Here is a 57248-nt window from a genome sequence, read left to right as displayed (position 1 = left end):
CCCGCCGGTGCCGCTGCCGCCATTTATTCGGCACGCAAGGGCATCAACACCGGTATCGCCGCGGAGCGCTTTGGCGGCCAGGTTTCCGACACCATGGGTATCGAAAACTTCATTTCGGTAACCCACACCGAAGGTCCGAAGCTCGTCAGTGCCCTTGAAGAACACGTCAAGGATTACGATGTCGACGTGATGAACCTGCAAATGGCCACCTCGTTCAAGGCCGCGGAAAACGAAGGCGGCCTGCACGAAATCACCTTCGAATCCGGCGCCAAGCTCAAGAGCAAGACGCTGGTGCTGGCAACCGGTGCCCGCTGGCGCGAGATGAACGTGCCCGGCGAACAGGAGTACCGCAACAAGGGGGTTGCCTACTGCCCGCACTGCGATGGCCCGCTGTTCAAGGGCAAGCGCGTGGCGGTCATCGGCGGCGGCAACTCGGGCGTCGAAGCGGCGATCGACCTGGCCGGTATCGTCGGTCACGTCACGCTGGTCGAGTTCATGGGCGAAATGCGCGCCGATGCGGTGCTGCAGAAGAAGCTCAAGAGCCTGCCGAATGTCGATATCATTCTCAATGCGCAGACCACCGAAGTCACCGGAGACGGCAGTCGCGTCAACGGCTTGAACTACAAGGACCGCAATACCGATGAGCTCAAGAGTGTTGCGCTGGAAGGTATCTTCGTCCAGATCGGCCTGGTGCCCAATACCGAGTGGCTGAAAGGCTCACCGATCGAGATGTCACCCCGCGGCGAGATCATCGTCGATGCTCATGGCATGACCTCGGTGCCCGGTGTGTTCGCGGCAGGCGACGTGACCACGGTGCCCTACAAGCAGATCATCATCGCCATGGGCGAAGGTGCCAAGGCATCGCTGGGCGCTTTCGATTACCTGATTCGCAACTAGAAAAACTAACGCCGTATAATAAAGACCGTGACCCACGCCCGCTTCCAGCGGGCGTTCTTGTTGCGGGTTAGTCGCCACGTTTCCAATAATTCATGGTGGTAGGGCGCTTCAGCGCGCGAGATTTTATTGGCGTTTATGGCTGGGCGCATACCGGGCAAGCGGGATCGCGCGGGACCTGGAAATGCCGCCACTGGCCGCGCAAGCCGTCAAAAGTGGAAAGCCCTTGATGGACCTGTCCCGCTCCGCTGAGCAACTTGAGCGCCTCAAGCGCCTGGAAGCAGCCGATCACCCCGACCAGCGGCGCGATGACGCCACTTTCCGCGCAGCTCAAGGCTTCGTCACCGACATCATCCGGTGGATACAGGCAAGCATAGCAAGGGGCCTGGGGCTGGCGGGGATCGAATACAGCCAATTGCCCGGAAAAACGAATCGCCGCTCCCGACACCAGCGGCTTGCCCGCTTCGCGACAGGCGGCGTTGATGGCGTAACGGCTGGAAAACCGGTCGGTGCAATCCAGCACCACATCGGCCGCGCTCACGGCATGTCTCAGGCTTTCCCCTTCAAGGCGCTCAGCCACGGCAGTGACATGGCAATCGGGATTCAACTCGCTTGCCGCCATGACAGCGGAATCGGCCTTGTTGGCGCCCAGATCCAACTGGCGGTGGGCGATCTGGCGTTGCAGATTGGATATCTCGACGCTGTCCGCGTCGGCAATGGTCAACCGCCCCACACCCGCCGCCGCCAGGTAGAGCGCCACCGGCGACCCCAGCCCACCGGCTCCGATGACCAGTGCATGGGCGGCCAGCAAGCGCTCCTGGCCCTCGATATCAACTTCGGGCAACACGATCTGGCGGCTATACCGCAACAGCGCTTGATCATCCATGGGCAACCTCACTTGTCGTCGAAATCCTCGAACTCCGGCACGTGCAAGGCAAAGCTCTCCTTGACCTCTTCCATGACCACGTAACTCTTGGATTCCTTGACGCCGGGAAGGGTCAGCACCACATCGCCGAGCAGCTGCCGGTACGCGGACATCTCGGGGATGCGACACTTGAGAATGTAGTCGAACTGGCCGGATACCAGATGACATTCCAGAATCTGCGGCAAGCTCTCCACCGCCCGGCGGAACTCGTCGAACACCGCGGGAGACTGCGTCTCCAGGCTGATTTCCACGAATACCAGCAGGTTGGCCTTCAGTGCCCGCGGGTCGAGCAGAGCCTGGTAGCCGCGGATGATACCGGCACGCTCGAGTCGCTTGACTCGCTCCAGACAGGGCGTGGTGGAGAGCCCGACTTCGGCGGCCAGGTCCACGTAGGAAATTCGCGCATTCTCCTGGAGGCAGCGCAGGATACTCAGATCAATACGGTCCAGCGTTCTATTTTTGGATTTCATGGCGGGATCCATCGGATAAGTCATCAGGTAGGGGTTGGACACCAATGCCCCATGGTTACACGGGCGTGGCCCCCCAGGTCATGACGGCTACTGATGTGACGATACCCCGCTTCTTCCAGCGCTTTTTGCACCAGCGCTGCCTGAGTATGGCCGTGCTCCAGCAATAACCAACCGCCAGGCACGAGGAAACGGGGCGTCGCCTCGATCAGATAGTACAGGTCGGCAAGGCCCGCCTCGGCAGCCACCAGGGCGGACGCCGGCTCGAAACGCACATCGCCTTGCTTCAGGTGCGGATCATCCGCGGCAATATAAGGCGGATTGCTGACCACAAGGTCGAATTCTTCGGCGGCGAGCGAGGAGAACCAGTCGCTGCACTGGAACGTGGCATTGCTCAACCCCAGACGCTGGGCATTGCGCTGAGCCAGGGCCGCCGCCGTCTGGCGGACATCCACCCCCAGCACTTGCCACGCCGGGCGCTCGCTGGCAAACGCCAGCGCGATCGCTCCGGTGCCGGTTCCCAGGTCCAGTAGCCGCCCCTGGTCGGTGGCGGCATGGGCCAGGGCCGCTTCCACCAAGGTTTCGGTATCGGGACGCGGGATCAGGGTGTCGGGGCTGGTTTCCAGGCGCAGGCCCCAGAACTCACGCTCACCGACCAGATAGGCAACCGGCATGCCTTGGGCGCGGGCGGCGACAAGCGCCTCGAAACGCGCCCATCGCCAGCGCTCGCACTCCCTGTCGCCCCAGGTATAGAGCCAGGTTCGCGAGCAACCGAGCACATGACACAACAGCACTTCCGCATCCAGCCTGGGGCTGGCGGAACCCGCCTGCGTCAAGCGGCTACCGGCCTGTAGCAGCAGATCGTCCAGGGTCATCCGGCATCCTGCAGGGCGGCCAGCTGTTCGGCCTGGTACTCGTGGATCAACGGGTCGATCACGTCGTCCAGCTGCTCCCCGCTTACCACCTCGGCAAGCTTGTAGAGCGTCAGGTTGATGCGATGGTCGGTGATGCGCCCCTGGGGAAAATTATAGGTACGGATGCGTTCGCTGCGATCCCCCGAACCCACCAGGGAGCGACGGGTATCGGCCTGAGCTTGCTGCTGGGAGGCCTGGGCCGACTGCTTGAGCTTGGCTGCCAGCAGCGACATCGCCTTGGCGCGGTTCTTGTGCTGGCTGCGCTCTTCCTGACACTCCACTACCACGCCGGTGGGAAGGTGGGTGATGCGAATGGCGGAATCGGTGGTATTGACGTGCTGACCGCCCGCGCCGCTGGAACGATAGGTGTCGACCCTCAGGTCGGAAGGGTTGATATCGATATCGCCTACATCGTCCACTTCGGGCATTACCGCCACGGTACACGCCGAGGTATGGATGCGCCCCTGGGACTCGGTAGCGGGGACACGCTGGACACGATGCGCGCCGGACTCGAACTTCAGGTGCGCATAGACGTTGTCGCCCTTGACCCGGGAGATGATCTCTTTATAACCGCCCTGCTCACCGTGGCTGGCACTGATGACCTCGACCTTCCAGCCCCGCTTTTCGGCGTAGCGGGAGTACATGCGGAACAGGTCGCCAGCGAACAGCGCCGCCTCGTCGCCTCCGGTACCCGCTCGAACCTCGAGGAACACGCCACGGCCGTCGTCAGGGTCCTTGGGAACCAGCAGGCGCTTGAGTTCGGTTTCCAACTGCTCGAGCCTTTCGCGGCCTTCGACGAGCTCCATTTCGGCCAGCTCGCGCATGTCGGCGTCGCTGTCGTGGCTCAGCTGCTCGGCAGCCTGCATGTCCGCTTCGGTGTCACGAAACTGCACCCAGGCATTGACCAGGTCCTCGAGTTCGGCGTACTCCCGAGAATAATCGCGAAAACGGCGCTGGTCGTTGATCACTTCGGGCTCGGACAGCAACAAGGCAAGTTCTTCGAAGCGTTCACTAAAGGTATCAAGACGCTGACGCAACGTGGCTTTCATGCAGACGTATTATCCTTGTGACGGGAGGCGATGGCGGGAGCCTCGGTGGAAAGCAATAGCCGGGAGGCGGCATCCAGCAGCTCATGCTGCTCGCGGGAGGCGGCATCGCGTATGGCCTGTGTCGGCTGATGCAGTAGACGATTGGTCAACTGGTGCGCCAACAGAGCGATGACCTCCTGGGGGTCGTCACCGCGTGCCAAGCGCTCCAAGGCCTGCTGCCGCGACAGGTCGCGCAGCGCTTCGCCATGGCGGCGGTAATCGCGGATCAGCTCGCCGCCATTACGAATGCGGCGTTCGTGCTGCCAGCTACCGACTCCGTGTTCGATCAGGGTTTCCGCCTGGTCGGCGGCGACCTGGCGGTGCCGACGGTTCTCCTGGATCACCTCTTCCAGGTCGTCCACCGTATACAGGAAGACGTCGGCAAGCTCCCCGACTTCCGGTTCGATATCCCGGGGCACGGCGATATCCACCATGAATACCGGACGGTGCCGGCGTTTCTTCAGGGCGCGCTCCACCATGCCCTTGCCCAGAATCGGCAAGGGGGCGGCGGTGGAGGAAATGATGATGTCCGCCCGCTCCAGCGCCTCGGGGATCTCCTCCAGGGTGATGGCTTCACCACCCAGCTCGGCGGAGATGCGCTCGGCCCGTTCACGGGTGCGGTTGGCGACGGTCAACTGTCGAACCCCCGCCTGGTGCAGGTGACGCGCCACCAGCTCGATCGTCTCACCCGCCCCGATCAGCAAGGCCCGGGAGCGCGAGAAGTCATCGAAGATACGGCTGGCCAGGCTGACCGCGGCATAGGCGACCGAGACAGGGTTCTTGCCGATTCCGGTCTCGGTGCGCACCTGTTTGGCGACGGCGAAAGTATGCTGGAAAAGGCGTTCCAGCTCGCCCCCCAGGCCCTGGGCCTTGCGCGCCTGCTGATACGCGTCCTTCAACTGGCCGAGAATCTGGGGTTCGCCCAGCACCATGGAATCCAGACCCACCGCAACCCGCATCAGGTGACGCGCGGCATCGTTGTCCAGATAATGGTAGGCACAGCGAGCCAGGTCCTCGACACGCAGGTTGTGAAAATTTCCCAACCAATCGAGCACGGTCTGTTCGCCGGCGGCATCGGTCACGCAATAAAGCTCGGTACGGTTGCAGGTGGATAGCACCGCCGCCTCGCTGATTTGCGGCAGGCCACGCAGCTCGGTCAGCGCACTCTCCAATTGGGTTGGAGAAAATGCGACCTTTTCGCGTACCGCGACGGTCGCGGTACGATGATTGATTCCCAAGGCAAGAAGCGTCATGCGGTATGCGTCTTCGCTAGTGTTCGGGGCTTTGCGTGCTTACAAGATGCTTGCTGACAGGCAAGCGTGTTATGGCATGCCGCCTTTGGCAACAAATTCAGCAGTTCACGGCCTTCTTCAAGGTGACGTATTCTATCACAGCCAACCCGCGACAGGCGCACACGACTTTGCCCCGAGCAGGCAAGCCGCTATGCTGAGCATTCGGCAACCCGAGAGAGACGCATGCCATCACGTTTGAAAGTGCTGCACCGTATTTTTCCTCTGTCCGCCGCGACACTGTTGATCGCCGGCTGCCAGAGCCTGGTGCCTGACCCGCGGGTTTTTTCCCCAGACGACGACCCCCTGCGCTCGGCTCCTCCCATCACTCGGGGGTTGGATGCTGAAGGGCTAAGCACCCTGTTGGGCGCGGAACTGGCCGGCCAGCGCGGCGATTATGACCATGCCTCACGCGGCTACCTGAAAGCCTCACAGCGCTACGCCGACGTAGGGCTAGCCGAGCGCGCCACCTTGGCGGCACGTTTTGGCAACAACCCGCGCCTGCTGGAGGAAGCGATCTTGCGCTGGCGGGAAATGGCGCCTCATGACGAAACTCCGCTGCGCTTGCTGGCGGCTTTATCGCTTCAGCGTGGCGATTGGCGGGAGAGCCTGCAACAGCGCCTGGCAATCGCCGAACGCGGCGGTAACGGCGATGTCACCAGCCTCGCCGAAATGGCGCTGGCCCAGGAGGTCGATCCCAGACCCTTGCTGGAGATGCTGCAAGAGTACCTGGCGCAACCGGACGTTTCTTCTTCGACTCATCATAGCGACGTACTTCTGGCGACCGCACTACTGGAAGCCGCCATCGGCGAAACCGCTTCTGCCGTCCGTCGTCTCGACCAGGTCGCGGCACAGGCCCCGGATCAGCCCGCCTTGTGGCTGACCCGAGCACGCCTGGCGCTGGAAATGCAGGATGCCAATACCGCCAGGCAGGCGGCACAACGGGGGCTGGCACTCGCCCCGGAAGATATCCGCTTCATGCTGCTGCTGGCCCAGGCGGAAATACGCCTGGGCAACCTGAAGGCCGCCGAGGCCCAGACCGATACCATGCTCGCCAGTCATATCGGCGGTCACGACCTGCGCCTGGCGCTGGCCCAACTGTATCTCGAGGAAGGCCATACCGCCCCGGCGCAACGCTTGTTGCAACCGCTACTGGAAGAGGAAAGCACTCCCCCGCTGGGCTTCTATCTGCTAGGTGTCATCGCCCAGGCCGAGGGCGATATCGACGATGCCCTGCTCTTCTATCGCCAGGTGGGAAGCGGTAATGAATTCCTGCCGGCACGCGCCACGGCAGCACGCATGCTGATAGAAAACGATCGCCTGCTCGATGCCCGCGCCTTTTTGCGTATCGAGCGCATGCGTTTTGACGAGCATTTCAGCGACCTGGTCATGCTGGAAGTGCGTCTGCTCGACGAGCTGGACATGCAAGAAACCGCCGATTCTCTCCTCGACCGGGAGCTGGGTCGTACGCCGGACGATGTCGCCCTGCTGTACATGCGCGCCATGCGCAGATGGGAGGCGGGAAATCTCGAGGGCATGGAGCAGGATCTGCGCCGCATCATCGCCAACGATCCCGATAATGCCATGGCTCTCAATGCCCTCGGCTATACACTGATTGACCATCAGGTGCCGGGCCGCCAGGATGAAGCCCTGGAAATGCTCGAGCGCGCCTACGAACTGGAGCCGGAAAACCCGGCGGTGCTGGATAGCCTGGGCTGGGCACACTATCGCCGGGGGGACCCGGAGCAGGCCTTGCCGTGGCTCGAGCGCGCGTATGCCAGGATGCCCGATCAGGAAATCGCCGGCCATCTTGCCGAAGTACTCCATGCCCTGGGCCGTACCGAGCAAGCCCGCGGAATCATTCGCCAGGCGCTCGAGCGGTTCGAGCAGCACCCGGTGATCGATAGGCTGCTCGAGCGCTATCCGCAGTTGGCCCCGGTGGACGACTGACAGCCAGGCCCATGCCAATCCCTGATCCAAACGCGACTTCTCGTTAGCACGACCCGATAGAAAGGAAGGAAGGATCCATGCGCTATTCACGTTTTTCCCGTTTCCTGCTCACCGGCGCCTTGCTTGTCTTGGTTGCCGGTTGCGCCACCCAGGAGCCTGCCGCCGAGGGCGAACGCCAACGCGGCCAGTGGGAAGCGCAGCAGGACGAACTCGCCCAGCTCGATAGCTGGCGACTGGCAGGCAAGGCCGGATTGCGCACCCCCGAGGACTCCACCAGCGCCAATCTCGACTGGAACCAGTATCCCCACTATTTCCGCATGTTGATCAGCGGTCCCTTCGGCGGTGGACGCAGCGTGCTCGAGGGCCGCGAAGGACGCTATTCGCTCACCACCGGTGAGGGGCGTTTCGAAGCCGATACACCCGAGGCTCTCATGGAGGAGCAACTCGGCTGGTCGCTGCCGGTGGAAGCCATGCCCGCCTGGGTGCGCGGCCTGCCTGGCGAGCATGCCACCTATCGACTGGAGAACGACGAACTCGGCTTCCCCAACCACCTGCAACAGGATGGATGGGAAATCGACTACCGTGACTGGGAGCGCGTCCGGGAGCTGTGGCTGCCCCGGCGGATGATCCTCAACTACGGCGACCTACGGGTGACGTTGGTCGTCAACGAATGGCACCTGGAAGCTCAGGCGCGATGAGCCAGCCGCTGGTACTGCCGGCACCGGCCAAGCTGAACCGCATGCTGCACATCACCGGGCGGCGAGCGGACGGGTATCACGAGTTGCAGACGCTGTTTCAGTTTCTCGACCATGGCGACACCTTGACGTTCGAGAGCCGCGATGACAGCGAGCTACGCCTGTCCCCCGCCTTCGCCGACGTGGCCGAACAGGACAACTTGATCATGCGGGCTGCCCGCCTGCTGCAGCAGGCCACGGGAACACGCCTGGGTGCCGACATCCAGATCGAGAAACGCTTGCCCATGGGTGGCGGGCTCGGCGGCGGCAGCTCCAATGCCGCCACCGCCCTGCTCGGCCTGAATCGTCTCTGGGCACTGGGGCTGAGCCTGAAACAACTGGCGGAACTGGGTTTGACCCTGGGCGCCGATGTGCCGGTGTTCGTTCATGGCCACGCTGCCTGGGCCGAAGGGGTCGGCGAGCGGCTGACGCCGGTCACCCTCGATACCCCCTGGTTCGTGGTCATTCACCCCGGTGTAAATGTCGCCACTGGCGCTGTGTTCACGGACCAGCAATTGACACGCGACAGCCGCCCAATTACCATGGCGCGCGCACTGCAGGGGGGAGCGTCCGAGTGGCGCAACGACTGTGAAACCGTGGTCAGGGCTCGCTACCCGCAGGTAGCCGAGGCACTTGACTGGCTGTCCCGCCATGCCGCCAGCATGCTGACCGGCACCGGTGCCTGCGTCTATGCGGCCTTCGATTCCGCGGAATCGGCCGACAGGGTAAGCCGGGCAGCCGAGCAATACTGGCAGGCATTTACGGCACGCGGACTCAACACCTCTCCTCTACATGATGCTTTGGGTGACTGAACGCCCCGGGCTGTCGTTTAAAGTGTATTGCTGGGGTATCGCCAAGTGGTAAGGCAGCGGTTTTTGGTATCGCCATGCGGAGGTTCGAATCCTCCTACCCCAGCCAGCTTGAACAGCAACGGCTTCATGGCCTGTTCCCCCCACGATCCCCAACACTGCTAAGGTGGCTGCGCGTGTCAAAATTGATGGTTTTCGCCGGGAATGCCAACCCCGAACTCGCTCACAAGATTGCCGAGAGCCTGGATAGCCGCATGGGTAATGCCACGGTTGGCCAATTCAGCGACGGCGAGATCGCGGTCGAGATCAACGAGAACGTGCGCGGCAAGGATGTCTTCATCCTGCAGTCCACCTGTGCACCGACCAACGACAACCTGATGGAATTGATCCTCATGGTTGACGCCTTGCGCCGCGCTTCGGCGACGCGAATCACCGCCGTAGTCCCCTACTTCGGTTATGCCCGGCAGGATCGCCGTGTGCGTTCGGCACGGGTACCGATTTCCGCCAAGGTCGTGGCCGACATGATGGTCAAGGCCGGCGTGGACCGGGTCATGACCATGGACCTGCACGCCGACCAGATTCAGGGCTTCTTCGACGTGCCGGTCGATAACGTCTACGGCTCGCCCATCCTGCTGGACGATATCGAGCGGCAGAACTACGACGACCTGGTCGTCGTATCGCCGGATGTGGGTGGCGTGGTTCGCGCCCGCGCCATCGCCAAGCAGCTCAACGCCGATCTGGCGATCATCGACAAGCGTCGCCCGCAGGCCAACCAGGCCCAGGTGATGCACATCATCGGTGAGATCGAAGGGCGTACCTGCGTGGTAGTCGACGACATGATCGATACCGCCGGCACCCTGTGCAAGGCCGGTGAAGCGCTCAAGGACCACGGGGCACATCGCGTCGTGGCCTATGCCACACACCCGATTCTGTCCGGACCGGCGGTGGACAACATCACCAATTCAGTGCTTGACGAAGTGGTGGTGGCCGATACCATACCGCTGTCCGATATCGCTCGGCGCAGCGGCAAGATCCGCCAGCTCAGCGTCGCCGGCCTGATTGCCGAGGCAATTCGCCGGGTCAGCAATGAAGAATCCGTCAGCGCGATGTTCCACTAGTCGCGCCGACACACTCGGCTTCCTGCCAGGAAGCCCCTGAAGGTGTCATCGTCTGGTCGCGGACGATGGCATCTTCTTACTTAAACCAAGAGGCACACTACATGTCTGATTTTACTCTTAACGCCAGCGTTCGTAACGACCTGGGGAAAGGTGCGAGCCGCCGCCTGCGTCGTGCGAACCAACAAGTTCCCGCCGTAATCTACGGTGGAGAAAAGGACGCACAGCCGATTTCCGTCGAAAAGACCGCTTTCTACAAGGCGATCGAAGACGAGTCGTTCTTCTCCTCGGTTATCAAGCTGGTAGTCGACGGCAAGGAAGAGCAGGTCGTGGTGCGTGACCTTCAGCGCCACCCCTACAAGCCGCTGCTGACTCACGCCGACTTCCTGCGTGTCGATGCCACTCACGAGATCAACATCAGCGTACCGCTGCACGTGGTCAATGAAGAGAAGTGCGTGGGCATCAAGGACCAGGGCGGCGAACTGCATGTTCTGGCCAACGAAGTCGCGATCAGCTGTCTGCCGAAGGACCTGCCCGACTACCTGGAAGTCGACATTGCCGCGGTCGAGCTCGGCACCACTCTGCACCTGTCCGACCTGAACTTGCCGGCTGGTGTCACCTCTGTCGACCTGGCTCATGGCGAAGACCACGACAATGCTATCCTCAGCATTACCAAGGTCAAGGTCCGTGCCAGTGACGAGAGCGATACCGAAAGCGGTGAAGGCGAAGAAGGTGCCAGCGCCGAGTAAGTGCTTACCAGGGCCATGCCTGGCATGGCCCTCGTGAACTTCCATCAAGCGCTTCGGCGCTTGTTTTTTTTGCGGGCCTGCCATCGGTGGCAGCCGCCCTTCGGGCCGCCGCTGACGCGACGTCGAAAATTTCTCCTGGAAATTTTTTGGAGGTGAGATCATGAGCCAGGTATCTGCCATTATCGGGCTCGGCAATCCCGGCGCAGAGTATGCCGCCACCCGCCACAATGCCGGCGCCTGGCTGGTCGAAGCCATTGCCCGCAGCGCCCACACCGAGTTACGCCCGGAAAAGAAGTTTCTGGGCCTCTATACCAAGGTCAGTATCGACGGCCACGACGTCCATCTACTCAATCCCACCACGTTCATGAATCGCAGCGGCGCCTCGGTAGCTGCCCTGTGTCAGTTCTTCAAACTGGCGCCGGAACAGATCATGGTGGCCCACGACGAACTCGACCTACCTCCCGGCCAGGCTCGCTACAAGACCGGCGGCGGCCATGGCGGACACAATGGCTTGCGCGACATCATCAGTGCATTGGCCAACCAGAAGCAGTTTCATCGTCTGCGCATCGGCATCGGTCACCCCGGCGACGCCCGCCAGGTCACCAACTACGTGCTCGGCCGGCCCGGCAAGGCAGAACTGAGCGCGATAGAAGACGTGCTTATCGAATGCCTGGCCACCCTGCCCTTAACGCTGAAGGGGGAATGGGCCCAAGCCATGAACCGGCTGCACAGCGTCAAGCCTTGAACTAGAATGGCGCGCACCGCCTTTCATGACGCTTTACTTTCACGCACAGCATTCAGGAACACACCATGGGCTTCAATTGCGGTATCGTCGGCTTGCCTAATGTCGGCAAATCCACCCTTTTCAATGCGCTGACCAAGTCCGGCATCGATGCGGAAAACTTCCCCTTCTGCACCATCGAGCCAAACGTCGGCATCGTACCGATGCCGGACCCGCGCCTGGATGCCCTTGCAGCCATCGTCAAGCCCGAAAAAGTATTGCCCACGACCATGGAGTTCGTCGATATCGCGGGCCTCGTGGCGGGCGCGTCCAAGGGGGAGGGGCTCGGCAACAAGTTTCTCGCCAATATTCGCGAGACCCAGGCGATCGCCCATGTGGTGCGCTGCTTCGATAACGACAACGTGATCCATGTCGCCAACCAGGTCGACCCGCGAGCCGATATCGAGATCATCAACATGGAGCTTGCCCTGGCCGACCTGGACACCGTCGAGCGCGCCATCCAGCGGCTGGTCCGGGTCGCCAAGGGCGGCGACAAGGACGCCATCGCCACCAAGGCGATACTCGAACGAATCCAGCCGCATCTCGCCGAAGGCCTGCCCTTGAGAAGTTTCGGTCTCGACGACGACGAGCAGCGCCATGTCAAGAGCTTCGGTTTTCTCACCCTAAAGCCGACCATGTATATCGCCAACGTCAATGAAGACGGGTTCGATGACAACCCCTACCTCGACGTGGTCAAGGAGATCGCCCAGGCCGAAGACGCCCTGGTAGTGCCGGTATGCAACCAGCTCGAAGCCGAAATCGCCGAACTCGAGGACGAAGAGCGCGCCATGTTCCTGGAGGAGATGGGCATGGACGAGCCAGGACTCGACCGGGTGATCCGTGCAGGCTATTCGCTGCTCGGCCTGCAAACCTATTTCACCGCCGGGGTGAAGGAGGTTCGTGCCTGGACGGTCAAGCAAGGAGCGACGGCCCCGGAAGCCGCAGGCGTCATCCATACCGACTTTCAGAAAGGTTTCATTCGCGCCGAAGTGGTGGCGTACGACGACTTTGTCTCACTCGGTGGTGAACAAGCCGCCAAGGACGCCGGCAAGTGGCGCCTGGAGGGCAAGGATTACATCGTCAAGGATGGCGACGTGGTTCACTTCCGCTTCAACGTGTGACGCTTTGGGTCATGAACGTTGAAAGCCCTTGACGAGACGCGACGTCCTGAGTAATATTCGCCCCCGTTGAATGGCTACGTAGCTCAGCTGGTTAGAGCACATCACTCATAATGATGGGGTCCCCTGTTCAAATCAGGGCGTAGCCACCAGAACACGAAACCCCGCTGATCCGTCAGCGGGGTTTTTGTTTGGCCGCCTGGCGGCCGAGGCAGGTTCAGCAGAGATGGACGCGATTCAGAAAAGCGGTCAGCGCCCGGGTCATGTGGGCTACATCCCGGCTTCCGGCGGTTTCGCGGATGGAGTGCATGGCCCACTGGGCAACGCCCACATCCACCGTCGGCACGCCCACTTCCGAGGCGGTAATCGGGCCGATGGTGCTGCCGCACCCCATGTCCGCCCGGGTCACGAAGGTTTGTACCGGCACTCCCGCGCTACGACATACATCCTTGAACAAGGCCGAAGTCGTGCTGTTGGTGGCATAGCGCTGGTTGGCGTTGATCTTGATCACCGGCCCGCCATTGATCGCTGGCCCATGCTCGGCATCGTATTTGTCGGTGAAATTGGGGTGCAGGGCATGGGCGTTGTCGCATGAGATCATGCATGACGACTGGATAAGGCGAACTAACGTCTCTTCTGTACCGTCGCTCAACTGAGCGCTCACCCGCTTCAATACGTCCATCAGGAAGGGCCCCTGAGCGCCGCAGGCACTCGCACTACCCACTTCCTCATGGTCGTTGGCTACCAGCAGGGCTCCCTGGGTGCCGTCGCTGTCAAGCAGGGCTTCCAGGCCGATGAAGCACGACAGCAGGTTATCCAGGCGCGCGCTGGCCACCAGCTCGCGTTCGAGGCCGACCAGGGCGGGCGGCTGAAGATCGTAGAAGCCCAGCTCGAAGTCCATCACCTCGATATCGGACAAACCATGCTGCTCGTTCAGCCATGTCTGCAACAGGGGCTCGAGCTCGGCCTGGCGGGACTGCATGATTACCGGCGCCATCTGGGTCTGGGGATTGATCGCCCGACCGGCATTCACCTCGCGGTCCAGATGAATGGCCAGGCTGGGCACCATGGCGATCGGCTCGGCCACGTTGAGCAGAATGCCTTCGAGACGCCCGTCGGCATGACGCACATGGACACGCCCAGCCAGACCCAGGTCACGGTCGAACCAGGGGCCGAGCAAGGCTCCCCCGTAGACTTCGATGCCCAGTTGCAGCCAGCCTGCCGAGTGCTTGGCGGCGTTGGGCTTGAGGCGTAAACCCGGGCTATCGGTATGCGCTCCCAGCATGCGCAGCGATTTCAGCTCGTCTTGAGGCAGTTGCAAGGCGATGATCGAGGAGTCATTGCGGGTAACGTAAACACGATCCCCCGGCGATAGCTGCCATGCGGCGGTTTCCTCCAAGCGACGAAAGCCCGCACTCTCCAATCGTCCGGCCATATTGGCCGTGGCGTGCCAGGGCGTTGGTGAATCCCGCAGGAAATCACACAAGCGGGCGAGCAAGGCGGTATCTACATCCGCGGACATGGGAATCCTCTTTATGGCAGTGAATGAGTTATGGCAATGATTGAGTCTCGGCCGTGCAGACGACCTGCTACAATGGCCGTCGGTCCACGCAACTCTTGGGCCGGATGCGGGTCTAGGAACGCATGAGTGTACACAAATCCGGAGAGCTTGACTGATGAGCCTGTTTGCAACGCTTTCGCGCTCGGTTGCGTTTACCTTGGCGCTGACGATCGCCAGCCCGCTGGCATTCGCCCAGCTGGAGCCGACCGACGCCCAACGCCAGGTGACCACCGAAATAGCCGATTCATTGCGCTATGGCCACTATGCGGATGTCGAGTTCGACGAGCAATGGTCGCGAGAGGCCTTCGCTCGTTATCTGGATATCCTGGACGGCCAGCGCGCTTATTTTCTGCGGCGTGATATCGAGGAATTCCAGGACATGGAAACTCAACTCGAGCACGTCATTTTCGAAGGCAACCTCGACCGGGTCTTCGCCCTCTACCAACGCCTGAACGACCGAACGGAAGCCCGCCTCGAGTGGTTGCTGGCCAAGCTGGACGAAGGGCTGGACTTCGAGTACGACAGCAACATGCGCCTGGAGCTCGATCGAGAGGAGTTCCCCTGGGCTACGCGGGAAAGCGAGCTGGACGAGTTATGGTTCAAGCGGCTGAAGAATGCCGCCCTGACCCTGTCACTTTCCGGTCAGGACGAAGAGGAAATCGAGAAAAACCTGCGTCAGCGCTATGAGGGCCAGCTATCTCAGGTTCGTCAGACCGAAGCCGAGGATGTGTTCGGGCTGTTCATGGCGGCCGTTTCCGGCACTATCGACCCTCATACCGGCTACCTCTCCCCTCGCCAGGGGGAGTCCTTCGATATCCAGATGAGTCTTTCGCTGGAAGGCATCGGTGCCCTGCTTCAGGGAGACGGTGAATACGTCAAGGTATCGAGCCTGGTGCCCGGCGGCCCTGCAGAACGCGCCGGCGTGCTGGAGCCCGCCGATCGAATCGTGGCAGTGGGGCAGGAAGACGGCGAAATGGTCAATGTCGTGGGCATGCGCCTGGACAACGTGGTGGATCTGATTCGTGGCCCCAAAGGCTCGGTGGTTCGACTCGATGTGGTCCCTGCGCAAGCCATGGACATGACCCGCTCGCAAACCGTCGAAATCACCCGTGATACCGTCGATCTGGAAGACCAGGCGGCACAGGGCGAAGTCGTGGAAATCGAACGCGATGGCAAAACACACCGCCTCGGCGTGGTCACCATTCCTACTTTCTATGTGGATTTCGATGCCTGGCAAGCCGGCGAAGACGACTACCGCAGTACCACTCGCGATGTGGCGCGTGAAGTCGAGCGGCTCAAGGAAGAAGGCGTGGAAGGCATCGTGCTGGACCTGCGCAATAACGGTGGCGGTGCCCTGCAGGAAGCAAATTCTCTGATCGGCTTGTTCATCGACCGGGGGCCGACGGTACAGGTCCGCGACGCCCAGGGCCGGATCAACCTCTATGGCGATAGCGAAAGCGGCACCCTGTACGACGGTCCGCTGGGCGTGCTGGTCAACCGACTTTCCGCTTCCGCCTCGGAGATCTTCGCCGGAGCGATTCAGGACTACGGTCGTGGCCTGGTACTGGGGACCCCCACCTTCGGCAAGGGGACCGTACAGACACTCAACGAACTGAGTCATGGCCAGATCAAACTGACCCGTGCCAAGTTCTACCGTATTTCCGGCGAGAGCACTCAGCATCGGGGCGTGGAGCCGGATATCACCTATCCCAGCCTCGTCGACCCCGAGCGCATCGGCGAAAGCAGCCTGGATAACGCCCTCATCTGGGACACCGTGCAGAACGTTCAGTATCGCCGTTACGACGAACCGGAAGCCGTGCTACCGTCCTTGATCCGTCGCCATGAAGAGCGCATAAAGCAAGAACCCAACTTCCTCTATCTGGAACGCCAATCCGAACTTGCTCGCCAGTTGCGTGAACAACATACCAGCGTCAGCCTCAATCGAGACCTGCGTCAGCGTGAGATGGAAGCTCAGGAGGCCGAGCAGCTCTCGCTGGAGAACCAACGCCGCCGGGCGCTTGGCCTGGAGCTTCTCGAAGATTGGAGCGATGCCCGGGCAAACAATACGGGAGAGGACAATGGTGAATCTCAACCCGAGGATGAACCCGTGGAACGCGCCCAGGTGATCGAGTCGGCGGAAATCCTGCTCGATTACACCCAGCTGCTCCAGGCACAACAGATGGCCGGACGCCAGTAATTCACCACCCTTGCAGGACCCGTGGCGCTGCCACGGGTCCTGTTTCTTCAACGATGATTTACCCACACAGTGCCTACGGCAGACACGACAAGAGACAGGCATCTGCCTGTTTAGACGGGATAAGACCAGGATGTTCAAAAGCTATAAGTCAAAAGCTATAGATAACTTGATATGAGGTAACGACGAGAGGATCAGAAGGAATAACGCTAAAGCGTTAAATGCAGCTGGCTCCCCGAGCAGGACTCGAACCTGCGACCCAATGATTAACAGTCATTTGCTCTACCAACTGAGCTATCGGGGAACATGAAAGCTTACAGGATGAAGCCAATCCATTACCCGATGCACACTTGCCTGACTCGGCGCGGAAACGGGAAACGCTATTGGCGATGATTGGCTCCTCGAGCAGGACTCGAACCTGCGACCCAATGATTAACAGTCATTTGCTCTACCAACTGAGCTATCGAGGAACTACATCATACGATTTCTGCTGCGGTACTTGACGGCGTTTGCTTGGCTCCCCGAGCAGGACTCGAACCTGCGACCCAATGATTAACAGTCATTTGCTCTACCAACTGAGCTATCGGGGAACTGCCGTAAGCACGGTGCGTAGTATACGCATTGTTTCATTTAGGTCAAGCCCGCCCCGCTACCATACTGGCCCCGCCTCGCCCCTGTCCGTATAATGCTCGCATTCCATCAGCGGCAGACGCATGTCGCATCATGTTATTCACCCCCGAGGTGGAAAATTCACTTTTCTCGTCCCCCGACGATCCACAGACGACAGGTACCGATGGCGAAGAAGCTTTTCATCAAGACGCACGGCTGCCAGATGAACGAGTACGACTCCTCCCGTATGGCGGATCTGCTCGGCGAGTCTCATCAGCTTGAGCTGACCGATAACGAGAAGGAAGCCGATGTCATTCTGCTCAACACGTGCTCGATTCGCGAAAAGGCCCAGGAAAAGGTATTTCACCAACTAGGGCGCTGGAAGAAGCTCAAGGAAGCCAATCCCGATCTGGTGATCGGTGTAGGCGGCTGCGTGGCCAGTCAGGAAGGCGAAGTCATCCGCAAGCGCGCCCCTCATGTGGACATGGTATTCGGGCCGCAGACCCTTCACCGAGTTCCCTCGATGCTGGACTCGCGCGCCGCCAACCAGATTGCCACGGTTGATGTCACCTTCCCGGAAATCGAGAAGTTCGATCACCTGCCCCAGCCCTCCTCGGATGGTGCCTCGGCGTTCGTCTCGATCATGGAAGGCTGCTCGAAGTACTGCACCTTCTGCGTGGTCCCCTACACTCGGGGCGAAGAGGTCTCGCGCCCATTCGAGGCGGTAATGGATGAAGTGATCCACCTGTCCGACCAGGGGGTCCGTGAAATCAATCTGCTGGGCCAGAACGTCAATGCCTACCGTGGCGAGAACCAGTTGGGTGATGAAATCGACCTGGCCGAGCTGATCGCCTGTGTGGCGGCGGTGGAGGGTATCGATCGAGTACGCTTCACCACCTCGCACCCGGTCGAATTCACCGACAGCCTGGTCGAAGCATTCGGCGAGATTCCCGAGCTGGTGAGCCACCTGCACCTGCCCGTGCAGTCCGGTTCGGACCGTATACTCAGCGCCATGAAGCGCGGCCACACAGCGCAGGAATATATCGACAAGATGGAGCGCATCCGTGAGCAGCGCCCCGATATCAGCTTCTCGTCGGATTTCATCATCGGCTTCCCCGGCGAAACCGAAGAGGATTTCGAGGCCACCATGGATCTCATCCATCGCATCGGCTTCGATCACTCGTTCAGCTTCGTCTATTCGGCTCGCCCCGGCACCCCTGCGGCCGCGCTGCCCGACGAAACCCCCGAAGCCCTCAAGAAGCAGCGCCTGGCCATCCTGCAGGAGCGTATCATCCAGCAGACCATGCAGATCAGCCGGCGCATGGTCGGTACGACACAGCGCGTACTGGTCAACGGCTTTTCACCCAAGGATCCTGGGCAACTCTCGGGGCGCACGGAAAACAACCGCGTGGTCAACTTCCGCGCCGCCAACCCCACGGAGTTGATTGGCTATTTCGTCGATGTGGACATCACCGAAGCCCTGCCCAACTCCTTGCGCGGCGAACTTGCCTCGCCCCAGCGTTATTGATCCATACCGATCCTGCAGTTCCTGTCCAGCGTTACCACCACAAGTCTCGTCGATAAGCGTCAGAGTTAAGTACCAACGACAGGCTGAGTGATTGCCCCGACACCCGTCGGGGCAGTAAGCTGAGAACCACATCCACTACTCTATGGGTTTTTCCGTCTTGAACCAGCCATCTTCCCAGGCTAATCGCATCATCACCCTCAGCCTTGAACCCAATGACCCACAGCGACTCGCCAACCTGTGCGGTCAGCAAGATGAGCATTTGAAACTGGTGGAAAGCCGGCTAGACGTCACCCTGCGTAACCGCGGCAATGTTTTCCAGCTGGCAGGGCCCGCCAACCGCATCAAGGCCGCCGCCAATGTGCTGGAACACCTCTATCGCGAAACCGAGGCCAGCCCCCTGGAACCGGATACCGTGCATCTGTTTCTGCAGGAATCCGGCCTGGAAGCTCTCGATGAAGAAGATCCCGGCGAGGCAAGTGACGAAGTCGTGTTGCGCACCCCACGCACCATGATCAAGCCCCGCGGGCTCAATCAGCAGCGTTACGTGCAGAGCATTCGTGCCCACGACATCAATTTCGGCATCGGCCCCGCAGGTACCGGCAAGACCTACCTGGCAGTGGCTGCCGCCGTCGAGGCCCTGAATCAGCAGGAAGTCAGGCGAATCCTTCTGGTGCGCCCAGCGGTCGAGGCCGGCGAGAAACTGGGCTTCCTGCCGGGCGATCTGGCCCAGAAGATCGATCCTTACCTGCGCCCGCTCTACGACGCGCTGTACGAGATGATCGGCTTCGAGCAGGTGGCCAAGTTGATCGAGCGGCAAGTAATCGAGATCGCACCTCTGGCCTACATGCGCGGTCGCACGCTCAACAACTCCTATATCATCCTGGACGAAAGCCAGAACACCACGCCCGAACAGATGAAAATGTTCCTGACTCGGATCGGCTTCGGCTCCACTGCGGTCATTACCGGCGACGTCACCCAGGTCGACTTGCCCAAGGGGCAACGTTCGGGCTTGATCCAGGTGTTGGAAGTGCTGCGGGAAACACCGGGTATCGGTGTCACCCATTTCGCCGCCAAGGATGTGGTTCGCCACCCGCTGGTTCAGCGCATCATCGAAGCCTACGACTCTTTCGAGTCACAGCAGGAAGTCGCCGAACGTGCCGAGCAGGAAGCTCGTCGCCAGGCCCGCGAAGCTCGCCTGCTAGCGCGCGATGAACACGACAGGAATTCTTTCTCATGAACGACGTGGAGGTGGACCGGCAAGTTGCCACGCAAGCCGAGCCGCTACCCTCGCTGGCCCAGCTCACCCGCTGGGTCGGCGCGGTTCTGGCCCGCCATCCTGACACCAGCGCCCGAGAATTGACCATACGCCTGGTCGACGAGGACGAGGGACGTCAACTGAACCACACCTATCGCGGCAAGGATAAACCCACCAATGTGCTCTCGTTTCCCTTCGAGGCACCTCCTGGCATCGCCTTGCCATTGTTGGGGGATCTGGTTATCTGTCATGCGGTGGTCGTCGACGAGGCCGAGCAACAGCACAAGGCGGTGCTCGATCATTATGCGCATTTGGTGATCCATGGCACCCTGCATTTGATGGGCTACGATCATATCGAGGATGATGATGCCGAGGTAATGGAGCAGTTGGAACGTGAAATTCTTGCGACACTGGGTATTGCCGACCCTTACGCTTGCCCCAGTGATATACGTCAAGAACCATGACGCGAGCCAAGGATAGGGTTCACTGATCGTGTGAATCAGGCGAGAATGCGATTCACGCTGATAAAGCGGCCCACCGGCTCGCAAGCCCTGGTGCCAGAAAAATCTGCACGTCCGTATACAAGAGAATTGACGCATGAGCGAAGACCGATCGAGCAACTCAACGCAAAAATCCTGGCTCGAGAAATTCTTTGGCGCCCTTTCCGGAGATAGTGAAGAACCCAGCTCGCGCGATGAGCTGATGGCCTTTCTACGCCACACTGCCGGTCGGCTGAAACTGGACCAGGACGCCATGACGATCATCGAGGGCGCCCTGCAGATCAGCGACCAACAAGTACGGGAAGTTCTCATTCCCCGGTCCCAGGTCACCGCCATCACGCTTGATCAAACCGCTGACGGCTACCTGCCACTCATTCATGAGACCGGCCACTCCCGCTACCCGGTCATCGGCGAGAATCTCGACGACGTGAAGGGCATTTTGCTGGTCAAGGATCTTCTACCCCTGCTTTCGCAGACCCAGCATCAACGCGACACCTTCCAGTTGGCGGATGTCCTTCGACCCGCCATGTTCATCCCCGAATCCAAGCGGCTCAACAGCCTGCTCAAGGAGTTCCGCGATACCCACAACCATATGGCCATCGTGGTGGATGAGTATGGGGGAACCGCCGGGATCATCACCATCGAAGACATTCTCGAGCAGATCGTCGGCGATATCGAAGACGAGCACGATATCGACGAGGAAGAAGATATCCGCGAGCTCGAAACCGGACATTTCGCCATTCGCGCCTTGACCCCGATCGAGGATTTCAACGAAAGGTTCGGTACACGTTTTTCGGACGACGAATTCGATACCCTCGGGGGGCTAGTCATGCAGCAGTTCGGTCACCTGCCCCGCCGTGGAGAACAAACCACCTTCGGCGGCTGGCGCTTCACTGTGCTCAATGCGGATAACCGCCGCATCCGCCTACTTGAAGCCGAGCGTGAGCTCAGCCCTCAGGAAAGCGAGCAATAATACTTGCGTCAACAGTCAGTGCATCATCCATAACGCCCCATCGCCAGTCCCCGTCCTGCCTGGAATTGCCATGCGCCGCCCGTTTTCCCTGTTCAAAATTCCTTATTTCAATTATCTCGCCGCCCTGGTGGCCGGCGGGCTAACCACCCTGACCGCCTCGCCTTTCGAGCTATGGTGGCTCGGCCCGGTTGCCGCAGGGCTGATGTATCTTGGCCTGCATCGCCTAAGCCCCGCTCAGGCAGCGCTGAAGGGATGGTGCTATGGTCTGGGCTTGTTCGCGACAGGCGCCTCCTGGGTCTATGTCTCCATTCATGATTACGGATACACGGGCGTACCGCTGGCGCTGTTTCTCACCGCGCTGTTCGTCAGTGTCCTGTCGCTATTCTTCGCCGCCACTTTATGGGGGTATCGCAAGGTCGCCGGCCCTCGCCTGGCGGTAGTCTCGTTTGCCGGCGCCTGGGTACTCGGAGAAGTATTGCGCACCTATTTGTTCACCGGTTTCCCCTGGCTACTGCTGGGCACGGGCCAGGTGGATTCCCCACTGGCGGCCTGGGCGCCCATTGGTGGGGTCTATCTACTGTCCTTACTGGTAGCGCTCAGCGGTGCCCTGGGGGTTGCCTTTCTATCCCGTCGCTGGCTCGCTCTGGTGCCTCTGGCGTTGATATGGTTAGTTCCCCTCGCCCTTCCCCAGCATTGGACGAGCCCGACCGGGGAACCCGTCCGGGTGGCCTTGTTGCAGGGCAACCTGCCACAGCTGATCAAGTGGACGCCTGAAGGGCAGCGTATTGCCGCGAATACCTATAGTGAACTTACCCGCGAGGTTGGCGACGACATCGACCTTATCGTATGGCCCGAAACCGCCCTGCCCATGATGGAGACACAGGCACGTCCCGTGCTTGAGCGCGTACAAGCCGACCTGGCGCCCGACACCGCCCTGGTGACCGGGATAGTGCAACGCGACGATCAAGGGCGTTATTACAATGGCGTTGTGGGAGTGGGCAATACGCAAGGTAGTTACCAGAAGGAGCATCTGGTGCCGTTCGGTGAATACCTGCCCTTGGAAAGCATATTGCGAGGGGCCATCGACTTCTTTGACCTGCCCATGTCCACCTTTACCCGAGGGGCGGCGGACCAATCCCCGATGGAAGCGGCTGGACTGCGCCTGGGTAACGCGATCTGTTACGAAATCATCTATCCGCAGCTGGTAGCCAGCCGAGCGCGGGAAAGCGATATTCTGGTGACGGTTTCCAACGACACCTGGTTTGGTAGTTCCATCGGCCCGCTACAGCACCTGCAAATGGCTCGGCTGCGAGCGCTGGAAAACGGCCGCTATGTGGTACGCGCCACCAGCAATGGGGTGACGGTAATCGTCGATCCACAGGGAAAGGTCACGCAACGGGCTCCACAGTTCGAAACCACTACCCTGACCGGCGAGGTTCAAGCAATGCAAGGACTCACGCCGTTTACCCGCTGGGGAAGCTGGCCTACTTGGGTGGTCGCGATCCTGATGTTGCTGTCGGGCATCATCTCCCATCGCCAGCGCCCATCTAAGCCAGCGTAGAAAAGAGTCGACTCGCACAAGAAACTATAACTTGCGGAGAATGAATTGACGCCTAACCCATTGCGACTTAACCAACTTGCAATAGATTAGGCGCGTTCTAGGTAACCGATTTCAAGTGCTTTTGATGAGTACTATTAATAAGTACTATTGATAAGTACTATTCGCTGGAAACACCGGCTATCACTTCGGGTATGGTCTGACGTACGTAGCGACCCGGTGCCGGTTCGATAATCGTCAGCTCACCTTCACCAGGCTGACGCACCGGCACCATTTTCTCGCTATCGGCGAAGCCGTTCTGGGTCATCCAGGCTTGCCAGTGCGGCCACCAGGAACCTTCGTTAAAACTGGCTTGTTCCAACCATGCGTCGGAGGTATCGGGCAACGTATCGTTTGTCCAGTAACCATATTTATTCTTGTGGGGCGGATTGACGATACCGGCAATATGTCCCGAACCGCCCAGCACGAAGGTTACCGGACCTTTCGGCAACAAGGCGCCGTAGTACGTGCTGTTCCACTTAGCGATATGATCTTCCTTGGTGGAAATGAAGTAACTGGGTGTCGAGACCTTGCGTAGGTCGATTTTCACCCCGTCGAGTTCGATCCCACCAGGCTGGACCAGGCGGTTCTCCAGATACATGTTGCGCAGATACCAGGCATGGGTGCCCGCTGCCAGGTTGGTACCATCGGTATTCCAGTACAGCAGGTCGAAAGCTGCCGGCGCTTCCCCTTTCAGGTAATTGTTGACGTAGAACGACCAGAACAGGTCATTTTCACGCAGCAGGTTGAACGTGTACGCCATGGAGCGCCCATCCAGGTAGCCCTTGGCATCCAGCGTCTTTTCGATCCCCTGGACGACCCGCTCATTGAGGAACACACCGATATCGCCTGGATCGCGGAAGTCCTGCAGCGTGGCCATGTAAGTCACCGACTTGACCTTGCGCGCTCGGCGGGTACTGGTCAGGTAAGCCATGGTGGAAGCCGCCAGGGTACCGCCGATACAGTAGCTGACCATATTCACCGACTTCTCGCCGCAGGCCTTCTCGATTGCCTCGATGGCTTCGATAGGGCCCATCTGCATATAGTCGGCCCAGGTCAGATCTCGCTGCTCGGGGCCGGGATTGCGCCAGGATATCAGAAATACCGTATGGCCTTGATCCACCAGCCATTTGACGAAGGAGTTATCCTCGCGCAAATCCAGAATATAGTACTTGTTGATCCAGGGGGGAACGATCAACAAGGGCGTCTTGAAAGACTTCTCCGTAGTAGGGGTATACTGGAGTAGCTGGATCAGCTCATTTTCATATACCACCGCCCCCGGAGTGACGGCGATATTGCCCCCGATCTTGAACGCCTGGCGATCGGTCATGCGCACATTGATGCCTTCGGCGGAATTCTTCAGATCTTCGCGCAAGTGCTCCAGGCCTTCCACCAGATTTTCGCCGCGTGTCTCCAGGGTGCGTCGCATCACCTCAGGATTGGTGGTGACGAAATTGGTCGGTGCCATGGCGTTGATCAATTGGCGCGCATAAAAGGCCAGGTTCCGCTTCTGGGTTTCGTCGAGTCCTTCCAGGTTCTCGATCATCTCCTCCACGGCCTGGGAAAACAGCAGATATTGCTGCATGATCGACTGGTAATAAGGTTCCTGCTGCCATGCCTCATCCTTGAAGCGGCGATCGTTTTTCGCCGGCGTGACCAGGGGTTCGACCTGCTCGCCAGCCATACTCCGCAGCCCCTGCTGCCAAAGTAGCCATTGATCCTGGGCAAGACGGGCCTGGGTTTGCCATAACAATTGCGGGCTCTTCATCAGCGATTGTGCGCCGGCTTCAAAGCACTCCCGCATGTCGGTGTAGACGGTATCGGCCGCTTCGCTGGGCTCAATGCGTTTCAGCATGTCTTCCAGCAGGCCCTTATACTGCTCACCGACCTCCTTGAGTTGTGTATTCCAGGTTTCCATATCTACCTGGGATGGTGTTTCCCATCCTGGTTGCATACCCATTCTCCCGTCGCATGGCGTAGCGATGCCATGCAACACAGCTATTTGGAACAAGCGACTGGCAAACGAAGCGACGCTGGTAAGCGCCGCGTACTGTCGTTATGAATTCTTGCGCGATGCCTGACTGTTCGCCTTGGCGGGCTGGTCATTCTTGCCGCCTCCGTCGCTACTAGCACCAGCACTGTCGACATTTCCGGCATTTCCGGCTTGCTCGGCCATTCGGCTACCCGCTTCCTTGAACAGCGTTTCCATCTCCGACTTGAACTGCAGGCTCATTTCGCTCATGGCTCGTGCATCCTCCAGCATCTGCTGGGAAAGCTCGTTCATCATTTCCGCCTGACGTGTGCCGAAGTCGCGCAGGCTTTCCGCGTCTTCGATCTCCGTGGCACTACGGATACGCTCGGTACCCATCTGGCTATAGCGTTTCATCGACTCCAGTTGGTACTGGGTCATCTTTTCCATGTTGTTGAGCATCAGCGAATTGATCTTGCGCATCGGCTCGAACATCTGGCGTGTCTGGGCGTTGAGGTTGTCCATCATCTTGTCTTGCATGGTGCTTGCTCCTTTCCATAACTATATGGATATCTTGATCAAGGGCGTACCGGTTAGCCCCAAAGCGGCATGCTGCACTGCAAAAAGATTAATCCTACTCCACAGGCTTTGCAATAGACCAAAAGTGGCTATCGCAGCGTATTTTTCGCCTTATGCTTCGTGCCTAGTTGCTCCTGCTTCTCTAGCATTTATGTCTTTGACGGCGACGTTTAATTTCTTCTATGTCGATTTTTAACAACTATGTCGATTTTTAACAACGACTCGTCTTATCAACAGTTTTATCAACTCTCGCTGCGTTTGCGACGAGAGCGAGAAGTCGCGGCGGGCTTGCGCTTGTCTGCATCGCCCTCTCCTCGACTTGCGCTGCTATCGCCTCTTGCCACGCCAGATTCGTCACCTCCGGAGGAAGCGGTATTCCCTTGCTTGGCCGACGCTCCGGCCTGGCGCAACATATCCAGCATCATCTGCTGGTAAGTCCCGAAATTGGCCAGTCCCTGAGACAGGCCTTGCTGCATCATCGGCTGTTGCAGGAAAGGCCGCATCAAGCTCATCGGATCGTAGCCTTCCACACCGGATTCCATCTGGTTCTGTATGTGCCCAAGCAGGCTTTGCTGGAACGCCTCGACATCCGGCAGTCCCAGGGATTGGCGAAATTCATCGGGAGTAAGGTCAAACTCGACGTTGATTTTCATGGGCAACTCCTTGGCTTCTTGTTTGAGTGTAGCAGTGCCGGCTCACAGCGAAAGGCGCAGCCTTTAACGCAGCTATGGGGTTCTAACGCAACCGGGGGGTATCGACACGCACGTCTGCATTCTGCGCCCGGTGGCGCAACCAGTGGTCCATCAGCGTCAGTGCCATCATGGCTTCGGCGATGGGGGTGGCGCGAATACCCACGCATGGGTCATGGCGCCCTTTCGTCACCACTTCCACCGGCTGGCCGTGTATGTCGATGGACCGTCCCGGCGTCGTGATACTGGATGTGGGCTTCAGCGCCAGGCGAGCGACAACCGGCTGCCCACTGGAAATACCGCCCAATACGCCACCCGCATGGTTGGAGAGGAAACCATCCGGTGTCATTTCATCGCGATGCTCCGTGCCCCGCTGGCTGACGCTGGCGAAACCGGCACCGATCTCCACCCCTTTTACCGCGTTGATACTCATCAAGCCATGCGCCAGATCAGCATCCAGGCGGTCGAAGACCGGCTCGCCCAGGCCGACCGGAACGCCTTCTGCAATCACGGTGATCTCGGCTCCCACCGAATCCTGATCACGTCGCAACTGGTCCATGTAGGCCTCGAGTTCGGGCACCCGGTCGGGGTCGGGGCAGAAGAACGCATTCTCCTCCACGCTTTGCCACTGCTTGAACTCGATGGCCAAGGGACCCAGTTGGCTCATGTAACCGCGTATCTGAACACCCAGGGCGGCGAGGTACTTCTTGGCAATGGCGCCGGCAGCCACGCGCATCGCGGTCTCCCGAGCGCTGGAACGTCCACCACCGCGATAGTCACGCAAGCCGTATTTGTGGTGATAGGTGTAGTCGGCGTGAGCGGGACGGAACTGGTCCTTGATCTTGGAATAATCCTTCGAGCGCTGGTCGGTATTCTCGATCAACAAGCCGATGGTGGCACCGGTAGTCCTGCCCTCGAAGACGCCCGAGAGAATGCGTACCTGATCCGGCTCCTGGCGCTGAGTGGTATGGCGGGAACTGCCGGGACGGCGACGGTCCAGGTCTTGTTGAAGATCGGCCTCGCTCAGTTCGAGCCCCGGCGGGCAGCCATCCACAATCGCGCCCAGTGCCGGGCCATGGCTCTCGCCGAAAGTCGTGACGGTAAACAGTTTGCCGAAAGTATTGCCAGACATGAGCGTTAGTTCCTCACGCAAAAGACGCCGCATGGGCGTCGAGTTCAGCGGCGCTCAAGGCGAATACACCCTGTCCGCCACGCTCGAATTCAAGCCACATGAAGGGCACCTCCGGGAAGGCGGCCTCCAGATGACGGTCGGAATTGCCCACTTCGACGATCAACACGCCGTTGTCGGTGAGATGGTCGCGAGCTTCTCGCAACTGGCGCCGGGCGATATCCAGGCCATCGTCCCCTGCTCCCAGGGCGAGTGACGGCTCATGGCGAAACTCCGCCGGCATGGTGTGTAGATCATGGGCATCCACATAAGGCGGATTGGACACGATAAGATCGTAGCGCTGCCCTTCCAGGCCATCGAACACGTCCGACTGCACGGCTCTGACCCGCTGGCCCACGTCATGCCGGGTGATATTCTGGCGCGCCAAATTCAGCGCCTCCTGACTGATATCAGCCAAGTCGACCGTGCAGGTGGGAAGATGCAGGGCGGTAGCGATACCGATGCATCCCGAACCGGCGCATAGGTCCAGTACCCGGGCCGGCGGCTCGTCGGGGAACCAGGCGCCGAAGCCATCCTCTACCAGTTCCGCAATCGGCGAACGCGGAATCAGCACCCGCTCGTCCACGTCGAACGGAAAACCGGCGAAGAAGGCTTCACCCAGCAGGTAAGGAAGCGGGCGGCGCGTGGTGATGCGCTCGCGTACCAGTGCCACGACACGCAGGCGCTCCGGCGCCAGCAATCGGGCATCCAGTACCGCCGGATCGACATTCCATGGCAGGTGCAGGGCACCCAGGGTCAGCGCCACCGCTTCGTCCCAGGCCGAGGTGGTGCCATGGCCGTAATGGAGTCCGGCAAGATGAAACTCGCTGGCCGCCCAGCGCAGGTAGTCGCGCAGGGTGAGCAAGCCATCGCTGAGCTCGGCATCATCGAGACGGAGTGTGGAACGGGAAGTCACGGAGGGAGAAGGTTCAGCCACGGCATATCCTGCTTGCAGTCAGTAAGGTTCACACATTTGTCATGCACAAGGTAAGAGCGGATTGTACCTTTCGCGCCAGCCGGTTCACAGCAACGCTCAGCCCGCTATACTGTCGTCTTTACCATCACCCGCTTCCACCATTGCCACTTCCACCATCAGAGCCCTCCATGACCCGACGCCGCCACTTGCCCGATGACGACGACATCAATGCCTTTCGTCAGGCGCTGCAGGCCGCCGGAGTGCGTCGTATCGAGACCAATCGAGCCGACCCGGGTAAACCGCGCAAGGCGGACATTGCCCAGGCCGTGCGTCGCCAGGCGGCGACGGAAACAAACACGCTGAACGCCACCGGGCGCACCTCGGACGGCCGCGTGGAAGCCGTGCGGCCCTCGGAGTATCTGGAATTCAGCCTTCCCGATCTGCCCTGGCGCGTTTTCAGCCAGCTCAAGCGTGGCCAGACCGCCTGGCAAGCCGGCCTGGACCTGCACGGCTATACCCTGGAAGAAGCCCGCGCCGAACTGGAAAGCTTTCTGCGCGATGCCGGCGCCGAAGGGCTGCGCTGCGTGCTGGTGGTCCACGGTAAGGCTTGGGGGACGACCGCGGACTTCCCTGTGCTGAAAAGCCACGTCAACGCCTGGCTGCGTGAATGGCCCGGCGTGCTGGCGTTCTGTTCCGCCGTCGAGCTCGATGGCGGTACCGGCGCGCTCTATGTGCTGCTGCGCAAGCGGGGAGCCTGAGCGTTCGGGCTCTTATTCGGTGGCATCCGACGCCACCCCGGGCATGCGACGTTCCAGTGCCTGGTCCGCCAGGTGCCTGCCCAGGCGGATCAGGTCGACGGCGCGATGAAACTCGTAGGCGCCGCAAACCGTCTTGGGAACTTCGATCAGTACGTCCGGGGGATAGCCGGCTACCTTGTATTTCGCCAGAGCCGCCTGGGTGATATCGAATGACTCCATGATCATGTTCAACTTGCTCCACTCGCGCTTACCGCGAATCTCGTCACTTTCCGACTCGAGCCCCGTTTCGTTACTGGCGCCACCCATTCCCTCCCACATCCGCCGGGTCGCCTCGCGCACCTCATCCAGCCAACCGCTGTTGTCTCGCGCTTGCTGTTGCTGCACCTGTGTCGCGGCTAGTCCGTTGGCAGGCAACAGCTCTTCCAGCGTGACCGGCTGCGGACTATGGGCCGTCACATTCACCGCCACCACCAGATCCGCCTGATGCGCCGCTACCACCGGCATGATGGGCAGTGGATTGAGCAGACCGCCGTCCACCAGCACTTGATCACCCAGGTGTAACGGGGTAATCACGCCCGGTACGGCAATCGAGGCGCGAATGGCACGCAACAGGGAGCCTTCCTGGAACCAGACTTCACGCTGGCGAACCAGGTCCGTCGCCACGGCGGTCAGCGGAATCGGCAGGTCCTCGATCAACACGTCGCCGACCAGGCTTTCCAGCTTGCTCATCACCTTGCTTGCGCGCATGGCGCCCATGGGACTCCAGGTGACATCCACCAGCTTGAGCACATCCAGGTAGTCCAGCTCGCAGACCCAGTCGCGATAGGCCGACAGCATGCCGGTGGCGTAAACCCCCGCCACCAGCGCTCCCATGGAACATCCCGCGATGGAAATGATTTCGTAACCGCGTGCCTCGAGGGCTTCTATCACCCCGATATGGGCATAGCCACGCGCCCCGCCGCTCCCCAGCACCAAGGCCACTTTATTGCCACCCCTTGGACGAGTCAGCGCTTTCATGTCGTTTCCCCTTTCCTTTTTCAACTACACATTCTCAACTGCACATTCTCAACTACACGTTACGCTCGGCAACGATGACCGCTGCCACCTTGTCGACCGAGCCGGGTTCCAGATGCAGGTGATGACCGCCGCCAAGGACATAACGCGTCAGCTGCGGGACCGCTTGGCGGGCCTGTTGTGCCCACGGCCTTTCGCCCAGAATGCCCTCCTCTCCCTCTACCAGCAGTACAGGGCATTCGATGCTCGCCAATATGCCCAGGACCTGCTCGGGCGAGAAACGCACCAACGAGGGCTTGAGCAGGCGGCCGTCGGTGCGCAGGCGCACGCCGCCGTCACCACATGGCTCGAGGTTACGCTCCACCAAAGGAGCCGCCGTGGCCTGGCCGATCGGTGTGACGCCCCCCGCCACGCGTGCGGCAACCGCCGTAGCGCTATCGGGATAACGAGGGGAGCGGGACAGCGGGCGGCGATGGGCCTGAAGCCCCTTGCGCAGTTGTTGGGGCGTTTCGCAGGCTGGGGTATTCAAGGCGCCTAGGCCGTCGATCAAGATCAGCCTTTCGACTCGCTCCGGCATCGCCGACGCCGTCAGACAGGCCACCGCCGCTCCCATCGAGTGCGCCAGCAGGCACGCGCGTTCCAGTTCGAGCTCATCCAAGGCATCCAGCAGGTCGTGGCAATAGTCCCACAAGGCGTAGTCACTACCGCCTGGCGCCGGCTGCGACAACCCATGGCCGCGCAGGTCGAGAGCGATAATGCGGATTCCCAACTGACTGGCCAGTCGTGGCGCCAGGCGCGAGAAACTGGCGGCGTTATCCAGCCAGCCGTGCAGGGCTAGCCAGACGGGGGCATCGATCTTTCCCCAGCTCAGGGCGGCCAGACGACCGTGGGCCAAGGTCAACGGGGAAGGGTCGGGAAAAGCGGAAAGCATGAGCGATGTCCAGGCGAAAAGCCCCAGTATACGAGCTTGGGATGACGAAAGTAGCCCGAAAAGCTACCATCCGCCCCGGATTTTCTCTTTCCGCCCGGCTAACCTGGTGACTCATGAAACATAAACGCGATACCCGTGCCCGCAACCTCGTCTTTCTTGTCGTCACGATCAGCGCCATCGTCGTCGGCATGTGGCTGGCTCGCTAAGCGAGCCACCATCAACGTACTCGAGCCAGCAGCCCTGCCAATCTCATCGCACTCTCACTCTTTCTCGACTGCTCTCTTAACGCTCTCTTGTTGCTCTCTTGCTGGCCTGCTTCCTGTCCTGACTCGCCTTGGCGCTTGCATTTTATTCTCTTCCATAAAATACTGTATATAAATACACCAACCATTACTTTCGAGTGCCGCCATGGACTTGACTACCCCTGCCATCCCCGCGACTGCCTGTTCGCTTCCCTACCCGATAGCGCTGGGGCGTACCGGTTTCAGCGGCTTTCCCTCCCCGTCGCAGGATTACGAGATGCGGCGCCTGGATCTCAACCAGCGCCTGGTGAAGCAGCCTGCCGCCACGTTCTACCTCAGCGTTACCGGCGACAGCATGGAAGCGCTGGGTATCCAGGCCAACGACTTGTTGATCGTCGATCGCTCGATCCCACCCCGGCCCGGTCACATCCTGGTGGCCATGGTGGAAGGCGAGATCGTCGTCAAGCGCTATGAAACTCGTCGAGGTCAGCCGTTTCTCTGTTCTTCCAATCCGCGTTACCCCCCGATCCCTCTGGAAGATAGCGACTGTCAGGTGTGGGGAGTGGTGCGCGCGGTGATTCACGAGTATCCGCTATGATCGGCCTGGTCGACGGCAACAATTTCTACGTGAGTTGCGAACGTGTCTTCAAGCCGAGCTTACAGGGTGTTCCCGTGGGGGTGCTCTCCAATAATGATGGTTGTGTCATTGCCCGCTCCCAGGAGCTGAAGGCTCTCGGAATCGCCATGGGTACCCCTGCTTTCAAGTTGGAAGCGCAGGTGCGGCGAGGCGAGTTGTTCCTGCTCTCCTCCAACTATGAGCTGTATGGGGACATGTCCTCGCGGGTGCTTGAAGTGCTCCAGGAATTCAGCCCCGACGTAGCCCCCTACTCGATCGACGAGATGTTCATTCACCTGGACGGCCACCAGACCAACGAGTGCCTGGAGATAGGACGCTCGATCCATGCGCGGGTGCGCCGCTACACGGGGATTCCGGTATGCGTGGGGCTGGCGCCGACCCATACCCTGGCCAAGCTTGCCAATCATGCCGCCAAGGTCGATCGCCATCATCGGGGGGTCTGTTTGCTTGCGGGGGATGACGCTGCCACGCGGGGAGTTCTTCAACGTACCCCGGTCAACGCGGTATGGGGCGTGGGTAGACGCCTGGCCGAACGCCTGGCGGCGGGGGGAATCAAGACGGCATGGGAGCTTCGCTGCAGCGACATCAAGACGTTGCGGCGGCGCTTTTCCGTCACCCTGGCCCGCACGGCGATGGAGCTTGGCGGAACGCCCTGTCTCGACATGAACGCCTTCGATCAGCCGCGTCAGCGCATCATGACCTCTCGCTCATTCGGTCGTGCCACCGGGGCATGGGCCGATGTGCAGGAAGCGGTACGCCATCATGCCCAGCGCGGCGCGGAGAAGCTGCGCGCCCAGAACAGCCTGGCGCGTGCGGTTCTGGTATTTCTCAACACCAACCGCCATCGCCGAGACTTGCCCCAATCCTTTCCTCACGTGGTGGCCGAACTACCCTATCCGACACAAGAGAGCCGCCAGATCATCGCCACCGCGCAACGAGCGCTCAGGCAGGCCTATCGCCCGCGCTACCGTTACATGAAAGCGGGAGTGATGCTGCTCGACCTGGTGGATGCCGCCAACTATCAGATGCCGCTGCTCGGCACGCCGCCCGATGCTGCGGAGAGCACACGCAACCGGCAACTGATGGAGACCCTGGACAGCATCAACCGCACCATGGGACACGGCACCATCGCCTTCGGCCTGGCTCGCCGGCAAGCGGCCTGGCCGTTACGCTGCGGCCATCTTTCCAGGCGCTATACCACGCGCTGGAACGAGTTGCTGGAAGTCTCCACCTGAGAAAACGGCGTCGGCAAGACATCCTGCCCACGCCGTGCCATCACGTCGCTTTGATCGTGTCGTCCGGATCACGCCGCCTTGAACAGGGCTTTCAAGCGCGGACTCAAGATTTCGCCCAGCACTACCGCAATCAGCAACAACGCCGCCAGCCACGGCCAGTGCCGGGCAAACGAGACTTCCGCCACGCCCAGCGCATCGATGAAGATCACGACGATACCCAGAGGACTGACGTAGCGCACCATGAACAACCACAACGCATAGACAGGCCCCGACAGCCCGAACTCTTCGCGCATGATGGCATTTTTCAGCACGAAACCGGCCAGCAGCGCCATGCCCAGGCCACCGAGCGGCATCATCCAACGCGATGTCAGATAGTCCAGCCAATCGAAGAAGTGCTTGCCGGCCAGGGTCCAGTCCGCGCCCACGTTGAACGACAACATGGCCAGGGTGCTGATAAGCCACAGCACGATTCCCGTGCTCCAGGAGGCCGTCCGACGGGAAAGCCCCTTGTTGTCGCATAGCCAGGAGACGGTCGCTTCGACCATGGAAATCGAGGACGTCAGCGCGGCCATGGAAAGCATGATGAAGAACAGAATACCGAACAGGGTGCCCAACGGCATGGCCTGGAACGCCAGCGGCAAGCTCATGAAGATAAGCCCTGGACCTTCGCCCGGGTCCATGCCGTTGGCAAAGATTACCGGAAAGATCGCCAGGCCGGCCATCAGCGCCACTACGGTATCGGCCAGCGCCACGCTAAGGGTGGTGCGCGCAATCGAGGTCCGCGCGGGCAGGTAACTGCCGTAGGTGAGAATGGCGCCGGAGGCCAACGACAGGGTGAAGAACGCATGCCCCAGAGCCGCCAGCATTCCCTCACTGGAAAGGCTGCCGGCATTGAAGGCAAAGAGGAAATGCACCGCTTGGCCAAAGCCGCCGGAAAAAACGCCGTACAGGATCAGGATCGCCAGCATCACCACCATGCCCGGCATCATCCAGCTCACGCTCTTTTCGATCCCCTTCTGGACACCCTTGCCGACGATCAACATGGTGAGCAAGGTCACCAGAGTGCTCCAGAAGCCCAGGTTGAACGGATTGGCGTTGTTGGCGCCAAAAATCGCCCCCATTTCCTCCACACCGGAGCCGGCCAGGCCCCCACTGAGCATTTTCCACAGATAGGAGAACGCCCAGCCCGCCACCACGACATAGAACGACAGGATCATGAAGCCGCACAGCATCGCCATCCAGCCCAGCAGCGACCATGCCGAGGTGCGTCCCGACTCCGTCACGACCCGGCGAATGGCGTCGACAGGACTGCCGCGGCCACGCCGACCCAGAGCGATCTCGGTCATCATCACCGGCACCCCGACGGCGAGAATGCATGCCAGATACACCAGCACGAAGGCTCCCCCGCCGTATTCGCCGGTCATGTAGGGAAATTTCCAGATATTGCCCAGGCCGACGGCCGAGCCTGTCGCCGCCAGAATGAAGCCCCAGCGGCCCAGCCACTGCGTACGAGGTTGTGCAGGTGTCGTCATGAGCCCTCAGCCCTGTCAGGAAAAAGCGCCAATCCTAGAGGATTTCAGGGCAAACACCAAAAATACCTGAACCCGCTCCGCTTCCCTTGGCAGTAGAGCGCTCTTTTCAGTTACAGGCATGCTCAATCGTAGAGACGTGCCTTGGCTTCGGCATCCAACTGTTGGGCGGTCTGATCCACTCCCCGCAACCACACCAGCAACACGGTGCCAAGAGCCACGAAACCCGCCGCCAGCCACAGGCCCAGGCCGTAATGGCCCGTGCGTTCGGCGATCATGCCGGTCAAGGCCGGGGCCAGAATCTGCGCGCTCCCGTAGCCCAGCGTCATCTTGCCCATCAACCGTGCTGGGCTCGACGGATAGAGCCTGCCGGCCATGGTCAGCACCAGACTGACGCATCCCAGGAAGGTGCCGCCGTACAGCACAGCACTGAGCAGTACCCCGGCAAGGCTTGCGGTGAGAGCGGGCAGCAGAATTCCCACGACCTGGATCGCCATGGCCAGGATCAAGGCCCCTAAATAGCCGATACGACGCGCCACCAGATCCCAGAGCATGACTGCCGGTGCCGCCGCCAGCCCTACCAGGGCGAAGGCCCAGTTGCCCGCCCCCGCCAGCAACGGTTCGCGTTCGACGATGGTGACGATGAAGGTGGCGCTGATGACGAAACCGTAACCGGCACAGAAATACGCTGCCATCATCAAGCGCATGAAAGTCGCCGAAGGGGGAGTATCCTGAGGCAAGGTATACTGAGTAGCCTTCGAGGAAACTGGCGCGGGCCGAGGCAGCCAGCACCAGGCGGGCAACAGCAAGGCGACGGCAAGCAGAGTGAACCCCCACCATTGGGCACGCCAGTCGAGTGCCAAGCCCAGCATGGCTTCCACCGCCAGCGCGGCGACCACGATGCCCACGCCGACACCCGCAAAATGAATACCCAATTCGCCCCGCTGCTGGTGGCTGATCAACCAGTGCAGAATCAACCCCGATGCCAGCAGCATCGAGCCGCTGCTGGAGAGACCCGCCACGAAACGCAATCCCGCCCACACCCAGAAATGCTCGGACAGCGCCATTCCCGCGGTCGATAGCACTGCCAGCACCAGGCCGATTCGAAACAGCGTATCCTTCAGCTGGATACCACGAATCGAAGCGGCGACCAGCGCTCCCAGCATATAGCCGGAATAATTGAGCGCCGCCAGCCAGCCACCTTCGGCATCACCTAGCCAGGTTTGCTGCTGCATTACCGGAAGCAAGGGGGTATAGGCGAAACGTGCCACCCCGATACATAGAATCTGGCTAAACAGTCCCGCCAGCAGTACCTTTAACCGACGAGACTTCATCTCCGACGCCCCCATCGCATCCCCCATCGCCGTTTTATGCCTTGTTATGTTCGCAAGCATTAAAGCTATATTCGCAAACGTTAAAGCATAGTACGGGCTTTGCCAGGCGACGTCATGGACAGACGACTATTTTCCGAGTGCTGCCAGGACCTTGCGCACGCGTTCGTGAGTCGTCAGGTCGGTGCTGTCTTCCAGGCCACCGAAATCACCGCGCAACGCCTTGAGGGCATAACGCTCGACAGCGATTTCCGTCGCGGTGCGGATACCCCGCTTGCGCAAAAAGACGATCGGCGGACACCAGCCTTGAAGAGCATGCTGAAGCAGAAAACCCGACACCGCCGCAGGCAGCATCAGCCAGCGCCGGCTACCCGAGGCCGCCAGCGTCACGCCGATAATATTGAGGGTCGAAGCATTGGCCTCGAGGGTTCTCTCGATATCCCACTCATCATCCAGCTCATACAAGCGCCGATCGATTTCCTCCGGGTTCTGGGCAAAATAGGCGATATTCGCTTCCGTCTTCAGCTTGATCGCCTGGTTCACTCGGGCATCGGTATTACGCGCAACTCGTGAGGTGGTGGACGGTAACATTCGCTCCTCCTTGGTGGGCTTGTTCTGCGGTATCCAGACTCGGTTCGCTGGTGCGCCTGCTTATATAAGCGTAGATCAATTCCGCCTGGGTTACCGTTTCCCCTCTTTCTCGTCCCGCCCGGCTCCACATCCATCGGTGGAATCTGGCAAACTGACAGCCACAGCAATTCCCCAGACAGAGAGAATCCAATGAGCGAAACGAACAAGCCTTGGGCACAACCCATGCCGGAGCAGCAGTTCACCTTGATGCGCGACATCCTGGCGGCACCCAGCCCGATCGGCCTGGAAGCCGCCATGACCTACGGCGTACTCAAGCCCCACTTCGACTCCTTTGCTCCCGACGGCTGGCACACTCACCAGTTCAAGGGCAATGCCGGTATCGTCCTGGATACGCACCCGGGACGAGATGACATGTTCAAGGTCATGATCATCGGTCACGCGGACAAGATTCGCATGCAAGTTCGCAGCATCGGCGAAGACGGCAAGATCTGGATCAATACCGACTCCTTCCTGCCCACCGTATTGATCGGTCACGAGGTGAAGCTGTTCAGCGAAGATCCGCAGGCGCCCGGCAGCTATCGAGTCATCGAAGGCGGCACGGTGGAAGCGCTGGGCGCCATTCACTTTTCCGACCCTGCCGTACGCAGCGGCGATAAAGGCATCAAGAAGGAGCAGATCTACCTGGACCTGCAAATCCATGGTGACAACAAGAAACAGCAAGTCTTGAACCTGGGGGTGCGTCCCGGCGACTCCATCATCTTCGACCGCCCCATCCGCCCCGGCTTCAGCCCCGATACCTTTTACGGCGCTTACCTGGATAACGGCCTAGGCTGCTTTGTTACCGCCGAAGTGGCGCGTCTGATCGCCGAGGCCGGTGGCACGGAAAACGTTCGCGTACTGTTTGCCATCGCCACTTATGAAGAAATCGGCCGCTTCGGCAGCCGCGTGCTGGCCGGCGAACTCAAGCCGGACGCCCTCATCGGTGTGGATGTGAACCACGACTACGTGGCAGCCCCTGGCATCGGTGACAAGCGCATGCAGACACTGGAAATGGGCAAGGGCTTCACCATGTCAGTGGGCGCCATTGCCAGCGAACAGCTGAATCGTGTCATCAGCGCTACCGCAACCGAACACGACATTCCCCTGCAGCGCGATATCGTCGGCGCCGATACCGGTACCGACGGCATGGCCGGTGTACTGGCTTCCGTCGATTGTGCGGCGACTTCCATCGGTTTTCCCATTCGCAACATGCACACCATTTCCGAAACGGGCAATACCCAGGATGTCCTGGCAGCCATTCATGGCCTGACACGTACCCTTCAGGCATTGGACGCCCTACCCGATCTGCAACGCGAATTTCTGGATAACCACCCACGTCTCGACCAGGCCGGACCGCTGAGCCATCAGGGCTCGGCCAAGCCGGAGAAAGAGATGGGGGAGACAGCAGAGGCAAAATCGTCCGACACCTGAACCACTCGCCAAGCGAGGCAGGCCTCCGCGAAAAGCCCGTTAGAAAAGAGCAAGACGGGCCAGGCGGAAAACAACATCCAAAGAGCAGCACCGGCATTGCACCGGTGCTGCAGCATGGCTTCAGCTCTTTCGAGGAGCGTTGTAGATCGTTTCGTCGAGTTCGCCTTCGCTCTTGCCGACCAGGGTGGTGACCATGAGATCACCCGCCACGTTGACACTGGTACGCGCCATGTCGAGGATGCGGTCAATCCCGGCGATTACTGCAATCGCCTCCAACGGCAAGCCGATCTGGGCCATCACGATGGATAACATGATCAGGCCGGCACCGGGAACACCGGCTGTCCCGATGGACGCCAACGTCCCGGTGAGAATGATCATTCCATAATCCATCAGGCTAAGCTCCACCCCCAGCAACTGAGCGATGAATACCGCCACCACACCTTGATAGATCGCGGTACCATCCATATTGATGGTAGCGCCTACCGGCAAGACGAAACCGGCCACCCCTTCAGAGACCCCTAGATTCCGCTGCGCACAGCGCAGGGAAACCGGCAGCGTTCCCGAAGAGGAAGCCGAGGAATAAGCCACTACCAAGGCATCGAGAATCCCTTGCAAGTAGCGAAGCGGATTGAGCCGACCGACCAACGTCAGCAAACCGCTATATACCACCAGCACGTGCAGTACGCTGGCCAGGTAGGCCACGCCGATAACCTTGGCCAACGGCAGTAACACCTCAAGGCCGTAGCTGCCGGAGACATGCGCAATCAGGCCGAACACGCCGAACGGCGCGAGCGCCATGACGAAGCTGGTCAGCTTGTACATGGCCTCGGCGAAGCTTTCAAACACCCGAATGACCGGCTCTCCCTTCTCACCGATCAGCGTCAACGCGGTACCCAGACCAATCGCGAAAACGATGATTTGGAGAATATTACCCTTGGCGAGCGCATCGATTGGGTTCTGGGGTACCAAGCCCACCAGTATCTCGACGAGGCTCGGTGCCTCACTGGCTTGCACACCGGATTCGAAGCTCATCTCCAGACCCACACCAGGCTGAAAGATTAGCGATGCCAGCAGGCCAATGGAAATCGCAAACGCGGTGGTGACGAGATAAAGCCCAATGGTGCGCGCGCCGATACGTCCCATTTTCTGCGGATCGCGCATTGCCGTGATGCCCACCACCAACGTGGAGAATACCAAGGGCACGATCAACATCTTGATGGCACTTATGAAGATATCGCCGATAGGCTTGAATATGCTGGCGTTTTCTCCCATCAAGGCACCTGCCAAAACCCCCAGCGCGAGGCCGGCGAGGATTTTTTGCCACAAGGGGATGCGTCGCCAAAGATTGCCGCTGGTTCTTTCTGGATCACTCATCGAGAAACGACTCCATTCTGTAATTATGGCTGTATTTAGTACATATCACTAAAAGTGCGCGATTATACAGAAAATACCCACTAAACGGCCAAAAATCAGTGCCATTTCCCCTATCGCAACGCCGGTTTGCGTGGCCTCATACCGGCGGTAGGCTAATACTGCCGATGTATGGCTGAAATGTGCGGCTAAATAGACGCGCACACTGCCATGGCAAACGTCCACTTCATCCCGCGTCAAGAAAATTTCTATCCAGCAAAAAGAAAGCCCGACCTAGACGGCCGGGCTTCTATCTTCTCTTCCTTGTTGAACTCATCACGAACATCCTGTTCGTGCCTCCATGAGCTTCAGCTATCCTTGCTTGATCGTCCTTGTAATGCGTTCCTTTGCGCTACGTGTGTATGGTGACGGTCATGGAGTGGGAAAGAACTAACCTAGGATATGAAAAGTGAATTTAATTTACTCTCGCCTGTGGGCCAGGCTCATCAAGTAGAGCGCTGCCGACAGCGCCAGCACCGAGAGCGCCAGGTAAATGGCATCCAAAGGAGTCTGGAACCTGATGTCCACCACAGCGCGGAAAAACTCGATAATTACGGCAAGAATTACCACCCTGGCGATCTTGTCCTTTAACTGATCGAACGACTGGACGTTGAAGGGATGGCGGGGCGTATGCTCCTCAGCCTGCTCGATGGGAGAAACGAAAAGACGATAGACCCCTAGGCCGAAGATCAATAAGACGATGGCGATCAGGTAGATATCCACCGCCATGATGATGCTGGGAACCACGGAATCATGAATGTCCACCGCCCCTCCGAACAGATAATAGGAGACGGTTTCCACCAGTATTTTGAAAATATCTATCGTGCCAATCACGAACAGCACGCATGCTCCGAGCAGACTGGGAAGCACTGCCAGCATCACCAGAAAGCGCGAATTCCATAGCAAACGTTCCACCAGCTGCTCATGCCTCCCTTGTGCCTTGGGAGTGGAAGAGCGTTTCAAGTCCTCGGGTTCATCCATCTGACGCTTCCTGTAGGAAATTTTGAACCGGCAAGTTTCGTTCATCGACCCTGTCGATAGCAATATATCTGCACAACTGATGCGTATCGCCTGATACGAATGGTACGAATCGCCTGCCGATCCTTCCGCGTGAAGCCAACTTCGAGACTCCGCCTCACTCCAGCGTGCCGAGATAGGCGGTCATGTCCCTGGCATCCCGCTCCGTGACTCCCAGGTCCGGCATGGCCGTCAAAGGGTCCACTTGGGTGGGATGACGCAGCCAATGCACCATGTTATCGAAATTGTTGGCGAGCACCCCGGCAATGAAGCGACGCTCGGCGATCCCTGCCAATGGCGGGCCGACGTCGGCTCGCGGCCCCACTAGGCCGGGAATGCGATGGCAGGCAATACAGGCGTAACCGTACATAGCCAGACGGCCCCGCTCCGGATCGGGCAGGATGGTGCCCGCCTTCACGGTGTATTGCCGCTCGGCGGTAGCTTGGGCGGGTATTGAATCGCCGCTCCGGGAAGCGTCGGCCTGGGCCTGGTATTCAGCGGGTGAGAGCCGCGGCATTTGCCGCATGAACGCCACGATCTCCCAGATTTCCTCATCGGTGTAGATGAACTGCCAACTCGGCATACCGGTCATCTTGATGCCATGCTTGATGGCCCAGAAAATCTCGGCCGGCGTGCGATTGTCCGCGGTATGAGCCAGGTTCGGCGGCACCGGTGTCATGCCCTTGCCGACATCCCCCCGGGACACACCGGGAGCGCCATGGCACTGAACGCACTTGTCACGATAATAAACTAGCCCCTGCTCCGCCATTGCCGGGTCATCCAGCGGCGGCGTTTCGATCTCCTCGGCTCGCTGGCTGATGGAGCGGTCCAGGGCCGTATTGAGGATGGAATAGACGGGTTCGGTATGTTGCTGCAGCGCGGAGACGTTATAGACGCCCCACAGTACGAACATGGCCGCCCCCGCCACCATGACGAAAGCCACGCCGAGACCCGCCAGGGCCAGGCGGATCAGTACGCGTTTACGGACTCTCTCGATCAAACGTTTACGGGTTCGAATAGTCATTTCAATGTGTATAGGTAAGCGGTGATATCACGGGCATCCTCGGCGCTTACGACCATGTTCGGCATCGCCGTAAGCGGGTCGATGGTTTCCGGCGCACGCAACCAGCGCGCCATGTCCTCGGGCGTATTGGGCAGCACTCCCGCCAGGTAGGTCCGCTTGGCGATACGCTCGAGAGAGGGCCCGGTACGGCCGTTCGCTCCCGGAACGCCGGGTATGGCATGGCAGCTACCGCAACCATAGTCGGCAATCGCTGCCTTTCCCTTCGCCGGATCACCCGCCGTGGAATCGTCCGGCAATGAGTTCGCCTCGTCGCTACCGCACCCCACGACGGGCAGCAACAATGCCAGACAAACCAGTATTTTCCTTGTCATAGGCACCTCACAGGCATGCCCCAAAGAAGAAATTGGGAATACCTTCGGCCACGATAAGAAGCGCCGACAATACGCCGAGAATCAAGCCACCTATCGCCATGAACCGTATGCGTGACATCTGTCTGTCGCCGCTACCCGGCCACTGCCGTCCCGCTGCGCTCCATTGCCGCCAGGCAAGCCAGACGCCGGCAAGGCTCATCGCCAATGTCACCAAAGTAATCGCATGCAATATCCAGTGATGTCCGCTAGCGCACACCCAAGCCAACAGCACATAGCTGACAACGAGATGCAGCGCCCACGCTAGCGGGCCGATCAGCCAACCGGCCCATAACAGCAACGGGTGGAGAATTCTCTTCTGGCGCGCTTCAACCGGCATGGATACGAGGCCCCCAATAGAGAAGAAGATAAAAGGGAACCCAGGCGATACAGACGAAATACCAGTAGTTGGTATCCACTACCACGCCTATCTGTCTCTCCCGGGTGAAGTACCCCCGCCATGCCAGAATGGCGATTACCGTACTACCCAGTACCATGGAGGTGACATGAATGTAGTGGAAGCCGGAAATGGTCCAGACGATGGAGCCATAGGCGTGTTCCTGCCAGCCGAAATCGTAGGCCATCAGCTCCAGCGACCGCAACACCAGCACGATGGAGGCCAGCACGACACTGATGGTGACACCGATCGCCAGTTGCTTCTTGTTGCCACGATTGATTCCCTGCCCCGCCAGGAACATCGATACGCTGCTGAGCAGCAGCAAAACCAGGTTGACGCTGGGCCATAACAGCGGCGGCGCCTCTCCCGTTGGCGGCCAGACCTCGGCATGGGCGGCAAGATAAAGGTAGCTGACACAGAATGCCAACACGACGGCTGACTCGATAGTGATCAGCCCCAGAACTCCCCACCATAACGGTGCCCGCCGGTCCGGGTGCAAGCGTTTCATAGCCGCTACATCGATGCCTTCGAGTACTCTCATTCATCCTCCTTCCAGGGGCGCCGAGGCCAGAACCAGGCAACCAGGGTAAAGAAAACCAGAAAGAACCCCATCACGAAAAAGATAGGATGAAAGATGATGCCGATGAAACCGGAAGAAGCGGCGACCGCCGAAGTAAAGGGCCAGATAGTGGGTTTCGGCAGTATCTGAACACCGATCGGAGTGGCATCCAGCACACTGGTCAACACCACCTCGCGACGCCAATGGCTCAAGCCGGTCACCACCGAGCGCTCGCCGCTGCGCTGCCAGTCCCACAATGGCCACCGGCTCTCGACCATGGGAATGTGGCGAAAGTTGTACGAAGGCGGCGGCGATTCGGTCGCCCACTCCAGGGTCGGCGCATTCCAGGGATTCGCCCCCGCCGGTTGGCCACGGTACAAGCTCCAGATCGCATTGATCAGCGTGACACCAAAACCGGCGGCCAACACGAACGAACCAAGCGTCGACAGCAGGTTCAGGTCACCCCAGCCCATTTCGGCGGTATAGGTATAGACACGTCGCGGCATTCCCTCGAGCCCCATTTGATGCATGGGAAAGAAAGTGACGTTGAAGCCGATGAACGCCAGCCAGAAACTCCACTTGCCTGCCTTTTCGCTCATCAGGCGGCCGGTGAATTTCGGCCACCAGTAATAGAGCGCACCGATCAAGGGAAAGACGGCGCCACCAATCAGCACGTAATGAAAGTGCGCGACCAGAAAGAAAGTGTCATGTACCTGAGTATCGAAGGGAATCGAGGCGACCATCACCCCGGTAAGACCGCCGATGACGAAGATGGCGAAAAAACCCAGCACCCACAGCATGGGCGTGGCGAAGCGGATCTTGGCACCCCACAAGGAGGCGATCCAGCAGAATATCTGTACCCCGCTGGGAATGGCGATGGTGACACTGGCGGCGGTGAAGAAACTCATGCCGAGCTGCGGCAAGCCGGTGGTGAACATATGGTGTACCCACAGGCCGAAACTGACGAGGCCGATCGACACGACCGACAGTACCAGCGCCGTATAGCCGAAGATCGGCCGCCCGGTGAAAGTGATGATAATGGTCGAGATCATGCCCAGCGCCGGGATCAGGATGATGTAAACCTCGGGATGCCCGAAATACCAGAACAGGTGTTGCCACAGCAGCGGCTGCCCGCCACTGTCGACGAGAAAGAACTGGGTATCCACCAGACGATCGAGGATCAGCAGGGTACTACTGACGATGACGGCAGGCATGGCAAAGACGATCATGAACGACATCACCAGCGCCGCCCAGACAAAAAGCGGCATGCGATTCAATGTCATGCCCGGAGCCCGCAGCCGAAGAATGGTGACGATCAACTCCACCGCCGCCGTGAGCGCCGAGACTTCGATGAAGGTGATCATGGTGGTCCAGATATCGACCCCGTAATCGGGAGAGTACTCCTTCCCCGCCAGCGGCACGTAGTTGAACCACCCGGCATCCGGCGCCATGCCTATCAGAAGCGAGCCGAACAGCACGATACCGCCGATCAGATAGATGTAATAACCGAAGGCATTGAGCCGCGGAAAGGCCATGTCTCGCGTCCCCACCATCAACGGCACCACATAGATGGCGAAGCCCTCCATGACCGGAATGGCGAAGAAGAACATCATCACCGTACCGTGCATGGTGAAGAACTGGTTATAGAGTTCGGGACCGAGGAACTCCTGTTCAGGTCCGGCCAGTTGAGTACGAATCAACAAGCCCAGTATGCCGGCGAGCAGAAAGAAGATGAAGCCGGTGATGATAAAGCGCCGACCGATCATCCGCTGATTGACCTGGGTAAACCAGCCGGGGAAACCGCGTGGCGAGTACCAGGTCTCGGCCAGCAGTTTCGTCTCCTCCGGGGAGTCGTGAACCTTGTGCTGCAGGTTGGTGTGTTGGCGTGTCATTCCAGGCTCTCCAGGTAGCTGAGCAGGGCCTGTAGATCGTCAGGAGTCAATTCGGTCGAAGGCATCAGGCTTTCGGGTTTGATGTGCTGCGGGTCGGTGATCCATCCTCCCAGATGGCCGATTCGATTGGGCACCGTGGCGGCAGCCAGCGTACGGCGACCGGCCAGGTGCGTCAGGTCCGGGCCATCCTCCCCGTCGGCTCGGGTGCCACGGATGGTATGGCAATCGGCGCAGCCCGCGTCGGCAAACACCTCTTGCCCCCACACTTCTCGGTCGGTAACCGGTTTCGCCGCAGGTTGTTCCTGGCGTTCCAGCCAGTCGGCGAACTCCTCAGGCGTCTCGGCCACGAATAGAAACGCCATGAGCGCGTGCTGAGTACCACAATACTCCGCGCACTGCCCACGGTAGACACCCGGCTCATCCGCGACCAGGGAGGTGACGTTCTCCCGACCCGGGATCATGTCCGTCTTGCCCTGGATGTTGGGCACCCAGAAACTATGGATCACATTGTCGGATTTCAGCAGCAGCCTTACCGGCTCGCCCACCGGCACGTGGAGTTCGTTTGCGGTCGTGGCGATCCGGTTTCCGCTCTCGTCAAGGTAATGGATTTCCCACCACCACCGCTTGCCGATCACCTCTATGGTCATTGCATCTTCCGGGGGTGGCGCATGGATAGTCCGGCCGATGGAAAAGCTGGACAATGCAAAGGGAATCGTCACCGATAGCGGCAGAATGATCCCGCCGGCGATCACCAGGTTGCGGCTCTGGCGGGAACTCAATGGGCGTGCGGAGCGGTGCCTGAGCGCCCGAGTCACCGCTACCAGCAACAAGACGAGCACCAGCACGGTTACCAGGGTGGCAACGATCAGCGTCGGCCACCAGAGATCGGCGATCAGCTGCGCCGCCGAACCGGCAGGGTCTAGGGCCGACTGGATACCCGAACAACCCGATAGCAGTGAGACCAAGAACAACCCGGCCAAGACGGCCGGCCAAGAACGCTTCCCTGAGACCATTCCCTTTCCATTTTCGTTTTATCGAAACATCTTTCGAAACACTCGGCGATAAGGGCGCAACTACAAACGATGCGGTAGCGCTAACGCCTTGTTCCGGTTTCAGTCTAGTCAAAAAATTTGATCCGACCACGACGAGCCGGTGGAGCCTGCCTATCAAGGCTATCCTGTACCCGATACTGTTTACCGGTACTGTTTCCAGTGCTGCTTCCGGTACTGTCGTTTCTAAAGCTGTTTCAGATACTGTTTCAATTTCTGGTTCAGGTACTGTTTCAAGCAGGGTTTCAAGTACGGTTGCTAACACCGTCACAAGGAGGAGCAATGGAGGGGATCGAGGGGGGCCTTGCCTACCTGCTGCCGTGGGAGTTCTCTCCCGCTTGGACGCTTACCTGCCTGATTGCTGCAGTGATCTACTGGCGAGGTCTGAATCGGCGGCGGCGTGGCGGCAAGCCTGAAGGAGTCTGGCGTCCCTTCGCCTTTTTTCTAGGTATCGCGGCCATTTATGCGGCGACCCAGACCCATTACGATTACCTGGCGCAGTACATGTTCTTCATCCACCGCAGCCAGCATCTGGTGCTCCATCATGTCGCGCCGTTTCTGATCGCCCTGGCGGCCCCGCTGCCTATCCTTGCCGCCGGCTTGCCGCACCGGGCACGAAATTTGCCAGGCACAACACTTGCGGTGCAGACGCTGCGGCCTGGGTACCGATTACTTCAGCAGCCAATGATCGCGGCACTGCTGTTCGTCGGACTGATCTACTTCTGGTTGATTCCGCAGGTACATTTCGACGCCATGCTGAGCCATCGCCTCTACCAGCTGATGAACTGGAGCATGCTGCTCGATGGGCTACTCTTCTGGTGGCTGGTACTCGATCCACGCTCGCCAGAAAAAGGCGGGCTCGGCTACGGTGTACGGATTATCGTCCTGGTGTCGGTGGTGCCGCCCCAGATTCTGCTGGGTGCCTATCTCACCTTCAGCAATAACGTGCTGTTCGACGTGTATGCCGTTTGCGGTCGCGCCTGGCCGCTGGCACCCATGACCGATCAACGGCTTGGTGGGCTGATCACCTGGATTCCTGCAGCCATGATGAGCCTGCTGGCGATACTGGTCGTGATCGGTCGCCTGCTCGGGAAAAGTTCGCTTTTATATCGCTACAGGTAGAGACATGCGCAAGCTATTATTATTACCGGCGCTGCTATGGTTGGCCGGCTGTTCCGATCCAGCCTGGCAAACCAAGGATATTTCCAGCCTCATGCCGCCTCTGGCGTTCGAACTGATCAATGAAGACTCCGAGCGGGTCAGCGAGAAGGAGTATAGCGGTGAAGTTACCTTGCTCTTCTTCGGCTTCACCCATTGCCCGCATATCTGCCCGACCACCCTGGCGAACCTCGCCGCCGTTTCCGGTGAGCTGGAACAAGCGGCACGAGAAGACCTGCGGGTGCTGTTCGTTTCCGTCGACCCCGCCCGCGATGACCCCGCCACACTGCAGGAATACACCGCTGCGTTCGGCCCTGAATTCACCGGCTTGACCGGAGACCAGGACGCGCTGAAAGACCTGACGCGCCGCTACCGAGTCACTTACGGCTACGGCGAAAAGAATGACGCCGGAGATTATGACGTCTCGCACTCAAACGCGGTGTTTGCTTTCGACCGCAAGGGAGACGCTCAGCTACTGATCCGCGAAAAAGACCCGAGAGAAGCCGTGCTTGCCGACCTGCGCCGTCTGCTAGCACGCGGTTGACAGCCCGATTCCGCCACTGCTCGAGTGATAGGGGGGTGGCTCAAGTGAGCGGGTTAACTGCGGGGAATTACTAAATTTCCAGCAGAAAAAAGCCCGGTCATGTGACCGGGCTGAATCCCTGCATCCTTGTATCCAACGCATGCATCCTGCCTGCACTTCCCTGGGGAGTCGTCCTGACTCTTTCTTCCCTGCCGAGCCTCCTGCTCAGTGAGTGTAGAGTGACAGCTCGGTGCCAGCCTGTACGTAACATGAGATAAGAAACCGTGTAAGTGATTACCGACACGGTGTGTCAGACAAGGTCTCGCATTGCACGGCCAAACTAAACAAGGCATAAATGCCATTTACTGCAATTGCCAGGATATGCCGATGTCCGCCTTGTTAGCATGGCCCATCAAGGTCGTGAGAGATTTCCGTCAAAGCATTGCCTATCTGACAAGTCTCATCACTTTGTTTTATCTGCTTGTAGGTCTATTTTTTGTTCTGGTGCCGGTGGGCGAATCTCATTTACCCGATTTTCTCGAGCCCCTCAATTTCGATAATCCAGATACCGCCCGCACACTGCTGGCCACTCTGATTGGCGGGATGATTTCGCTGGTCGTCTTCAGCTTCTCGATGGTGATGTCGGTTCTGTCCCAGGCAGGCAATAATTTCTCGCTGAAATTGGTATTCAGCCTGGTGAACGAACGCCGCCATCAGCAGGTTCTCGGTCATTATCTGGGAACAATTCTCTTTATCCTTATTCTGTTGATGGTACCCACCGAAGGTAAAACACCAGATCTCTGGCGATCACTCGCTGTCTATCTCGGCGCCGGCATGGTCATCAGCTGTCTGGCCCTGTTTGTGTACTTTATTCACAACGCCTCGCAATCCGTTCAGATCAATGCCGTAACCAAGGAGTTGCACCATTCCACGCAGACCTCCATGGAGCGCCTCAAGGCTCGGCAGAAGACAGAAAATTGGCAATACCTTGCCTCGCTTGCCGTTGCCGAAAAGCCGTACCACTGGGTCTATTCCGTCCGAAGCGGTTATATCCAAAGTGCCAATCTCGAGGAGCTCGCCAAACTCGCCGAAAAAATCGACGTCACGATACACCTGAATTTTTCCTTCGGCGATTATACGGTAGAGGCGTTTCCCTTGTTCAAGATCGAAGCCAGCCAGCACCCCAGCGAGGCCTGGAGCCAATCGGTTCTGTCACAACTTGAATATGCAGAAGGAGAATCGGTCAAGAGCTTGTACATAAACGGTTTGACTCAGTTGATGGAAGTTGCCATCAAGGCGTTATCGCCGGGCATTCATGATCCCGGTACCGCTCGCCTGTGCCTCCATCAAATCACCGAACTGTTATGCCAGCGCATGTCGTTTCAGCCTTGCAATACTTTGACCGATGCGCAGGGCCGGGTTCGGGTGACGTGGACAGAGGAGCGCTTCGATAGTCTCTTATATAAACTTTTCACTCCGATCCTGCTGTATGGGCGCAAGGATGTGAGTATCTGTCTCTCTTTACTCAAGGCATTGAAGACCCTTTCGTTATTCGCCCAAGATGAGCATCTTGAAGTGATCCAGGCGCATGCCGACCGTGTCATCACCGCCCTTTCCGAGCTCAATATTGATTTACTGGACCGGCAATTCATCGCAACGCGATTGAATAGCGGGGAGCACCGGCTGGCCTTGCCGCAATCGCTACCGTTCGCTTCGGCAAGCTAACGCCGCCACCATCGTGGGGCATGGTCGGCCATCTAGTTTTGCATGCGACTCGATGTCGGTCTCGACAATTGCTTACAGAAATGCGACAACGGTTACTCGCTTGTCGGCCTCGCATGGCAGTTCATCAGACTCACCCTCGACTAATGCTACGCCACCATGACGCAACGCCCGCTAGCGAACTACCTCACCGGCCTGATCTGGTTATGTGTCCTTCCCTTGGTAGTGCTTTCCGTCTGGTGGGCTTTCGACAGCGTCCACGCCCGCGGCCAGGAAATACGCGAAGAAGCGCAGCAGCTTTCCCATAACACCACCAGAGCCATCGATCACTACCTGGATTCGAGGATTCGGGCACTTTCGGTACTGGCAGCCTCCCCCCTAGCGGATACGCAAGAACGCTGGCCGCAGCTCTACGCCGAAGCGCAGGCCTTTCGGGCCAGTTTCGGAAGCCACGTGGCTTTTTCCGACCTGGGCGATCCGATGAGGATGCGCTTCAATACCCGGGCGCCTTATGGCAGCGAGCTGCCGCCACTTCCCCGGCCAAGCGGCGAGGCCGCTGCTCCCAAGGCATTGGAGACGGGGCAACCCGCTATCGGCGACAGTTTCATGGGGCCTGTCGCCAATGAAACGCTGGCTGCCATTGTGGTGCCCGGCATTCGCGAGAACCGAGTCACCCACCTTGTGATCGCCACCCTAGAGGCGTCGCAACTTCAGCAACGACTCGACTCGCTGGTCTTGCCCGCCGGATGGACTCTAGCCTTGACGGATAGCCATGGCGAGCGGCTCGCCCAACGCGGCCTACCCAACGATGAGGGCGTTGAACATGAGGAAGCGACCGAGCAGTTTCAAGTCTCTTCGGCGTTCTCTCCCTGGCAGGTCACGCTGTCGGTTCCTCGGTCGGCCCTTACCGATCCGCGACTGAAGCTTGCGATAAGTCTGGCGCTACTGATTGCCACGGCTACCTTGGGCGGAGTCCTGGGTGGCCACTATGCGGCACGCCGCCTGAGCCGGCACATGGCGGCCCTGGCGGACCCTGCCCTCCGTTCTTCTCATGCTCCCATTCGCGAGATAACCGAAATCCGCCAACTTCTCGATGAGCGTGCGACCCAGCTACGTGCAAGCGAGGCCCTTCATCGGGAATTGTTCGAAGCCAATCCTCATCCGATGTGGGTGTTCAGCCTGGATACGTTGGCCTTCCTGGAGGTCAACGCTGCCGCGGTTCGTCAATATGGTTACAGCCGAGACGACTTCATGCGGATGACCATCAAGGATATTCGCCCCGCCGAGGACATACCTCGTCTGCTCGCTGGTGTAGCGCTATTGTCAAAACAAACGGAGTTATCAGACCAAGCAGAGTCGATAGACAAGGAAGAGCTCTGGCGGCATGTCACTCGTGACGGACGGCATCTCGACGTCGAGATTCACTCTCATATCATGAATTACGAGGGGCAGCCGGCCCATTTGGTTCTTGCCCATGACATCACCGACCGACTTCGTGCCGAGGCGGCGCTTCGCGACAGCGAAGCCGAGTTCCGCACCCTGATCGAGACGATGCCCCAGATCATCTGGGTTACCCGACCCGACGGCTGGCACCTGCTATATAATCAGCACTGGTTTGATTTTACCGGCCTGACACTGGAAGAGAGCCTGGGACACGGCTGGAATCCGGCCTTTCATCCCGAAGACCGGGCGCGGGCAGTCACGCGCTGGGAGCAAGCGACGGCCTCGGGCGAGCTATACGAGATCGAGTACCGGCTGCGCCGCGCCGATGGCAACTATCGCTGGATGCTCGGTCGCGCCTTGCCATTACGGGACAGCAGTGGCCAGATCGTCAAATGGTTCGGAACCTGTACCGATATCCACGAACTCAAGCACACCGAGCGCATCCTGATGACCCGTGCCCACCAGCAGGTTTTGGTGGCCGAGTTCGGACGTTTGGCGCTAGTAACAACCGACATCGATAAGCTCTCCCAGGAGGCGGCCACCATCATGGCCGATGGACTGGGCGTGAGCTACACCAAGGTGCTGCTATGCGATGAGCCTGACAAGACCTGTACTTTCGCTGCCGGTGTCGGCTGGTCCCCGGCGTGGATCGGCAGAAAGATTCATCGTGGCAACCATTCATTCTCGCAGATCGACTACGCCCTCGACTCCATGGAACCGGTGATCATCGCCAACCTCCATGACGAGACGCGCTTTTCGACCTCTCCTTTGCTGATTCATCACCAAATCGTCAGCGGAATCAATGTCGTGATTCAGGGAATCGAGGGGCCGCTGGGCATCCTTGGAGCCTATTCCCAGGAGACGCGACAGTTCTCCACCGACGATACTGGCTTCCTGCAGAGCATCGCCAATACACTGAGTACGGCAATCGAACGACGGCTGGCCGATGACCGGCTCACGTACGTGGCCCATCACGACACGCTGACCAGCCTGCCGAACCGCTTTCTACTCACCGACCGCCTGAGCATGGCGCTTGCGGATGCCCAGCGCCATGGTCGACACCTGGCGGTGCTGTTCCTGAATGTGGACCGCTTCAAGAACGTCAACGATATCCATGGCCGTGCCTTCGGAGATCAAGTCCTGAAAGAAATCGCCAAGCGGCTGCGTGTTTCCGCCCGCGTCATGGACACCGTTAGTCGTCAGGGCGGGGATGAGTTTCTGATGATACTGCCGGAGCTACACGACTATCATGAAGCTCAGCAAATCGCCCAAAAGATTCTGGCCTCTTTCGCGCCTCCCTTCCACATAGACGATAGCGAAGTGGTACTGAGCGGCAGTATCGGCATTGCCTGTTACCCGGCCGATGGCCAGGATGTCGAAACGCTGATGCGTAACGCCGATGCTGCCATGCATGTAGCAAAGGAACGGGGGTGCAGCCGCTATCAATGCTACGCGGCAGACATGCATGCTAGAACCATAGAACACTTGATGCTGGAAGGAGATCTCCGCCGAGCAATCGAGTCCGATCAACTATTTCTCGAATACCAGCCACAGTTCGACTTAACGCATGGCACCATCATAGGGATGGAAGTCCTGGTGCGATGGCTTCATCCGAAGCATGGTCTGGTCTCTCCCTGCAAGTTCATACCCATTGCGGAAGAAAGCGGGCAGATCGTTGCAATCGGCTCCTGGATTCTCGAACAAGCCTGTGAACAGTACACACGCTGGACCGCAGATGGTCTGGATATCGGCACCATTGCCGTCAACGTCTCGGCCTATCAGTTTCAACATCCCGATTTCGTCGATATGGTGGAAGCCGTACTGAAGCGCACCGGCTTGGCCGCAGAATATCTTGAGCTGGAAGTGACGGAAAGCGTCGTCATGCAAGATATGCATACCGTGCAGGACAAGCTGAACCGACTACATGCCCTCGGCATCAAGCTTGCGATCGATGATTTCGGCACCGGCTACTCGAGCTTGAGTTACTTGACACAAATTCCGCTTCACCGGCTCAAGATCGACCAATCGTTCACCGCCGGCCTCCTCAAGGACCGTGAGAGCCTGGCCATCACCCAGGCCATCATCCACATGGGACACAGCCTCGGCCTCGATGTACTCGCAGAAGGTGTCAAAACTGTGGACCAGGAAACACAATTGCGAGCCATGGCGTGCAATGCGGGGCAGGGTTACCTGTATGCCAAACCGCTATCCGCAGAGGACATCACTACGTTCGTGCGTAGAAGGACTCAAGAGCAGATAACCTAAGGCATGCTTCAAGGAACGAATCGCTCAACCGACTCCTGAACGGCTCGAGAAAGCATCGACTGAGCGAAACAGACACAAAAAACCCACTTTGTGGTTTTCAAGATATTTGGCGGAAAGTAAATCCCTATACCTCATATCCTGAGAAGTACTTACCTGAAAAGAAACTCCTGTATTCCACTTCCCAGTCGTGGATCTGTTAACCGTAGTCAAGTGAAAAAAGCCGTCTGGCTACATGATGCACCACAGGTCGGCTGGGTTAGGGCATTGCCGTCAGCACGAGCTTGCCGGTGACGTGGCCTTCTTCAAGCTTGCGGTGTGCGTGGCCGAGGTTTTCAGGCGTCAATGGGCCGATGACCTCGCTCAGCGTCGAGCTCAGGTGTCCGGCATCGAAGTGCGCGGCCATTTTTTCCAGAGCCTGCCCCTGATGCTCGATATGGTAGCCATGCAGCGAGCGAGCAAACATGAACTCCCAGCTGAACGTCACAGCCTTGCCCTGCAGCTGGTTGAGATCGACCGTCTTTTTCGTCTCGGCTATCGCCACGATATGGCCGAGCGGTCGAATGAGCGCATTCATGTTATCCCAATGATCGCCAATATCGGCGCAGTTGAAGATGTAGTCGACTTCCGGATAACCGGCGCTCTGCATGGTATCGATCAGGTCGTGATGATTGACAACCTCATGAGCCCCCATGGTGCGGCACCACTCGATGGAGGCTTCACGTGACGCGGTGGCGATGACCTTGATGCCGGTCAACTGGCGTGCCAGTTGGGTGGCAATCGAACCTACGCCCCCGGCGCCATTGATGATCAGCAGGGTCTCGTCGCGATGCGTATCGTCGCCCTGAGACAGTTTCAGCTTGTCGAACAGTGCTTCCCAGGCGGTCAATGCCGTCAGAGGCATGGCTGCCGCCTCTTCGGGCTTGAGCTTCTGCGGCGCCTTGGCGGCCAGCCGCGCATCGACGAGCTGATATTGGGCGTTACAGCCGGGGCGCTCGACCTCGCCGGAATAATAAACCTGATCTCCCTTGGCAAAACCGGTCACCTTGTCGCCTACGGTTTCCACTTGACCGGCAACGTCCCAACCCAAGACATGCTGCTGATCGTTGGGGAGGATAGCCCCCTGGCGGATCTTGGTGTCGACAGGGTTGACCGACACCGCTTTTATACGTACCAGCAGGTCCCATTCGCCGGGCTGTGGTGTTTCGCGTTCGATAATCTGAAAGGCGTGCTCAGGCGCTGCTTCGGGGCGACCGGCGGTAGCAATGGCTTTCATGTCACGCTCCATGTAGATAAGTAAGGAATTCGAAACCCCCAGGTGGTGTTGACGTTTCATGAGAGGGGATTTGCTGAATGAGAACAGTCCCGCAGGATTGAGGTTCCCAAACCGACAAACAGCGAGTCTGCTAGGCCCGGTTGATGCTCGGTGACGATCTCTGGTTGAAGCTGAAGAAAATTCTGATTCAACAGTCCATCTATCGCAACCCCGATCTGCAGTTGATGGAGAATGTTTCCCTTATCGGATGCGTGAGCCTGCTGCTATCAGTCCCTGCGAAGGTTTCGTTTACGACAATGGTCATAACCACCTGTCCAAACGGTCAGATGTTGGTTAGCCTGTCCACCCTTGGTTGACCAAATGGTCAGTACAAAAGCCCCTTGGATTGATACTCATTTGATACTCAATTCCCACCCTGCTTCCAACAACAATGGGATCACCGATATGGAACCGAACTCCTCCTCCCTTGCCGACAAGAACACTGCGCTACCCGATGAGCAGATCGCCCGGCCTGCCAATTGGCTGGACCAATATTTTGGCGTGACGCGCCGCGGCTCGTCGTTGCGCACCGAAATCCTAGCCGGAATCGCCACTTTCCTGGCCTCCATGTACATCATCGTGGTCAACCCGGCGATTCTCAGCGATGCCGGCATCCCCTTCTCCGCCGCTCTCTCGGCCACGGTGCTGATCAGTTTCATGAGCAGCCTGGCCATGGGCTTCTACGCCCGCAACCCTATCCTGGTCGCCCCGGGCATGGGCATGAACGCCCTGTTCACCTATACCCTGGTGCAGGGCGCGGGGCTTTCCTGGGAAGTGGCGCTAGGCTGCGTTTTCTGGTCGGGGGTGCTGTTCGCCATTCTGGCCATGTTCAACGTGCGCCAGGCGATCATCGAGGCCATTCCCCCCTCTCTGCGCTATGCGATCACCTGTGGCATCGGGCTGTTCATCACCTTCATCGGCTTCAAGAATGCCGGCTTCATCATTGGCAGCGACGCCACCCTGGTCACGCTGGGCAATATGGATGCCGGCATGGTGACCTTCTTCATCGGCATGATGGCGACGGCGATTATGGTCATCCTGCGTTTCAACGGGGCACTGATCCTGGGTATCGCCCTGACCACCCTGCTGGCAGCGCCCATGGGTCGGCTGTGGGGCGGTGACGTGGTGGTGGAATGGAGCGGCCTGGCGGCCTGGCCCGACTTCAGCGCGGTGATGCAGGTGGACATCTGGGGAGCGTTGACGGTCGCCTATCTGCCGTTCATCTTCGTGATGCTGTTCACCAACTTCTTCGATGCTCTCTCGTGCTTCATGGCCCTCTCCGAGTCGGCCGACCTCAAGGACAAGGATGGCAACCCCCGCAACCTGAAGCGCTCGATGACCGTCGATGCCTTTGCCTCGATGATTGCTGCCCCCTTGGGTACCAGTGCGGCCCAGACCTTCATCGAATCCGGCGCTGGCGTTGCCCAGGGCGGCCGAACCGGCTTGGTTGCGGTGACCATCGCCCTGCTGTTTCTGCCCTTCCTGTTCCTGTCACCGCTACTCTCGCTGGTGCCCAGTATCGCCACCGCACCGGCGCTGGTGCTGGTGGGGCTCTTCATGCTTGCCCCGATCGGCAAGATTGAGTGGACGAAGTTCGACCAGGCCTTTCCGGCCTTTCTGGCGATCATCCTGATGCCGCTGACCTACTCGATCACCCTGGGTATTGCCTTTGGCTTTCTCAGCTTCGTGCTGATCAAACTTTTCACCGGCAGTATCGAGCAGATCAAGCCTGCCATGTGGGTCACCGCTGCTCTCAGCATAGTGATGCTGGTGACGACTCACTAGAGCAATTTCGTTCTGACTGGTTATCTGGCAGCGCCTGAAACAGGCTGCCAGAATGACCATGCTGGAACTCTGCCGTTGTGCCTGTGGAGGATGCTCTTACGGGATGGAGGCGGGGCCAGGCCCGCGTGACCGGGGCATGGCGATCAATGGTTTATTTATGGAGTAAATGAATCACTTTATGAAATAGTGGATGCCAAAAACAAAGAAGGCCGTCGAGCATTTAGCTCGACGGCCTTCAAAATTTCTTGGCGGAGGGGGAGGGATTCGAACCCTCGAAGCCTTTCGACTTACACACTTTCCAGGCGTGCTCCTTCGACCACTCGGACACCCCTCCGCAAATTTGCTCTGCTGGTGAGCGCTTGGCTTTCTCAACAGAACGGCGCATATCCTAACGGCTAAGCCGCGGGAAGGCAAGCCTTTTCGTGCCGCACTCAGGTGGCCGGCAGGACGGCATAATCGCCCTCCGCTTCGAGGCACAGGGACTCGCCGCAATACAACTGATGGACAAGCTGGATGCGACCCTTGCCCCGCTGCTGAAGATTTTCATGCAGCTGCTCGGTGCCATTGGTCTGACGGGGTGTGCATACGAGGCGGTAGTCACCCTTCACCGGTGCCAGAAAGCGTTGCGAGGCCTGGGCCACCACGACATCTCGGGCAAGCCCATGTTCACGCAACCATAGCGTCACCCAGCACCAGCCTTGCAGAGTAGTTTGCGCTGCCAGTGCACCCCCGAAACCGGTGCCCTTATCGTTGAGGTTCGGCGCCAGCGCCAGCTGCCACTCCAGCCTGTCGCCCTCACGCTGCATCTTCTCGATACCCAGGCTCGTAACCATGGGAATGGCGTTAGCCAGCCAGGCGTGGAAGGCGGACAAGTCTTCCCGACTGCCGGAGGCAGGCAACGGCAAGCGCGGGTACGGCTCTCCCGGCTGGCGTGTGGTGTCAGTCATGACTAATCCCAACGCTCGACGAAATCGGAAATCTTGTGCACCGGCACCTGCCGATGCCGCCCGCCTAGAGCGCCGATATAGATGAATGCCACGATCTCGTCGTCCTCTTCCAGTCTCAGCCCTTTGCGCACGGTAGGATCGAAAGCATATTTACCGCTTCGCCACATGGCGCCCAGACCCAGCGCATGGGCTGCCAGAAGAATGCCGTGGGCGGCACAGCCGGCGGAAA

The 57248-nt window shown here is 59.4% G+C and carries 50 protein-coding genes and 6 tRNA genes (2 of these 56 running past the window's edge); 25 read left to right on the top strand and 31 right to left on the bottom strand.

Annotated features, from left to right (window positions below; all coding sequences use genetic code 11):
• On the top strand, positions 1 to 897 hold the 3' portion of the coding sequence (ahpF, locus tag R5M92_RS02285; protein ID WP_346797530.1) for an alkyl hydroperoxide reductase subunit F. The gene continues 660 nt to the left of window position 1, outside the view; 897 of the gene's 1557 nt are visible here — the last part of the coding sequence; its start codon lies off the left edge, out of view; the stop codon is at positions 895 to 897.
• Positions 898 to 1030: 133 nt separating this feature from the next.
• On the opposite strand, the gene R5M92_RS02280 is transcribed toward ahpF, so the two are convergent.
• The 5 genes from R5M92_RS02280 to hemA are packed head-to-tail and all read right to left on the bottom strand — an operon-like array spanning position 1031 to position 5541.
• Positions 1031 to 1780 carry a molybdopterin-synthase adenylyltransferase MoeB gene (locus R5M92_RS02280; protein ID WP_346797529.1) on the bottom strand — a complete coding sequence of 250 codons (750 nt, stop codon included), beginning with the start codon at positions 1778 to 1780 and terminating at the stop codon, positions 1031 to 1033.
• 8 nt (positions 1781 to 1788) lie between these two features.
• Positions 1789 to 2289 carry an Lrp/AsnC ligand binding domain-containing protein gene (locus tag R5M92_RS02275; protein ID WP_346797528.1) on the bottom strand — a complete coding sequence of 167 codons (501 nt, stop codon included), beginning with the start codon at positions 2287 to 2289 and terminating at the stop codon, positions 1789 to 1791.
• A 23-nt stretch (positions 2290 to 2312) separates the two neighbouring features.
• Entirely contained in the window at positions 2313 to 3161 is an 849-nt protein-coding gene (gene prmC, locus R5M92_RS02270) for a peptide chain release factor N(5)-glutamine methyltransferase (RefSeq protein ID WP_346797527.1), read from the bottom strand.
• Positions 3158 to 4249, bottom strand: a complete 1092-nt coding sequence (gene prfA, locus R5M92_RS02265) for a peptide chain release factor 1 (RefSeq protein WP_346797526.1) — start codon at positions 4247 to 4249, stop codon at positions 3158 to 3160. The genes prmC and prfA overlap by 4 nt, the downstream gene beginning before the upstream one ends.
• Positions 4246 to 5541, bottom strand: coding sequence for a glutamyl-tRNA reductase (gene hemA, locus R5M92_RS02260; RefSeq protein ID WP_346797525.1), 1296 nt, complete (start codon positions 5539 to 5541; stop codon positions 4246 to 4248). The genes prfA and hemA overlap by 4 nt, the downstream gene beginning before the upstream one ends.
• Before the next feature lie 222 nt (positions 5542 to 5763).
• On the opposite strand from hemA, the gene R5M92_RS02255 reads away from it, so the two are divergent.
• The 9 genes from R5M92_RS02255 (at position 5764) to R5M92_RS02215 (ending at position 12985) form a co-directional block, all read left to right on the top strand.
• Positions 5764 to 7527 (top strand): tetratricopeptide repeat protein, encoded by a 1764-nt coding sequence (locus tag R5M92_RS02255; protein ID WP_346797524.1) that lies wholly within the window; start codon positions 5764 to 5766, stop codon positions 7525 to 7527.
• A 77-nt stretch (positions 7528 to 7604) separates the two neighbouring features.
• Positions 7605 to 8225 (top strand): lipoprotein insertase outer membrane protein LolB, encoded by a 621-nt coding sequence (gene lolB / locus R5M92_RS02250; RefSeq protein WP_346797523.1) that lies wholly within the window; start codon positions 7605 to 7607, stop codon positions 8223 to 8225.
• The gene (gene ispE / locus R5M92_RS02245) at positions 8222 to 9073 is read left to right on the top strand and encodes a 4-(cytidine 5'-diphospho)-2-C-methyl-D-erythritol kinase (protein ID WP_346797522.1); all 852 of its coding nucleotides are present in this window, start codon (positions 8222 to 8224) and stop codon (positions 9071 to 9073) included. Before lolB ends, ispE begins: the two co-directional genes overlap by 4 nt.
• A gap of 31 nt (positions 9074 to 9104) precedes the next feature.
• Positions 9105 to 9179 (top strand) — tRNA-Gln (locus tag R5M92_RS02240).
• A 67-nt stretch (positions 9180 to 9246) separates the two neighbouring features.
• Entirely contained in the window at positions 9247 to 10188 is a 942-nt protein-coding gene (locus tag R5M92_RS02235; protein WP_346797521.1) for a ribose-phosphate pyrophosphokinase, read from the top strand.
• A gap of 101 nt (positions 10189 to 10289) precedes the next feature.
• Complete coding sequence (locus R5M92_RS02230; RefSeq protein WP_346797520.1) at positions 10290 to 10934, top strand: 50S ribosomal protein L25/general stress protein Ctc; 645 nt, start codon at positions 10290 to 10292, stop codon at positions 10932 to 10934.
• A 160-nt stretch (positions 10935 to 11094) separates the two neighbouring features.
• On the top strand, positions 11095 to 11679 hold the full coding sequence (pth, locus tag R5M92_RS02225; RefSeq protein WP_346797518.1) for an aminoacyl-tRNA hydrolase: 585 nt from the start codon (positions 11095 to 11097) through the stop codon (positions 11677 to 11679).
• 65 nt (positions 11680 to 11744) lie between these two features.
• Positions 11745 to 12836, top strand: a complete 1092-nt coding sequence (gene ychF / locus R5M92_RS02220; protein WP_346797516.1) for a redox-regulated ATPase YchF — start codon at positions 11745 to 11747, stop codon at positions 12834 to 12836.
• Between the two features lie 72 nt (positions 12837 to 12908).
• Positions 12909 to 12985: transfer RNA gene (locus R5M92_RS02215), tRNA-Met, on the top strand.
• 65 nt (positions 12986 to 13050) lie between these two features.
• Here the strand turns inward: R5M92_RS02215 and R5M92_RS02210 are convergent.
• A complete protein-coding gene (locus tag R5M92_RS02210) occupies positions 13051 to 14355 on the bottom strand; it encodes a M18 family aminopeptidase (RefSeq protein WP_346797514.1) in 1305 nt (434 codons plus the stop codon).
• 154 nt (positions 14356 to 14509) lie between these two features.
• Between R5M92_RS02210 and R5M92_RS02205 the strand changes: the two genes are divergently transcribed.
• Positions 14510 to 16591, top strand: coding sequence for a carboxy terminal-processing peptidase (locus R5M92_RS02205; protein ID WP_346797512.1), 2082 nt, complete (start codon positions 14510 to 14512; stop codon positions 16589 to 16591).
• A gap of 225 nt (positions 16592 to 16816) precedes the next feature.
• Here the strand turns inward: R5M92_RS02205 and R5M92_RS02200 are convergent.
• The 3 genes from R5M92_RS02200 to R5M92_RS02190 all read right to left on the bottom strand — a co-directional run bounded on the left by R5M92_RS02200 (position 16817) and on the right by R5M92_RS02190 (position 17178).
• Positions 16817 to 16892: transfer RNA gene (locus tag R5M92_RS02200), tRNA-Asn, on the bottom strand.
• Positions 16893 to 16982: 90 nt separating this feature from the next.
• A tRNA-Asn gene (locus R5M92_RS02195) sits at positions 16983 to 17058 on the bottom strand.
• Between the two features lie 44 nt (positions 17059 to 17102).
• Positions 17103 to 17178 (bottom strand) — tRNA-Asn (locus tag R5M92_RS02190).
• 203 nt (positions 17179 to 17381) lie between these two features.
• Here R5M92_RS02190 and miaB point away from each other — a divergent pair.
• The 5 genes from miaB (at position 17382) to lnt (ending at position 23014) form a co-directional block, all read left to right on the top strand.
• Entirely contained in the window at positions 17382 to 18725 is a 1344-nt protein-coding gene (gene miaB / locus R5M92_RS02185) for a tRNA (N6-isopentenyl adenosine(37)-C2)-methylthiotransferase MiaB (protein ID WP_346797510.1), read from the top strand.
• 157 nt (positions 18726 to 18882) lie between these two features.
• The gene (locus R5M92_RS02180) at positions 18883 to 19962 is read left to right on the top strand and encodes a PhoH family protein (protein ID WP_346797508.1); all 1080 of its coding nucleotides are present in this window, start codon (positions 18883 to 18885) and stop codon (positions 19960 to 19962) included.
• Positions 19959 to 20444 (top strand): rRNA maturation RNase YbeY, encoded by a 486-nt coding sequence (ybeY, locus tag R5M92_RS02175; RefSeq protein WP_346797506.1) that lies wholly within the window; start codon positions 19959 to 19961, stop codon positions 20442 to 20444. Before R5M92_RS02180 ends, ybeY begins: the two co-directional genes overlap by 4 nt.
• A gap of 133 nt (positions 20445 to 20577) precedes the next feature.
• Complete coding sequence (locus R5M92_RS02170) at positions 20578 to 21453, top strand: HlyC/CorC family transporter (RefSeq protein WP_346797505.1); 876 nt, start codon at positions 20578 to 20580, stop codon at positions 21451 to 21453.
• A 70-nt stretch (positions 21454 to 21523) separates the two neighbouring features.
• The gene (lnt, locus tag R5M92_RS02165) at positions 21524 to 23014 is read left to right on the top strand and encodes an apolipoprotein N-acyltransferase (RefSeq protein ID WP_346797504.1); all 1491 of its coding nucleotides are present in this window, start codon (positions 21524 to 21526) and stop codon (positions 23012 to 23014) included.
• Positions 23015 to 23171: 157 nt separating this feature from the next.
• Here the strand turns inward: lnt and phaC are convergent, their stop codons facing one another.
• The 5 genes from phaC to prmB form a co-directional block, all read right to left on the bottom strand.
• Complete coding sequence (gene phaC, locus R5M92_RS02160; RefSeq protein ID WP_346797502.1) at positions 23172 to 25004, bottom strand: class I poly(R)-hydroxyalkanoic acid synthase; 1833 nt, start codon at positions 25002 to 25004, stop codon at positions 23172 to 23174.
• 102 nt (positions 25005 to 25106) lie between these two features.
• A complete protein-coding gene (locus R5M92_RS02155; RefSeq protein ID WP_346797501.1) occupies positions 25107 to 25559 on the bottom strand; it encodes a phasin family protein in 453 nt (150 codons plus the stop codon).
• 281 nt (positions 25560 to 25840) lie between these two features.
• Positions 25841 to 26251, bottom strand: coding sequence for a hypothetical protein (locus tag R5M92_RS02150; protein WP_346797499.1), 411 nt, complete (start codon positions 26249 to 26251; stop codon positions 25841 to 25843).
• Between the two features lie 82 nt (positions 26252 to 26333).
• Positions 26334 to 27419, bottom strand: coding sequence for a chorismate synthase (gene aroC, locus R5M92_RS02145; protein WP_346797498.1), 1086 nt, complete (start codon positions 27417 to 27419; stop codon positions 26334 to 26336).
• 13 nt (positions 27420 to 27432) lie between these two features.
• The gene (prmB, locus tag R5M92_RS02140; RefSeq protein WP_346797496.1) at positions 27433 to 28392 is read right to left on the bottom strand and encodes a 50S ribosomal protein L3 N(5)-glutamine methyltransferase; all 960 of its coding nucleotides are present in this window, start codon (positions 28390 to 28392) and stop codon (positions 27433 to 27435) included.
• Between the two features lie 167 nt (positions 28393 to 28559).
• On the opposite strand from prmB, the gene R5M92_RS02135 reads away from it, so the two are divergent.
• Positions 28560 to 29129 (top strand): Smr/MutS family protein, encoded by a 570-nt coding sequence (locus R5M92_RS02135; protein WP_346797495.1) that lies wholly within the window; start codon positions 28560 to 28562, stop codon positions 29127 to 29129.
• 12 nt (positions 29130 to 29141) lie between these two features.
• Here R5M92_RS02135 and R5M92_RS02130 read toward each other — a convergent pair whose 3' ends face one another.
• The gene (locus R5M92_RS02130; protein WP_346797493.1) at positions 29142 to 30146 is read right to left on the bottom strand and encodes a patatin-like phospholipase family protein; all 1005 of its coding nucleotides are present in this window, start codon (positions 30144 to 30146) and stop codon (positions 29142 to 29144) included.
• Between the two features lie 52 nt (positions 30147 to 30198).
• The gene (locus tag R5M92_RS02125) at positions 30199 to 31074 is read right to left on the bottom strand and encodes an alpha/beta fold hydrolase (RefSeq protein ID WP_346797491.1); all 876 of its coding nucleotides are present in this window, start codon (positions 31072 to 31074) and stop codon (positions 30199 to 30201) included.
• Between the two features lie 408 nt (positions 31075 to 31482).
• Between R5M92_RS02125 and R5M92_RS02120 the strand changes: the two genes are divergently transcribed.
• Together R5M92_RS02120 and R5M92_RS02115 are read left to right on the top strand one after the other, a co-directional pair.
• Positions 31483 to 31914: a translesion error-prone DNA polymerase V autoproteolytic subunit gene (locus R5M92_RS02120; RefSeq protein ID WP_346797489.1), complete on the top strand. Its 432-nt coding sequence runs from the start codon at positions 31483 to 31485 to the stop codon at positions 31912 to 31914.
• Positions 31911 to 33188, top strand: coding sequence for a Y-family DNA polymerase (locus tag R5M92_RS02115; RefSeq protein ID WP_346797488.1), 1278 nt, complete (start codon positions 31911 to 31913; stop codon positions 33186 to 33188). The genes R5M92_RS02120 and R5M92_RS02115 overlap by 4 nt, the downstream gene beginning before the upstream one ends.
• A 68-nt stretch (positions 33189 to 33256) precedes the next feature.
• Here R5M92_RS02115 and R5M92_RS02110 read toward each other — a convergent pair whose 3' ends face one another.
• The 3 genes from R5M92_RS02110 to R5M92_RS02100 all read right to left on the bottom strand — a co-directional run bounded on the left by R5M92_RS02110 (position 33257) and on the right by R5M92_RS02100 (position 36639).
• On the bottom strand, positions 33257 to 34720 hold the full coding sequence (locus tag R5M92_RS02110; RefSeq protein ID WP_346797487.1) for a sodium-dependent transporter: 1464 nt from the start codon (positions 34718 to 34720) through the stop codon (positions 33257 to 33259).
• Positions 34721 to 34842: 122 nt separating this feature from the next.
• Positions 34843 to 36051 (bottom strand): YbfB/YjiJ family MFS transporter, encoded by a 1209-nt coding sequence (locus R5M92_RS02105; protein WP_417339045.1) that lies wholly within the window; start codon positions 36049 to 36051, stop codon positions 34843 to 34845.
• A gap of 126 nt (positions 36052 to 36177) precedes the next feature.
• Positions 36178 to 36639 (bottom strand): hypothetical protein, encoded by a 462-nt coding sequence (locus R5M92_RS02100; RefSeq protein ID WP_346797483.1) that lies wholly within the window; start codon positions 36637 to 36639, stop codon positions 36178 to 36180.
• 189 nt (positions 36640 to 36828) lie between these two features.
• Here R5M92_RS02100 and R5M92_RS02095 point away from each other — a divergent pair, with 189 nt between their 5' ends.
• Positions 36829 to 38109, top strand: coding sequence for a M20/M25/M40 family metallo-hydrolase (locus tag R5M92_RS02095; protein WP_346797482.1), 1281 nt, complete (start codon positions 36829 to 36831; stop codon positions 38107 to 38109).
• A gap of 120 nt (positions 38110 to 38229) precedes the next feature.
• On the opposite strand, the gene R5M92_RS02090 is transcribed toward R5M92_RS02095, so the two are convergent.
• The 8 genes from R5M92_RS02090 to coxB all read right to left on the bottom strand — a co-directional run bounded on the left by R5M92_RS02090 (position 38230) and on the right by coxB (position 45780).
• Entirely contained in the window at positions 38230 to 39483 is a 1254-nt protein-coding gene (locus R5M92_RS02090) for a dicarboxylate/amino acid:cation symporter (RefSeq protein ID WP_346797481.1), read from the bottom strand.
• A gap of 456 nt (positions 39484 to 39939) precedes the next feature.
• Positions 39940 to 40500 carry a YqhA family protein gene (locus tag R5M92_RS02085; RefSeq protein ID WP_346797479.1) on the bottom strand — a complete coding sequence of 187 codons (561 nt, stop codon included), beginning with the start codon at positions 40498 to 40500 and terminating at the stop codon, positions 39940 to 39942.
• Positions 40501 to 40654: 154 nt separating this feature from the next.
• Positions 40655 to 41560 carry a c-type cytochrome gene (locus tag R5M92_RS02080; RefSeq protein WP_346797477.1) on the bottom strand — a complete coding sequence of 302 codons (906 nt, stop codon included), beginning with the start codon at positions 41558 to 41560 and terminating at the stop codon, positions 40655 to 40657.
• The gene (locus R5M92_RS02075) at positions 41557 to 41931 is read right to left on the bottom strand and encodes a c-type cytochrome (protein WP_346797475.1); all 375 of its coding nucleotides are present in this window, start codon (positions 41929 to 41931) and stop codon (positions 41557 to 41559) included. Before R5M92_RS02075 ends, R5M92_RS02080 begins: the two co-directional genes overlap by 4 nt.
• 7 nt (positions 41932 to 41938) lie before the next feature.
• Positions 41939 to 42307, bottom strand: a complete 369-nt coding sequence (locus R5M92_RS02070) for a hypothetical protein (protein ID WP_346797473.1) — start codon at positions 42305 to 42307, stop codon at positions 41939 to 41941.
• Entirely contained in the window at positions 42297 to 42905 is a 609-nt protein-coding gene (locus R5M92_RS02065) for a cytochrome c oxidase subunit 3 (protein WP_346797472.1), read from the bottom strand. Before R5M92_RS02065 ends, R5M92_RS02070 begins: the two co-directional genes overlap by 11 nt.
• Entirely contained in the window at positions 42902 to 44815 is a 1914-nt protein-coding gene (gene ctaD, locus R5M92_RS02060; protein ID WP_346797470.1) for a cytochrome c oxidase subunit I, read from the bottom strand. The genes R5M92_RS02065 and ctaD overlap by 4 nt, the downstream gene beginning before the upstream one ends.
• The gene (coxB, locus tag R5M92_RS02055; RefSeq protein WP_346797469.1) at positions 44812 to 45780 is read right to left on the bottom strand and encodes a cytochrome c oxidase subunit II; all 969 of its coding nucleotides are present in this window, start codon (positions 45778 to 45780) and stop codon (positions 44812 to 44814) included. Before coxB ends, ctaD begins: the two co-directional genes overlap by 4 nt.
• A 366-nt stretch (positions 45781 to 46146) precedes the next feature.
• On the opposite strand from coxB, the gene R5M92_RS02050 reads away from it, so the two are divergent.
• The 4 genes from R5M92_RS02050 (at position 46147) to R5M92_RS02035 (ending at position 52975) form a co-directional block, all read left to right on the top strand.
• Entirely contained in the window at positions 46147 to 46986 is an 840-nt protein-coding gene (locus R5M92_RS02050) for a cytochrome c oxidase assembly protein (protein ID WP_346797467.1), read from the top strand.
• Between the two features lie 4 nt (positions 46987 to 46990).
• A complete protein-coding gene (locus tag R5M92_RS02045; RefSeq protein WP_346797466.1) occupies positions 46991 to 47566 on the top strand; it encodes an SCO family protein in 576 nt (191 codons plus the stop codon).
• A gap of 366 nt (positions 47567 to 47932) precedes the next feature.
• On the top strand, positions 47933 to 49270 hold the full coding sequence (locus R5M92_RS02040; protein WP_346797464.1) for a DUF2254 domain-containing protein: 1338 nt from the start codon (positions 47933 to 47935) through the stop codon (positions 49268 to 49270).
• A 156-nt stretch (positions 49271 to 49426) separates the two neighbouring features.
• Positions 49427 to 52975 (top strand): EAL domain-containing protein, encoded by a 3549-nt coding sequence (locus tag R5M92_RS02035; RefSeq protein ID WP_346797462.1) that lies wholly within the window; start codon positions 49427 to 49429, stop codon positions 52973 to 52975.
• 256 nt (positions 52976 to 53231) lie between these two features.
• On the opposite strand, the gene R5M92_RS02030 is transcribed toward R5M92_RS02035, so the two are convergent.
• Entirely contained in the window at positions 53232 to 54248 is a 1017-nt protein-coding gene (locus tag R5M92_RS02030; RefSeq protein WP_346797461.1) for a zinc-binding alcohol dehydrogenase family protein, read from the bottom strand.
• A gap of 444 nt (positions 54249 to 54692) precedes the next feature.
• On the opposite strand from R5M92_RS02030, the gene R5M92_RS02025 reads away from it, so the two are divergent.
• Positions 54693 to 56072 (top strand): NCS2 family permease, encoded by a 1380-nt coding sequence (locus R5M92_RS02025; RefSeq protein WP_346797459.1) that lies wholly within the window; start codon positions 54693 to 54695, stop codon positions 56070 to 56072.
• 246 nt (positions 56073 to 56318) lie between these two features.
• Here the strand turns inward: R5M92_RS02025 and R5M92_RS02020 are convergent.
• The 3 genes from R5M92_RS02020 to R5M92_RS02010 all read right to left on the bottom strand — a co-directional run.
• Positions 56319 to 56406 (bottom strand) — tRNA-Ser (locus R5M92_RS02020).
• A gap of 97 nt (positions 56407 to 56503) precedes the next feature.
• On the bottom strand, positions 56504 to 57019 hold the full coding sequence (locus R5M92_RS02015; protein WP_346797458.1) for a YiiD C-terminal domain-containing protein: 516 nt from the start codon (positions 57017 to 57019) through the stop codon (positions 56504 to 56506).
• A 2-nt stretch (positions 57020 to 57021) separates the two neighbouring features.
• Positions 57022 to 57248, bottom strand: the final stretch of a protein-coding gene (locus tag R5M92_RS02010) for a nitroreductase family protein (protein WP_346797456.1). 334 nt of this gene lie beyond the right edge of the window; 227 of the gene's 561 nt are visible here — the last part of the coding sequence; its start codon lies beyond the right edge, outside the window; the stop codon is at positions 57022 to 57024.

It is taken from the genome of Halomonas sp. Bachu 37 (assembly GCF_039691755.1).
GTDB lineage: Bacteria > Pseudomonadota > Gammaproteobacteria > Pseudomonadales > Halomonadaceae > Vreelandella > Vreelandella kashgarensis.
The sequence above is the reverse complement of the archived record's forward strand: the minus strand, read 5'-3'. Positions and strand labels throughout refer to the sequence as shown.

What these genes read in the sequence shown, in the direction of transcription:
- R5M92_RS02170 (WP_346797505.1), top strand. Translation starts at nt 20,578, where the DNA reads ATGAGCGAAGACCGATCGAGCAACTCAACGCAAAAATCCTGGCTCGAG.
- R5M92_RS02135 (WP_346797495.1), top strand. Translation starts at nt 28,560, where the DNA reads ATGACCCGACGCCGCCACTTGCCCGATGACGACGACATCAATGCCTTT.
- miaB (WP_346797510.1), top strand. Translation starts at nt 17,382, where the DNA reads ATGGCGAAGAAGCTTTTCATCAAGACGCACGGCTGCCAGATGAACGAG.
- prfA (WP_346797526.1), bottom strand. Translation starts at nt 4,249, where the DNA reads ATGAAAGCCACGTTGCGTCAGCGTCTTGATACCTTTAGTGAACGCTTC.
- R5M92_RS02210 (WP_346797514.1), bottom strand. Translation starts at nt 14,355, where the DNA reads ATGTCCGCGGATGTAGATACCGCCTTGCTCGCCCGCTTGTGTGATTTC.
- R5M92_RS02090 (WP_346797481.1), bottom strand. Translation starts at nt 39,483, where the DNA reads ATGAGTGATCCAGAAAGAACCAGCGGCAATCTTTGGCGACGCATCCCC.
- R5M92_RS02095 (WP_346797482.1), top strand. Translation starts at nt 36,829, where the DNA reads ATGAGCGAAACGAACAAGCCTTGGGCACAACCCATGCCGGAGCAGCAG.
- R5M92_RS02130 (WP_346797493.1), bottom strand. Translation starts at nt 30,146, where the DNA reads ATGAAAGCGCTGACTCGTCCAAGGGGTGGCAATAAAGTGGCCTTGGTG.
- R5M92_RS02035 (WP_346797462.1), top strand. Translation starts at nt 49,427, where the DNA reads ATGACGCAACGCCCGCTAGCGAACTACCTCACCGGCCTGATCTGGTTA.
- ctaD (WP_346797470.1), bottom strand. Translation starts at nt 44,815, where the DNA reads ATGACACGCCAACACACCAACCTGCAGCACAAGGTTCACGACTCCCCG.
- ychF (WP_346797516.1), top strand. Translation starts at nt 11,745, where the DNA reads ATGGGCTTCAATTGCGGTATCGTCGGCTTGCCTAATGTCGGCAAATCC.
- lolB (WP_346797523.1), top strand. Translation starts at nt 7,605, where the DNA reads ATGCGCTATTCACGTTTTTCCCGTTTCCTGCTCACCGGCGCCTTGCTT.
- aroC (WP_346797498.1), bottom strand. Translation starts at nt 27,419, where the DNA reads ATGTCTGGCAATACTTTCGGCAAACTGTTTACCGTCACGACTTTCGGC.
- R5M92_RS02025 (WP_346797459.1), top strand. Translation starts at nt 54,693, where the DNA reads ATGGAACCGAACTCCTCCTCCCTTGCCGACAAGAACACTGCGCTACCC.
- R5M92_RS02045 (WP_346797466.1), top strand. Translation starts at nt 46,991, where the DNA reads ATGCGCAAGCTATTATTATTACCGGCGCTGCTATGGTTGGCCGGCTGT.
- ybeY (WP_346797506.1), top strand. Translation starts at nt 19,959, where the DNA reads ATGAACGACGTGGAGGTGGACCGGCAAGTTGCCACGCAAGCCGAGCCG.
- R5M92_RS02080 (WP_346797477.1), bottom strand. Translation starts at nt 41,560, where the DNA reads ATGACTATTCGAACCCGTAAACGTTTGATCGAGAGAGTCCGTAAACGC.
- R5M92_RS02050 (WP_346797467.1), top strand. Translation starts at nt 46,147, where the DNA reads ATGGAGGGGATCGAGGGGGGCCTTGCCTACCTGCTGCCGTGGGAGTTC.
- R5M92_RS02070 (WP_346797473.1), bottom strand. Translation starts at nt 42,307, where the DNA reads ATGCCGGTTGAAGCGCGCCAGAAGAGAATTCTCCACCCGTTGCTGTTA.
- R5M92_RS02280 (WP_346797529.1), bottom strand. Translation starts at nt 1,780, where the DNA reads ATGGATGATCAAGCGCTGTTGCGGTATAGCCGCCAGATCGTGTTGCCC.
- R5M92_RS02100 (WP_346797483.1), bottom strand. Translation starts at nt 36,639, where the DNA reads ATGTTACCGTCCACCACCTCACGAGTTGCGCGTAATACCGATGCCCGA.
- R5M92_RS02030 (WP_346797461.1), bottom strand. Translation starts at nt 54,248, where the DNA reads ATGAAAGCCATTGCTACCGCCGGTCGCCCCGAAGCAGCGCCTGAGCAC.
- R5M92_RS02125 (WP_346797491.1), bottom strand. Translation starts at nt 31,074, where the DNA reads ATGCTTTCCGCTTTTCCCGACCCTTCCCCGTTGACCTTGGCCCACGGT.
- R5M92_RS02115 (WP_346797488.1), top strand. Translation starts at nt 31,911, where the DNA reads ATGATCGGCCTGGTCGACGGCAACAATTTCTACGTGAGTTGCGAACGT.
- R5M92_RS02255 (WP_346797524.1), top strand. Translation starts at nt 5,764, where the DNA reads ATGCCATCACGTTTGAAAGTGCTGCACCGTATTTTTCCTCTGTCCGCC.
- R5M92_RS02015 (WP_346797458.1), bottom strand. Translation starts at nt 57,019, where the DNA reads ATGACTGACACCACACGCCAGCCGGGAGAGCCGTACCCGCGCTTGCCG.
- R5M92_RS02040 (WP_346797464.1), top strand. Translation starts at nt 47,933, where the DNA reads ATGTCCGCCTTGTTAGCATGGCCCATCAAGGTCGTGAGAGATTTCCGT.
- ispE (WP_346797522.1), top strand. Translation starts at nt 8,222, where the DNA reads ATGAGCCAGCCGCTGGTACTGCCGGCACCGGCCAAGCTGAACCGCATG.
- phaC (WP_346797502.1), bottom strand. Translation starts at nt 25,004, where the DNA reads ATGCAACCAGGATGGGAAACACCATCCCAGGTAGATATGGAAACCTGG.
- R5M92_RS02065 (WP_346797472.1), bottom strand. Translation starts at nt 42,905, where the DNA reads ATGAGAGTACTCGAAGGCATCGATGTAGCGGCTATGAAACGCTTGCAC.
- R5M92_RS02120 (WP_346797489.1), top strand. Translation starts at nt 31,483, where the DNA reads ATGGACTTGACTACCCCTGCCATCCCCGCGACTGCCTGTTCGCTTCCC.
- hemA (WP_346797525.1), bottom strand. Translation starts at nt 5,541, where the DNA reads ATGACGCTTCTTGCCTTGGGAATCAATCATCGTACCGCGACCGTCGCG.
- R5M92_RS02105 (WP_417339045.1), bottom strand. Translation starts at nt 36,051, where the DNA reads ATGAAGTCTCGTCGGTTAAAGGTACTGCTGGCGGGACTGTTTAGCCAG.
- R5M92_RS02230 (WP_346797520.1), top strand. Translation starts at nt 10,290, where the DNA reads ATGTCTGATTTTACTCTTAACGCCAGCGTTCGTAACGACCTGGGGAAA.
- R5M92_RS02110 (WP_346797487.1), bottom strand. Translation starts at nt 34,720, where the DNA reads ATGACGACACCTGCACAACCTCGTACGCAGTGGCTGGGCCGCTGGGGC.
- prmC (WP_346797527.1), bottom strand. Translation starts at nt 3,161, where the DNA reads ATGACCCTGGACGATCTGCTGCTACAGGCCGGTAGCCGCTTGACGCAG.
- R5M92_RS02075 (WP_346797475.1), bottom strand. Translation starts at nt 41,931, where the DNA reads ATGACAAGGAAAATACTGGTTTGTCTGGCATTGTTGCTGCCCGTCGTG.
- pth (WP_346797518.1), top strand. Translation starts at nt 11,095, where the DNA reads ATGAGCCAGGTATCTGCCATTATCGGGCTCGGCAATCCCGGCGCAGAG.
- lnt (WP_346797504.1), top strand. Translation starts at nt 21,524, where the DNA reads ATGCGCCGCCCGTTTTCCCTGTTCAAAATTCCTTATTTCAATTATCTC.
- R5M92_RS02205 (WP_346797512.1), top strand. Translation starts at nt 14,510, where the DNA reads ATGAGCCTGTTTGCAACGCTTTCGCGCTCGGTTGCGTTTACCTTGGCG.
- R5M92_RS02155 (WP_346797501.1), bottom strand. Translation starts at nt 25,559, where the DNA reads ATGCAAGACAAGATGATGGACAACCTCAACGCCCAGACACGCCAGATG.
- R5M92_RS02275 (WP_346797528.1), bottom strand. Translation starts at nt 2,289, where the DNA reads ATGAAATCCAAAAATAGAACGCTGGACCGTATTGATCTGAGTATCCTG.
- R5M92_RS02150 (WP_346797499.1), bottom strand. Translation starts at nt 26,251, where the DNA reads ATGAAAATCAACGTCGAGTTTGACCTTACTCCCGATGAATTTCGCCAA.
- R5M92_RS02085 (WP_346797479.1), bottom strand. Translation starts at nt 40,500, where the DNA reads ATGGATGAACCCGAGGACTTGAAACGCTCTTCCACTCCCAAGGCACAA.